At 68.9% G+C, this 53,365-nt stretch carries 59 protein-coding genes and 1 pseudogene (2 of these 60 only partly in view); 29 read left to right on the top strand and 31 right to left on the bottom strand.

All coding sequences use genetic code 11. The features are described 5' to 3' along the window. Together AC4FS2_RS04730 and AC4FS2_RS04725 are read left to right on the top strand one after the other, a co-directional pair. Positions 1 to 627: the 3' portion of a MalY/PatB family protein gene (locus AC4FS2_RS04730; RefSeq protein ID WP_491176390.1), read on the top strand. Its footprint begins 549 nt before the window's first position; 627 of the gene's 1,176 nt are visible here — the last part of the coding sequence; the start codon falls outside the window, past its left edge; its stop codon occupies positions 625 to 627. Positions 628 to 680: 53 nt separating this feature from the next. After that, positions 681 to 1,763 carry a DNA polymerase IV gene (locus AC4FS2_RS04725; RefSeq protein WP_491176388.1) on the top strand — a complete coding sequence of 361 codons (1,083 nt, stop codon included), beginning with the start codon at positions 681 to 683 and terminating at the stop codon, positions 1,761 to 1,763. Positions 1,764 to 1,772: 9 nt separating this feature from the next. Here AC4FS2_RS04725 and AC4FS2_RS04720 read toward each other — a convergent pair whose 3' ends face one another. After that, positions 1,773 to 2,387 carry a M15 family metallopeptidase gene (locus tag AC4FS2_RS04720; RefSeq protein ID WP_491176387.1) on the bottom strand — a complete coding sequence of 205 codons (615 nt, stop codon included), beginning with the start codon at positions 2,385 to 2,387 and terminating at the stop codon, positions 1,773 to 1,775. A gap of 86 nt (positions 2,388 to 2,473) precedes the next feature. Between AC4FS2_RS04720 and AC4FS2_RS04715 the strand changes: the two genes are divergently transcribed. Then, the gene (locus AC4FS2_RS04715) at positions 2,474 to 3,148 is read left to right on the top strand and encodes a response regulator transcription factor (RefSeq protein ID WP_491153200.1); all 675 of its coding nucleotides are present in this window, start codon (positions 2,474 to 2,476) and stop codon (positions 3,146 to 3,148) included. Continuing rightward, entirely contained in the window at positions 3,135 to 4,232 is a 1,098-nt protein-coding gene (locus AC4FS2_RS04710; protein ID WP_491176385.1) for a sensor histidine kinase, read from the top strand. The genes AC4FS2_RS04715 and AC4FS2_RS04710 overlap by 14 nt, the downstream gene beginning before the upstream one ends. On the opposite strand, the gene AC4FS2_RS04705 is transcribed toward AC4FS2_RS04710, so the two are convergent. The 6 genes from AC4FS2_RS04705 to AC4FS2_RS04680 form a co-directional block, all read right to left on the bottom strand. Continuing rightward, a complete protein-coding gene (locus AC4FS2_RS04705) occupies positions 4,205 to 4,642 on the bottom strand; it encodes a VanZ family protein (protein ID WP_491176384.1) in 438 nt (145 codons plus the stop codon). The genes AC4FS2_RS04710 and AC4FS2_RS04705 overlap by 28 nt on opposite strands. 43 nt (positions 4,643 to 4,685) lie before the next feature. Next, positions 4,686 to 5,504 carry an SDR family oxidoreductase gene (locus tag AC4FS2_RS04700; RefSeq protein WP_491176381.1) on the bottom strand — a complete coding sequence of 273 codons (819 nt, stop codon included), beginning with the start codon at positions 5,502 to 5,504 and terminating at the stop codon, positions 4,686 to 4,688. Positions 5,505 to 5,593: 89 nt separating this feature from the next. Beyond that, complete coding sequence (locus tag AC4FS2_RS04695; protein WP_491176380.1) at positions 5,594 to 6,826, bottom strand: beta-galactosidase; 1,233 nt, start codon at positions 6,824 to 6,826, stop codon at positions 5,594 to 5,596. Positions 6,827 to 6,857: 31 nt separating this feature from the next. Beyond that, complete coding sequence (locus AC4FS2_RS04690; protein ID WP_491153205.1) at positions 6,858 to 7,694, bottom strand: carbohydrate ABC transporter permease; 837 nt, start codon at positions 7,692 to 7,694, stop codon at positions 6,858 to 6,860. A 62-nt stretch (positions 7,695 to 7,756) separates the two neighbouring features. Continuing rightward, positions 7,757 to 8,689, bottom strand: a complete 933-nt coding sequence (locus AC4FS2_RS04685; RefSeq protein WP_491153206.1) for a carbohydrate ABC transporter permease — start codon at positions 8,687 to 8,689, stop codon at positions 7,757 to 7,759. A gap of 49 nt (positions 8,690 to 8,738) precedes the next feature. After that, positions 8,739 to 10,067 (bottom strand): ABC transporter substrate-binding protein, encoded by a 1,329-nt coding sequence (locus tag AC4FS2_RS04680; RefSeq protein WP_491153207.1) that lies wholly within the window; start codon positions 10,065 to 10,067, stop codon positions 8,739 to 8,741. A 141-nt stretch (positions 10,068 to 10,208) separates the two neighbouring features. Between AC4FS2_RS04680 and AC4FS2_RS04675 the strand changes: the two genes are divergently transcribed. The 3 genes from AC4FS2_RS04675 (at position 10,209) to AC4FS2_RS04665 (ending at position 13,427) form a co-directional block, all read left to right on the top strand. Then, on the top strand, positions 10,209 to 11,213 hold the full coding sequence (locus AC4FS2_RS04675; protein ID WP_491153208.1) for a LacI family DNA-binding transcriptional regulator: 1,005 nt from the start codon (positions 10,209 to 10,211) through the stop codon (positions 11,211 to 11,213). Then, positions 11,210 to 13,006, top strand: coding sequence for a glycoside hydrolase family 2 protein (locus AC4FS2_RS04670; protein ID WP_491153209.1), 1,797 nt, complete (start codon positions 11,210 to 11,212; stop codon positions 13,004 to 13,006). The genes AC4FS2_RS04675 and AC4FS2_RS04670 overlap by 4 nt, the downstream gene beginning before the upstream one ends. Positions 13,007 to 13,136: 130 nt before the next feature. Further along, complete coding sequence (locus AC4FS2_RS04665; RefSeq protein ID WP_491153210.1) at positions 13,137 to 13,427, top strand: hypothetical protein; 291 nt, start codon at positions 13,137 to 13,139, stop codon at positions 13,425 to 13,427. Positions 13,428 to 13,461: 34 nt separating this feature from the next. Here the strand turns inward: AC4FS2_RS04665 and AC4FS2_RS04660 are convergent, their stop codons facing one another. Continuing rightward, positions 13,462 to 13,671 carry a hypothetical protein gene (locus AC4FS2_RS04660; RefSeq protein WP_491153211.1) on the bottom strand — a complete coding sequence of 70 codons (210 nt, stop codon included), beginning with the start codon at positions 13,669 to 13,671 and terminating at the stop codon, positions 13,462 to 13,464. Positions 13,672 to 13,882: 211 nt separating this feature from the next. On the opposite strand from AC4FS2_RS04660, the gene AC4FS2_RS04655 reads away from it, so the two are divergent. Genes AC4FS2_RS04655 through AC4FS2_RS04640 form a run of 4 tightly spaced genes read left to right on the top strand, consistent with a single transcriptional unit; the run spans position 13,883 to position 16,476 of the window. Further along, positions 13,883 to 14,689 carry a glycosyltransferase family 2 protein gene (locus AC4FS2_RS04655; RefSeq protein WP_491153212.1) on the top strand — a complete coding sequence of 269 codons (807 nt, stop codon included), beginning with the start codon at positions 13,883 to 13,885 and terminating at the stop codon, positions 14,687 to 14,689. Then, positions 14,682 to 15,485, top strand: coding sequence for an endonuclease/exonuclease/phosphatase family protein (locus tag AC4FS2_RS04650; protein WP_491153213.1), 804 nt, complete (start codon positions 14,682 to 14,684; stop codon positions 15,483 to 15,485). Before AC4FS2_RS04655 ends, AC4FS2_RS04650 begins: the two co-directional genes overlap by 8 nt. After that, positions 15,482 to 16,051, top strand: coding sequence for a DUF2238 domain-containing protein (locus AC4FS2_RS04645; protein WP_491153214.1), 570 nt, complete (start codon positions 15,482 to 15,484; stop codon positions 16,049 to 16,051). Before AC4FS2_RS04650 ends, AC4FS2_RS04645 begins: the two co-directional genes overlap by 4 nt. A gap of 32 nt (positions 16,052 to 16,083) precedes the next feature. After that, positions 16,084 to 16,476 (top strand): DUF3054 domain-containing protein, encoded by a 393-nt coding sequence (locus AC4FS2_RS04640; RefSeq protein WP_491153215.1) that lies wholly within the window; start codon positions 16,084 to 16,086, stop codon positions 16,474 to 16,476. Here the strand turns inward: AC4FS2_RS04640 and AC4FS2_RS04635 are convergent. Continuing rightward, positions 16,466 to 16,984 carry a glycine cleavage system transcriptional repressor gene (locus AC4FS2_RS04635; protein WP_491153216.1) on the bottom strand — a complete coding sequence of 173 codons (519 nt, stop codon included), beginning with the start codon at positions 16,982 to 16,984 and terminating at the stop codon, positions 16,466 to 16,468. The two genes, AC4FS2_RS04640 and AC4FS2_RS04635, sit on opposite strands and share 11 nt — an antisense overlap. 127 nt (positions 16,985 to 17,111) lie before the next feature. On the opposite strand from AC4FS2_RS04635, the gene AC4FS2_RS04630 reads away from it, so the two are divergent. Continuing rightward, on the top strand, positions 17,112 to 17,405 hold the full coding sequence (locus tag AC4FS2_RS04630) for a DUF503 domain-containing protein (protein WP_491153217.1): 294 nt from the start codon (positions 17,112 to 17,114) through the stop codon (positions 17,403 to 17,405). Between the two features lie 5 nt (positions 17,406 to 17,410). Here the strand turns inward: AC4FS2_RS04630 and AC4FS2_RS04625 are convergent, their stop codons facing one another. Beyond that, positions 17,411 to 17,731 (bottom strand): TraR/DksA family transcriptional regulator, encoded by a 321-nt coding sequence (locus tag AC4FS2_RS04625; protein ID WP_491153218.1) that lies wholly within the window; start codon positions 17,729 to 17,731, stop codon positions 17,411 to 17,413. Between the two features lie 45 nt (positions 17,732 to 17,776). Next, entirely contained in the window at positions 17,777 to 18,538 is a 762-nt protein-coding gene (locus AC4FS2_RS04620; protein WP_491153219.1) for an SDR family NAD(P)-dependent oxidoreductase, read from the bottom strand. 100 nt (positions 18,539 to 18,638) lie between these two features. On the opposite strand from AC4FS2_RS04620, the gene AC4FS2_RS04615 reads away from it, so the two are divergent. Together AC4FS2_RS04615 and AC4FS2_RS04610 are read left to right on the top strand one after the other, a co-directional pair. Beyond that, positions 18,639 to 19,472 carry a helix-turn-helix transcriptional regulator gene (locus AC4FS2_RS04615; protein ID WP_491153220.1) on the top strand — a complete coding sequence of 278 codons (834 nt, stop codon included), beginning with the start codon at positions 18,639 to 18,641 and terminating at the stop codon, positions 19,470 to 19,472. Positions 19,473 to 19,508: 36 nt separating this feature from the next. Further along, complete coding sequence (locus AC4FS2_RS04610) at positions 19,509 to 20,543, top strand: FUSC family protein (RefSeq protein WP_491153221.1); 1,035 nt, start codon at positions 19,509 to 19,511, stop codon at positions 20,541 to 20,543. Positions 20,544 to 20,635: 92 nt separating this feature from the next. On the opposite strand, the gene AC4FS2_RS04605 is transcribed toward AC4FS2_RS04610, so the two are convergent. From AC4FS2_RS04605 to AC4FS2_RS04590, 4 genes are read right to left on the bottom strand one after another with little or no spacing between them, the layout of a single operon-like run. Beyond that, complete coding sequence (locus AC4FS2_RS04605) at positions 20,636 to 21,280, bottom strand: SDR family oxidoreductase (RefSeq protein ID WP_491155644.1); 645 nt, start codon at positions 21,278 to 21,280, stop codon at positions 20,636 to 20,638. Beyond that, the gene (locus AC4FS2_RS04600) at positions 21,277 to 21,672 is read right to left on the bottom strand and encodes a PPOX class F420-dependent oxidoreductase (RefSeq protein ID WP_491153222.1); all 396 of its coding nucleotides are present in this window, start codon (positions 21,670 to 21,672) and stop codon (positions 21,277 to 21,279) included. The genes AC4FS2_RS04605 and AC4FS2_RS04600 overlap by 4 nt, the downstream gene beginning before the upstream one ends. A gap of 50 nt (positions 21,673 to 21,722) precedes the next feature. Continuing rightward, positions 21,723 to 22,829, bottom strand: a complete 1,107-nt coding sequence (locus tag AC4FS2_RS04595; protein WP_491153223.1) for an FAD-dependent oxidoreductase — start codon at positions 22,827 to 22,829, stop codon at positions 21,723 to 21,725. 28 nt (positions 22,830 to 22,857) lie between these two features. Continuing rightward, a complete protein-coding gene (locus tag AC4FS2_RS04590) occupies positions 22,858 to 23,268 on the bottom strand; it encodes a YchJ family protein (RefSeq protein ID WP_491153224.1) in 411 nt (136 codons plus the stop codon). Positions 23,269 to 23,402: 134 nt separating this feature from the next. Between AC4FS2_RS04590 and AC4FS2_RS04585 the strand changes: the two genes are divergently transcribed. Beyond that, a complete protein-coding gene (locus tag AC4FS2_RS04585; RefSeq protein ID WP_491153225.1) occupies positions 23,403 to 24,353 on the top strand; it encodes a CD20-like domain-containing protein in 951 nt (316 codons plus the stop codon). 99 nt (positions 24,354 to 24,452) lie between these two features. On the opposite strand, the gene AC4FS2_RS04580 is transcribed toward AC4FS2_RS04585, so the two are convergent. Next, positions 24,453 to 25,043: a nucleoside deaminase gene (locus AC4FS2_RS04580; RefSeq protein ID WP_491153226.1), complete on the bottom strand. Its 591-nt coding sequence runs from the start codon at positions 25,041 to 25,043 to the stop codon at positions 24,453 to 24,455. Positions 25,044 to 25,155: 112 nt separating this feature from the next. On the opposite strand from AC4FS2_RS04580, the gene AC4FS2_RS04575 reads away from it, so the two are divergent. Both AC4FS2_RS04575 and AC4FS2_RS04570 read left to right on the top strand, forming a co-directional pair. Then, positions 25,156 to 25,671, top strand: coding sequence for a hypothetical protein (locus tag AC4FS2_RS04575; RefSeq protein ID WP_491176378.1), 516 nt, complete (start codon positions 25,156 to 25,158; stop codon positions 25,669 to 25,671). After that, on the top strand, positions 25,662 to 26,495 hold the full coding sequence (locus tag AC4FS2_RS04570; protein WP_491176377.1) for a hypothetical protein: 834 nt from the start codon (positions 25,662 to 25,664) through the stop codon (positions 26,493 to 26,495). Before AC4FS2_RS04575 ends, AC4FS2_RS04570 begins: the two co-directional genes overlap by 10 nt. A 12-nt stretch (positions 26,496 to 26,507) precedes the next feature. Here AC4FS2_RS04570 and AC4FS2_RS04565 read toward each other — a convergent pair whose 3' ends face one another. Beyond that, positions 26,508 to 26,765: a hypothetical protein gene (locus AC4FS2_RS04565; RefSeq protein WP_491153229.1), complete on the bottom strand. Its 258-nt coding sequence runs from the start codon at positions 26,763 to 26,765 to the stop codon at positions 26,508 to 26,510. Between the two features lie 72 nt (positions 26,766 to 26,837). On the opposite strand from AC4FS2_RS04565, the gene AC4FS2_RS04560 reads away from it, so the two are divergent. The 4 genes from AC4FS2_RS04560 (at position 26,838) to AC4FS2_RS04545 (ending at position 30,171) form a co-directional block, all read left to right on the top strand. After that, positions 26,838 to 27,755 (top strand): 5'-3' exonuclease, encoded by a 918-nt coding sequence (locus AC4FS2_RS04560; RefSeq protein ID WP_491153230.1) that lies wholly within the window; start codon positions 26,838 to 26,840, stop codon positions 27,753 to 27,755. Between the two features lie 115 nt (positions 27,756 to 27,870). Continuing rightward, complete coding sequence (locus tag AC4FS2_RS04555; RefSeq protein ID WP_491153231.1) at positions 27,871 to 29,067, top strand: sensor histidine kinase; 1,197 nt, start codon at positions 27,871 to 27,873, stop codon at positions 29,065 to 29,067. Then, positions 29,064 to 29,726: a response regulator gene (locus AC4FS2_RS04550; protein ID WP_491153232.1), complete on the top strand. Its 663-nt coding sequence runs from the start codon at positions 29,064 to 29,066 to the stop codon at positions 29,724 to 29,726. The genes AC4FS2_RS04555 and AC4FS2_RS04550 overlap by 4 nt, the downstream gene beginning before the upstream one ends. A 136-nt stretch (positions 29,727 to 29,862) precedes the next feature. Beyond that, on the top strand, positions 29,863 to 30,171 hold the full coding sequence (locus AC4FS2_RS04545; RefSeq protein ID WP_491153233.1) for an SHOCT domain-containing protein: 309 nt from the start codon (positions 29,863 to 29,865) through the stop codon (positions 30,169 to 30,171). 22 nt (positions 30,172 to 30,193) lie between these two features. On the opposite strand, the gene AC4FS2_RS04540 is transcribed toward AC4FS2_RS04545, so the two are convergent. Genes AC4FS2_RS04540 through trpD form a run of 3 tightly spaced genes read right to left on the bottom strand, consistent with a single transcriptional unit; the run spans position 30,194 to position 33,552 of the window. Continuing rightward, positions 30,194 to 31,474, bottom strand: coding sequence for an MFS transporter (locus tag AC4FS2_RS04540; RefSeq protein ID WP_491153234.1), 1,281 nt, complete (start codon positions 31,472 to 31,474; stop codon positions 30,194 to 30,196). Positions 31,475 to 31,494: 20 nt separating this feature from the next. Then, positions 31,495 to 32,487, bottom strand: a complete 993-nt coding sequence (locus AC4FS2_RS04535; protein ID WP_491153235.1) for a PHP domain-containing protein — start codon at positions 32,485 to 32,487, stop codon at positions 31,495 to 31,497. Positions 32,488 to 32,490: 3 nt separating this feature from the next. Further along, positions 32,491 to 33,552, bottom strand: coding sequence for an anthranilate phosphoribosyltransferase (trpD, locus tag AC4FS2_RS04530; RefSeq protein WP_491176375.1), 1,062 nt, complete (start codon positions 33,550 to 33,552; stop codon positions 32,491 to 32,493). Between the two features lie 153 nt (positions 33,553 to 33,705). Between trpD and ctaE the strand changes: the two genes are divergently transcribed. The 7 genes and pseudogenes from ctaE to AC4FS2_RS04495 form a co-directional block, all read left to right on the top strand. Next, positions 33,706 to 34,341 carry an aa3-type cytochrome oxidase subunit III gene (gene ctaE / locus AC4FS2_RS04525; protein WP_491153237.1) on the top strand — a complete coding sequence of 212 codons (636 nt, stop codon included), beginning with the start codon at positions 33,706 to 33,708 and terminating at the stop codon, positions 34,339 to 34,341. Positions 34,342 to 34,360: 19 nt separating this feature from the next. Beyond that, on the top strand, positions 34,361 to 35,164 hold the full coding sequence (gene qcrC, locus AC4FS2_RS04520) for a cytochrome bc1 complex diheme cytochrome c subunit (protein ID WP_491153238.1): 804 nt from the start codon (positions 34,361 to 34,363) through the stop codon (positions 35,162 to 35,164). Between the two features lie 40 nt (positions 35,165 to 35,204). Beyond that, positions 35,205 to 36,284, top strand: coding sequence for a cytochrome bc1 complex Rieske iron-sulfur subunit (qcrA, locus tag AC4FS2_RS04515; protein WP_491153239.1), 1,080 nt, complete (start codon positions 35,205 to 35,207; stop codon positions 36,282 to 36,284). 59 nt (positions 36,285 to 36,343) lie between these two features. Beyond that, positions 36,344 to 38,128: a cytochrome bc1 complex cytochrome b subunit gene (gene qcrB, locus AC4FS2_RS04510; protein ID WP_491155645.1), complete on the top strand. Its 1,785-nt coding sequence runs from the start codon at positions 36,344 to 36,346 to the stop codon at positions 38,126 to 38,128. A gap of 133 nt (positions 38,129 to 38,261) precedes the next feature. Continuing rightward, the gene (locus AC4FS2_RS04505; protein WP_491153240.1) at positions 38,262 to 38,684 is read left to right on the top strand and encodes a rhodanese-like domain-containing protein; all 423 of its coding nucleotides are present in this window, start codon (positions 38,262 to 38,264) and stop codon (positions 38,682 to 38,684) included. Between the two features lie 63 nt (positions 38,685 to 38,747). Beyond that, positions 38,748 to 39,269 (top strand): DUF2243 domain-containing protein, encoded by a 522-nt coding sequence (locus AC4FS2_RS04500; RefSeq protein WP_491153241.1) that lies wholly within the window; start codon positions 38,748 to 38,750, stop codon positions 39,267 to 39,269. After that, a pseudogene (locus AC4FS2_RS04495) lies at positions 39,173 to 40,015 on the top strand (cytochrome c oxidase assembly protein); the annotation flags it as partial. The gene AC4FS2_RS04500 and the pseudogene AC4FS2_RS04495, both read left to right, overlap by 97 nt. A gap of 41 nt (positions 40,016 to 40,056) precedes the next feature. Here AC4FS2_RS04495 and AC4FS2_RS04490 read toward each other — a convergent pair. The 6 genes from AC4FS2_RS04490 to AC4FS2_RS04465 form a co-directional block, all read right to left on the bottom strand. Beyond that, entirely contained in the window at positions 40,057 to 40,845 is a 789-nt protein-coding gene (locus AC4FS2_RS04490) for a PP2C family protein-serine/threonine phosphatase (protein ID WP_491153242.1), read from the bottom strand. Positions 40,846 to 40,852: 7 nt separating this feature from the next. Further along, the gene (locus AC4FS2_RS04485) at positions 40,853 to 41,284 is read right to left on the bottom strand and encodes a cytochrome c oxidase subunit 4 (protein WP_491153243.1); all 432 of its coding nucleotides are present in this window, start codon (positions 41,282 to 41,284) and stop codon (positions 40,853 to 40,855) included. Continuing rightward, positions 41,284 to 43,047: an aa3-type cytochrome oxidase subunit I gene (ctaD, locus tag AC4FS2_RS04480; protein WP_491153244.1), complete on the bottom strand. Its 1,764-nt coding sequence runs from the start codon at positions 43,045 to 43,047 to the stop codon at positions 41,284 to 41,286. The genes AC4FS2_RS04485 and ctaD overlap by 1 nt, the downstream gene beginning before the upstream one ends. Before the next feature lie 5 nt (positions 43,048 to 43,052). After that, a complete protein-coding gene (gene ctaC, locus AC4FS2_RS04475; protein WP_491153245.1) occupies positions 43,053 to 43,940 on the bottom strand; it encodes an aa3-type cytochrome oxidase subunit II in 888 nt (295 codons plus the stop codon). Between the two features lie 175 nt (positions 43,941 to 44,115). Then, positions 44,116 to 44,481, bottom strand: a complete 366-nt coding sequence (gene erpA, locus AC4FS2_RS04470) for an iron-sulfur cluster insertion protein ErpA (protein ID WP_491153246.1) — start codon at positions 44,479 to 44,481, stop codon at positions 44,116 to 44,118. Positions 44,482 to 44,555: 74 nt separating this feature from the next. Then, positions 44,556 to 45,950: a dipeptidase gene (locus AC4FS2_RS04465; protein ID WP_491153247.1), complete on the bottom strand. Its 1,395-nt coding sequence runs from the start codon at positions 45,948 to 45,950 to the stop codon at positions 44,556 to 44,558. 46 nt (positions 45,951 to 45,996) lie between these two features. Between AC4FS2_RS04465 and AC4FS2_RS04460 the strand changes: the two genes are divergently transcribed. Then, entirely contained in the window at positions 45,997 to 46,569 is a 573-nt protein-coding gene (locus AC4FS2_RS04460) for a DUF3043 domain-containing protein (RefSeq protein ID WP_491153248.1), read from the top strand. A gap of 118 nt (positions 46,570 to 46,687) precedes the next feature. On the opposite strand, the gene AC4FS2_RS04455 is transcribed toward AC4FS2_RS04460, so the two are convergent. From AC4FS2_RS04455 to dnaE, 5 genes are all read right to left on the bottom strand, one after another. Further along, positions 46,688 to 47,701, bottom strand: a complete 1,014-nt coding sequence (locus AC4FS2_RS04455; RefSeq protein WP_491153249.1) for a quinone-dependent dihydroorotate dehydrogenase — start codon at positions 47,699 to 47,701, stop codon at positions 46,688 to 46,690. Between the two features lie 42 nt (positions 47,702 to 47,743). After that, positions 47,744 to 48,232, bottom strand: a complete 489-nt coding sequence (gene nrdR, locus AC4FS2_RS04450) for a transcriptional regulator NrdR (RefSeq protein ID WP_491153250.1) — start codon at positions 48,230 to 48,232, stop codon at positions 47,744 to 47,746. Positions 48,233 to 48,264: 32 nt separating this feature from the next. Next, a complete protein-coding gene (hisD, locus tag AC4FS2_RS04445; protein WP_491153251.1) occupies positions 48,265 to 49,596 on the bottom strand; it encodes a histidinol dehydrogenase in 1,332 nt (443 codons plus the stop codon). A gap of 55 nt (positions 49,597 to 49,651) precedes the next feature. After that, positions 49,652 to 50,839 carry a hypothetical protein gene (locus AC4FS2_RS04440; RefSeq protein ID WP_491153252.1) on the bottom strand — a complete coding sequence of 396 codons (1,188 nt, stop codon included), beginning with the start codon at positions 50,837 to 50,839 and terminating at the stop codon, positions 49,652 to 49,654. Positions 50,840 to 50,996: 157 nt separating this feature from the next. Further along, positions 50,997 to 53,365, bottom strand: partial view of a DNA polymerase III subunit alpha gene (gene dnaE / locus AC4FS2_RS04435; protein ID WP_491155646.1) — the 3' portion only. Its footprint extends 1,102 nt past the window's final position; only the last 2,369 of its 3,471 coding nucleotides appear in the window; its start codon lies off the right edge, out of view; the stop codon is at positions 50,997 to 50,999.

The raw sequence follows: 53,365 nt of genomic DNA, 5'->3' as shown, positions 1-53,365 counted from the left end.
GCTGTCTCCCGGGTGGTGGACGCCAAGAACGGCCGGGTGTTCGCGGACGAGATCCACGCTCCGGTCGTCTACGCACCGGCGCGGCACATCCCGTACGCGTCCCTCTCCGCCGTGGCGGCCGGCCATACGATCACGGCAGCGTCCGCCTCGAAGGCCTGGAACCTCGCCGGACTGAAATGCGCGCAGGTCATCCTCTCGAACGAAGCGGATGCGGCGGCATGGACGGAGTTCGGATTCTGGGCCGGCCACGGCACCTCCACCCTGGGCGTCGTCGCGAACACGGCGGCGTACACGTCCGGCGGCGTCTGGCTCGAGGAAGTCGTCCGCTACCTCGACGGCAACCGCCAACTCCTGGCCGACCTCGTCGCCGAGCTCCTGCCCGAAGCGCGGATGGTCCTCCCCGAGGGCACCTACATCGCCCTGATCGACCTCCGCGCATACGGGATCCCCGGCGACCAGGCGGAGTGGTTCCGCACCTCCGCCCGGGTCGCCATGACCGACGGCGCCGCCTGTGGAGTCGCGGGCATCGGGCACGTGCGCTTCGTCTTCGCCCTCCCCCGCCCGCTGCTGCGCGAAGCGGTCGAGAGGATGGCCGCCGCCCTCGCCGCCCGACCCGTCGCGGCCTGACGCACTCCGACAAGAGCCGAGCGCATGCCGGGCTCCGAGGCACACTGGTGCACATGAACGACGGTGCCGAGAGGGCGTGGGTCCTGCACGTCGACCTCGACCAATTCATCGCGGCGGTGGAGGTGCTCCGGCGGCCCGAACTCGCAGGCAAGCCCGTGATCGTCGGCGGACGCGGCGACCCGACGGAGCGCGCCGTCGTGTCCACCGCCTCCTACGAAGCCCGCGCGTTCGGCGTCGGGTCCGGGATGCCGCTGCGCCTGGCCGCCCGGAAGGTGCCCGATGCCGTCCTGCTGCCGGTGGATGCCCCCGCTTACACCGCCGCGTCGGAGGAGGTCATGGCGACGCTGCGCGCGCAACCGCGAGCCGTGGTCCAGGTTCTCGGCTGGGACGAGGCCTTCGTGGGTGTGACGACCGGCGACCCCGAGGCGTACGCGCGCGGCATTCAAGCCGCGATCCTCGAGCGCACCCGGCTGCACTGCAGCGTCGGCATCGGCGACACCCTCGTGCGCGCGAAGGTGGCGACCGGCTTCGGAAAGCCTCGCGGCGTGTTCCGACTCACCGCTGACAACTGGCTCGGCGTCATGGGCGAACGCCCGACGATCGACCTGTGGGGCGTGGGCTCGAAAATCTCCCGCCGACTCGCGGCGCTGGGCATCCAGACGGTCGACGAGCTCGCGCGAACCGATGAGGCAGCGCTCGTGGCGGAATTCGGACCCCGCATGGGCCCGTGGTATCGCTCGCTCGGCCGCGGCGATGGCACGAGCGTCGTCGATGACACGCCGTGGGTGCCCCGCGGCCACGGGCGCGAGACGACGTTCCAGCAGAACGTCGTCGCCCCGGCCGAGATCGAACAGGCCGCCCGCGAGCTTGCCTCGCAGGTGCTCGATGATGTCGCCGCCGAGGGCCGGCCGGTCGTCGGGGTCGGCCTGAAGGTGCGGTACGCGCCGTTCCTCACGAAGACGTTCACGCGAAAGGTGGCGACGACCTTCGATCGGGATGCGGTGGTCGCCGAGATTCTCGCGCTCGTGGCGAAGATCGAACCCGACCGCCCACTGCGGCTCTTAGGCGTCCGCGCGGAAATGCAGATGCCGGACGACGCGCGTGAGGGACACACTCCGACCCGTGGGGGCTGGTGAGGGGCGGAGTCAGGACTTGTCCGCCGCCGCTCGAGCCGTCGATGCATCCGGCATCATCTCGGGGCAGACGCCTCCGGCTTCGACGGTGCGCTGGTAGTGCCACGGCTCGTTCGCGTACACCTGGCACAGACCGAACTGCGCCCCGTGCTGGCTGAGCCAGGACTGGGCATCGACGGGGACGATGTCGACGGCATCCCCCTTCGCATGGGCGGACTCTTCGGGCGAGGCGACGAACTGGCGGGCGATCTCTTCGCTGCCGTATGTCTCCACCGCTTGTGCGAGCAACCAGCCCTGATACTCACGGCTCCGCCATCCGCTGGTGATCTCGAACGTCACGCCCTCCCCGCGAGCCTCGATCGCGGCGTCCCGCAGCGCGCCCAGGAGGGAGGGGTCGAGGTTGGCGAGCGCCGGCAGGTGGTCGTCGTCAAGCGTGACTGCAGCACCCTCCGGGATGAGCCCATCCTGCGCCCGCGGCGCGAACGGCGTCAGGGCGAACGACGCCGCGAACCCCGTCGCGACGATGAGGAGCGCCGCGAGGACGACGGCAAGGCCGGCCCCCACCGCGACGAAGACGGCCGGACGGACACGGCGGGCGGTGGTCGGGAGGTGAGGAGCGATCTGCATGGAGCCATCCCACGCAGGGGCCGGTTGCCACGGCGTATGCCGGTTCTCATACGCCGGCGATATGCCGTCCCGCCTACCATGGGGCCGTGCGCGTGTTGATCGTCGAGGATGAGGTGTACCTCGCAGAGGCGATCCGCGATGGGCTCCGGCTGGAAGCGATCGCCGCCGACATCGCCGGCGACGGGGACACGGCGCTCGAGCAGCTGGCGGTCAACACCTACGACGTCGTCGTCCTCGACCGCGACATCCCTGGGCCCAATGGAGACGAGATCGCCCGTTCGCTGTCACGTACCCCGGCGAGCCCGCGCGTCCTCATGCTGACCGCGGCCGACCGGCTCGACGACAAGGCCACCGGGTTCGAGAGCGGCGCCGACGACTACCTCACGAAGCCGTTTGCACTGCGCGAACTCGTGCTGCGCCTTCGAGCGCTCAGCCGACGGCCCTCGGCGGGCGCGCCACCGGTGATCGAATACGCCGGACTGCGGCTCGACCCGTTCCGCCGCGAGGTGTACCGCGACGACCGGTATGTGGCCCTGACCCGCAAGCAGTTCGCCGTCCTCGAGGTGCTGCTCTCCGCGCGCGGCGGCGTGGTGAGCGCCGAGGATCTCCTCGAGCGCGCGTGGGATGAGAACGCCGACCCGTTCACCAACGCTGTGCGCATCACCATCTCGGGCTTACGCAAGCGGCTCGGCGAGCCGTGGACCATCGAGACGGTCGCCGGTGTCGGCTACCGAATGAGCGCGGCGCATGACGACGGCTGAGGCCGCTCGGCCTGTCGGCCTGTCGGTACGCATCAAACTGGCGCTCAGCTACGCCGGGTTCCTCCTCCTGGCCGGCGTCGCGCTGTTCGCCGTCGGGTTTCTGCTGCTGCGTTTCGTGCCCGAAGGCGACGTCCAGGTGTTCGGCGGAGGGGTCGCGCCCAATCGGTCGGATCTCATGGAGGTGTTCGTCCGGTACGCGTGGTGGGCTCTCGTGGCGCTCGTGTTGTTCGGGCTGGTCGGCGGATGGATCCTCGCCGGCCTCGTCCTGCGTCCGCTGGACCGCATCACCGCCACGGCTCGCCGGGCGCGCGACGGATCGCTGGACTCCCGCGTCCGGCTCCCCGGGCGGCGGGACGAGCTCACCGACCTCGCCGATGCGTTCGACACGATGCTCGACCGCGTGCAGCAGACCCTCGAGGAGGAGCGGCGGTTCGCGGCGAACGCGTCGCACGAGCTGCGCACCCCGCATGCCATCGTGCGGACGCTCGTCGAGGTGGCTCAAGCCGACCCGGCCGGCCGCGACGTGGACGAGGTGCTCCGCAGGATCGGCGAGACGAACGACCGCGCGATCGCGACCACCGAGGCCCTTCTCGCCCTCGCCCGCGTCGGACGCGGGGGAACACCCGCGTCCGAGCCGCTCGACCTCGCTGCCATCGCTGCCGAGGCGATCGACGACACGGCGCCGGATGCGGCGGCCGCCGGCATCCGCATCGACCGCGATCTGCGGCCCGCCCCGACGATCGGCGACCCGACGCTTCTCGCCCGCCTGGCGGGAAACCTCGTCCACAACGCCGTGGTGCACAACGAGCCCGGAGGTCAGGTCCTCGTGAGGACCACGGAGCTTCCGGGCGCGGCGGGACTCGCCGTGGTCAACACCGGTCCGATCATCGACCCGGCCACGGCGGCCACCCTGACCGAGCCGTTCGTCCGCGGCGCGGGGCGCACCCGCGGAAGCGGATCGGGCGACGGGTCGGGCCTGGGCCTGGCGATCGTCGCCGCCATCGTGCGCGCTCATTCCGGGACGCTCGAGGTGACGGCGCGACGCGAGGGCGGACTTCAGGTGCGCGTCACCCTCCCCCGCTGACTGCGGACCGCGCCTGCCACCGCCCGTACCGCGGTCACCGCAACGACCCCGATCGCGCTGCCGACCGTGTTCCACAGGACGTCAGCCGCGTCGGGGATGCGGCCAGGGATCGAAGTCTGCGCATATTCGACGGCGATGGACACCGCCATGCCCGCGAGCATGGCGAACGGCCAGCCGCGACGCGGGAGCACCAGTGCGACGGTCGCGCCGAGGGGTACGAACATGGCCGTGTTCATCAGCCGCTCCGCCTCGGCGTACCCGGCGCCGGCGAACAGGGGCACGGTCACCGCGTCCGCCCATCCCAGGAACGCCGCCCTGGCGGGCCCGACCAGCATCTGCGGCGCGAGGGTCAACACGACCACCAGAAGGAGGGCGGCAGCGGCGAGGAGGGCGCGGGTGATGTAACGCATCCCCCCATCTCAGCGGGAGCGGTGTTGCGTCAGCGTATGCTCGTCAGCCCTGCGCGAGTTGCGAGACGTCGTCCCACTTCTCCCACGTTTCCAGGCGGGACTCGTAGTCGCGGCGGGCGACCTTGAGCGGTGTCGTTCCGAAGAAGACCCGCAACGGCGGCTCGTCCGCATCCACGACCCGAAGGATCGCCTGCGCCGACGCCGTCGGGTCGCCGGGGGCCTGCGCCGCGCGTTGCTGCGCGCGGCGCTCACGGGCGGCATCGTACGCGGGGAGAGGGTCGGCATGACGGGAGCTCGCACCGGACCAGTCGGTGGCGAAGCCCCCCGGCTCGACGATGGTGACCTTGATGCCGAACTCCGCGACCTCGAGCGCCAGAGCCTGCGAGAACCCCTCCAGCGCCCACTTCGACGCGTGATAGGCGCTCAGATTGGGGAAGGCTGAGATCCCACCGATCGACGACACCTGGATGATGTGCCCCGAGCCCTGCTCGCGCATGATCGGGATCGCCGCCTGCGTGACCCACACCGCCCCGAAGAGATTGGTCTCCATCTGGTCGCGGATGTCCTTCTCGCTGAGCTCCTCCGCCATGCCGAACTGCCCGTAGCCGGCGTTGTTGACGACGACGTCCAGGCGCCCGAAGTGCTCGAAAGCCTGGTGCACCGCAGCGAAGTCGGCCGCACGGTCGGTGACGTCCAGCTCGATCGGCAAAAGCGCATCGCCATACTGCTCCACAAGGTCGCTCAGGCTCGAAACGTCCCGGGCGGTCGCGGCGACCCGGTCGCCGCGACCGAGGGCGGCCGACGCCCACTCCCGTCCGAAGCCACGGGAGGTGCCGGTGATGAACCACGTCTTCTGTGCCATATCGAGCACGTTATCCCCCGGCCGGTGGGCGGAGGGCGGCCGAGGGCGAAATGGGGTACAACTTCCTACAGGCAGTGCATGCCGAGCGGTCAAAGACCGGAGTGGTCATCTCGCGATGCCCTGGCGAGTTGCGCGAAGACGTCGAACGCGGGGTTCCGCACCCGTGCGAGCACTTGATCCGGGCCGCGAACGAGGTCGACGAGTCCGAAGGTGAGGAACCATTCATCGGGCGTCTTCTGATCGAACCGGTAGAGCCAGTCCACCATGGTAAAGAACGGGAACCACGTGTACGCGATGATGCGGTGGCCCTCGTCGCGCATCGCCGCGAGCTCGGCTGTCGAATCCCGGAGCCAGTCGATGCGTTCCTCGACGGTGCCGACGAGGGAGGTCTCCGTCACCGCGAGGGGGAGATCGTAACGCTCGGCGTAGCTGTTCACCAGGTCGCGCAGGCCGGCTGCTCCCGCGCGTACCGGCGTGATCACACCGTCCTGCATGCGCGAGGTGGTGAAGTGCGGGTAGTAGTTGACCCCGATGACATCGGGAGTTACGGCGTTGTCGCGGAACCAGGCGAGGTCGCCGGCTGTGACACCGTGCGAGGCGAGCCAGCGACCCAGGATCGTGTCCGCCTGCACGCGTCCGGTGATGAGATCCAGCGCGGCGAAGCGCCGCTCTTCGAGTAGCTCCCGCGCCAACGGAGACGTGTCGCCCTCGTACCGGAACCCCGCGTCCACGTGGACAAAGGTCGCCTCCGGCTGCACGGCCGCGATCTCCTGCTGGGTCCGCACCATCCCACGCGCCAGCGCGAGGAGCACCGTGACGAATCCGTCGTGGCCGACGAGGTAAGGCGGCCAGGCGCCGTTCTGCCCGCACCACTCCGCGTTGACAATGGGCTCGTTCAGCGGTGTGAAGTCTGTCCAGACGCCTCGGTAGCGCTCGGCCACGGCACGACCGTACGCGGCCACCCGCTCGGGGTATCCGGTATTGAGGAAGGAGTTCTCCAGCCACAGAGGGGTGCCGTAGTGCATGAGGTCCACGACGCACCGGAGACGGAGCTCCTGCATCTTCGTCGCCACCTCATCGAGCCAGGCCCAATCAAATTCGCCCGGGCGCGGCTCGACCAGGTACCAAGGGATGCCCCACCGAATGAACTCGGCTCCAGCGCTGGCCGCGAGTTCGAGGTCCTCGCGCCAGTGAGAGTAGTGCTGCGTCAACTCGTACTCGTCGAGCTTGCGATGCCCCGGTCGTTCCTGGGGGATGAAGGTGTCCTCGATTCCGACTCCGTAGTGCAGCCGGTTCTCTCGATACCAACGAACGTCGCTCACGCCGCAGCCTTTCGTTTGGGGACGGGTGGGATCACTTGAGACCCGTCGTGGCGATTCCGGCGACGAAGCTCCGCTGGATCAGCAGGAAGAAGATGATCACCGGCAGAAGCGCGAGCAGCGATCCGGCCATGAGCAGCCCGTACTCGACCACGTGTTGCCCCATGAAAAGCGCCAGACCCGCGGGAAGCGTCGAGGTCTCCACCGAGGAGGACATCACCAGCGGCCAAAGAAGATCGTTCCAGTTGTACTGGAAATGGAAGAGCCCCAGCGTCAGCAGCGCCGGCCGCGCGAGCGGCATGATGATGCCCCAGTAGATCCGCCACTCGGATGCGCCGTCCACGCGTGCCGCCTCTTCCAAGTCCTTCGGTAGTGACAAGAAGAACTGCGTGAGGAAGAAGATCCCGAACGCATTGGTCATCCGCGGGATGATCAGACCGGGAAGAGTGTTGGTCAGGCCGAGACCGTTGAGCATGTCATAAAGCGGAATGAGCGTGACCTGGAACGGCAGCATGAGCAGCAGCAGAATCCCGACGAAGACGACCCCACGACCGCGGAACGGGACCCGCGCGAGGGCGTATGCCGCCATGGAGTCGAACAGCAGTGAGATGACCGTCACCGAACCGGCGAAGATGATCGTGTTCACGTAGAGCCGAGCGAACGGGATCCGTTCCCACACGTCGATGAAGTGCGCGACGGTCAGCTCACGCGGCCACAACGTCGGCGGGTACGACACGATGTCGGCTTCCGGCTTGAACGCGGTGAACAGCATCCAGATGATCGGCAGCAGCATGAGCAAACCGATCGCGACCGACGTGATCGCGAGCAACCACGTTGCCAGGCGCGGGCGACCGCCTCGGCGTCGCGTCACGGCGGGACGTCTCGTCGGCCTCCGCGTCGGCGTCGGCGTCGAAGGCAGCGTGGTCACGGCCATCAGTACGTCACCTGCTTCCGGCGGAGATAGCCGAACTGGATCATCGAGAGGATGAACACGAAGATCAGCAGCACGAAGGAGATAGCAGAGCCGTAGCCGAACCGCAGCTCCTGAAAGCCTTCGCGATAGATGAGCATCACGAGCGTCTCGGTGCGGAAGAACGGACCACCCCTCGTCATGACATAGATCTGGTCGAAGGCCTGCAGGGTGGCGATGAGCGCGAGCACGGACACCAGCAGTGTCTGGTTCGACAGCAGCGGAAGCGTAACGCTGCGGAATCGCTGCCATGGTCCCGCGCCATCCAGACGAGCCGCCTCATACATATCCACGGGGATGGACTGCAGCCCGGCGAGATAGATCACCATATAGAAGCCCACGTTCTTCCAGACACCGACGACCATCACCGCCGCCATGGCGTAGCGCGGATCGGACAGCCATCCCTGTTCCGGAACGATGCCTACGAGCCCGAGCCAATAGGACAGCAGGCCGATGTTCGGATCGAGCAGGAACGCCCAAGCGATCGCGATGATGCCGAGCGACACGATGAAGGGGAGGAAGATCGCCGTGCGGGCGAAAGCGCGCCCGGTGAAGCGCTGATTCAACATGATGGCGAAGAGCAGCGCCAGGACGACGGTGACCGGTGTCACCACGGCGGCGTACAGCACGGTGTTGCCGAAGGCGTTCCAGAACGCAGGATCGGCAAACAGCTCGGCATAGTTGCTCAACCCGACGAACTCCGCGGCGCGGATCAGGTTGTAATCGGTGAACGACAGCCAGACCGCCTGCGCCATCGGGTACAGCGTGAAGGCGATCAGGATCAGCAGCGATGGTGTGAGAAACAGCCAGGCCGTCCGCGCGCGCTTGGCGCGGATGCTGCGGCGGCGGGGTGGAGCGTCGGTGCGCAGCGGTGCACGGTCGACGGTCGTCGTCATGAGCCCTCCGGGAAGGGCGGGCGACCTCGAGAGGCCGCCCGCCTTCGTGTCACTTGTCGAGCTCTGCCTGGACCTGATCCGACGCTGAGGTGAAGATCTCCTCGACCGTCCCCTCCCCGTTCAGCGCCCGCTGCAGTGACGGTGTGAAGACGGTCTCGAGGATCGGGCCGCCAGCGGCGATGCCGGGAAGAAGCACCTTGGCGCTGTCCACCACGTCCGCGGCACCGAAGATCGCCGGGTAGGGGGTGTCGGAGACCTGATCGGCCACGTCGGCGCGCGTAGGCGGGAATCCCGACCCGTTGGCCCACGTGACTTGCCCCTCCGAGGAGTTCCAGTACGCGAAGAACTCGTATGCCGCCTCCTTGACCTCATCGCTGGTGTTCGCGGGAAGCCCCATGGATACGACGTCGGCAAGCACGTTATCCGCAGCCGGCCCCATGAACGGCTTCGCCAGCCCGTAGTTGAGCCCGGCCTCGTCGAATCCCGTGGTCATCCACGGTCCCACGATCTCGATGGCGGCCTTACCGGTCTGGAAAAGCTTGTCCGCATCCGCTCCGTTGAGCCCGATGGGACTCGCCTTCTGGTCGCGAAGCAGCGAGACCCAGTAGTCAAGCGCTTCGATGGACTCGGGGTCGCCGAGGGTCGAGGTGCTCCCGTCGTCCGAGACGATGCTGCCGCCGGTACCCCACAGCAGGGAGGGGAAGATCGGCACGGTCTCGTGGTCGGCAAGAGCGATGGCGTACTGCTCCGGCTTGCCGTCGCCGTCCTCGTCGACTGTGAGCTTGGGCACCATCGCGGCGAACTCGTCCCACGTTGTGGGTGGGGCATCGGGGTTCAGGCCCGCGGCCGTGAACAGGTCCTTGTTGTAATACATCATCATCGGCGTGAAGTTCACGGGCACCCCGTAGTTCTTCCCGTCGTACATGGACGCCTCGACGGACGACGGTGCGAGCGCCTCCGTTTCGTGATCCGCGTCCTCGTAGTAGTCGTCCAGGGGGAGGAAGAGTCCCTCATCCGCGAACTGCGGCATGCGGCTGGCCGACATCGCGATGATGTCGGGGCCATCCTTGCTCGCCACCGAGGTGAGCACCTTCTGGTACAGGGTGTCCCAGGGCATGATGTTCGCCTTGACCTCGATGTCGTCTTGGGAAGCGTTGAAGTCCGCGATGACCTGTTCCAGCGCGGGACCGTCCGGGCCGGTGAACCCGTTCCAGAAATCGAGAACGATCTTGCCGTCCGCGTTGGTGTCGGCACCGCCACCGCTGCCCTGACCGGCACAGCCCGCGAGCGCGAGGGCGGCAACGGAGAGCATCGCGGTGGCGCCGGCGAGGACGCGACTCCGCCCACGGAGCGCGTCGGAACCATGCTGTGTTCTCATCACACTTTCTCCTTTGAAAATGTCGTTCAACGTTGAACCGATCAAGTGACTCCCGTTATACATGAACGGTAAACGTTGAACAAGACACGATGTCGTGCGAATGTGAACCCGCCACGATATGCGGGAGGAGGTGCCGAACGGATGTCACGCACGACACTGAAGGACGTCGCTGACCGCGTCGGTGTATCGGCCAAGACCGTGTCCAACGTGGTGAACGGCACGGGATGGGTCACCGACGAACTGCGCGTCCGGGTCCGCGCAGCGGTCGTCGAACTGGGTTATCGTCCCAACGCGGCTGCGCGGCAACTGCGTAGCGGCCGCAGCGGCATGATCGCGCTCGCGCTTCCCGAGCTGAGCCAGCCCTACTTCGCCGAGCTCGCAGCCGAGCTCGTCCGCGCGGCGCAGGACCGATCCATCACCGTTCTCATCAATCAGACTGACGGCAGCGCCGATGCAGAACGCCGGATCAGCGACGGCATCGACGCGCCGGTCATGGATGGCCTGATCATGAGCCCGTTAGCGTTGACCGCCGCCGACCTGCGCGGGCGCCTAGACACCACCCCGCTGGTGCTCCTCGGGGAACACGCGGGGGAAAGCACCTTCCCGCACGTCACTGTCGACAACACCGCCGCCGCGTATGCCGCCACCGAGCACCTCATCGGCCTGGGCTGCCGGCGCATCGCGGCAGTCGGCGCGCAAGAATCCGGTCCGAACGAGACCGCCGTGCTACGCCTCGAGGGTTACCGCGCGGCTCTGCGGGCGGCGGGCATCGCTGTGGATGAACGGCTCATACTCCCGGTCCGGAGCTTTCATCGCGCAGACGGCGCCGCCGCCGCACGGACCATCCTCGACACGGACCTGCGCCCCGATGGCATCTTCGCCTTCAACGATCTCCTCGCGCTGGGCGCGATGCACGTCCTGGTGACCGCCGGGGTCGGGGTGCCACAGGATGTCGCTGTGATCGGGTTCGACGACATCGACGAAGGCCGCTACAGCACCCCCTCGCTCTCCTCCGTATCCCCCGACACCGCCGCCCTGGCTCGCAAAGCGCTCGATCTCCTTTTCGCCGAACCTTCGCAGATCGGGACACACACGGTGGGGTTCACGATCGCCGATCGCGCCAGCACGAAAGGACCTTCCGCATGAGTCCCAGCATGATGCCGGACGCAACCTCACAGGACGGCACGTACCCCCGTCCGCAGATGTTGCGGCCCGCCTGGCACGACCTCGGCGGACCGTGGGACTTCGCTCAGGACGACGACATGGACCGTTCGTTGTCGGACGTGACATTCGACCGCACCATCACGGTCCCCTATCCCCCGGAGTCCCCGGCGTCCGGCATCCACGACACGAGCTTTCTTCCCTGTGTCTGGTATCGGCGCTCGTTCGGGACGGACGAATTGCGCAGCGCCGGCTGGGACGAGAACCACCCGCGAACACTCCTGCACTTCGGGGCGATCGATCATTCCGCCACCGTGTGGCTCAACGGGCAGGTTGTGGCGACCCACGGCGGGGGGCAGACACCCTTCGTTGCAGACGTCACCGACGCCATCAAGACGGACGACATCAATCAGCTCGTCGTGCGAGCCGTTGACCTGCCTGGGGATGTGTCGGTGCTCCGCGGCAAGCAAGACTGGCGTGAGACACCGCACGCGATCTGGTACGAACGAACGACCGGCATCTGGCAGCCCGTCTGGCTCGAGTGCGTCGCGGACCTTTCCATCGCTGCACTGACATGGCGGAGCGATGTGCCGTCATCCGCCGTCGAGGTGGACATCGAGCTCCGCGGCGCCGTCCCCGATGACGCGTGGGTGCATGTTCGGGCGACTCACGGCGGCGCCGTGATCGGCGAGACGCGGGTCCGCTCTCTCGGACACTCGACCGTGACGGTCCGCCTGGTCCTGCCCGATCAACTGAACGGGCAGCAGTACGAGGAATTGCTCTGGACGCCCGACCAGCCCACGCTGATCGGGGCGAACCTGGCGGTGGCGGAGGGGAACGGTGTCGTCCGGGACGAAGTGGCGAGTTATTTCGGGATGCGCAGTGTCGGGACGAGCCCCGATGGCCTGCTCCTCAACGACCGTCCCGTCGCCGTTCGTGCCGTCCTCGCGCAGAACTATTGGCCGACCACGCATCTCGCCGCCACCCCGGACGCCCTTCGCGCAGAGGTGCAGGTGATCCTCGACCTGGGATTCAACTCGGCGCGCGTGCATCAGAAGGCGGAAGATCCGCGCTTTCTCTATTGGGCGGATCGTTTGGGACTGATGGTGTGGGCGGAGACGGCGAACGCGTATGCATTCAACCCCCGGGCGATCGCCAGCCTCATGTCCGAATGGGCGGCGATCGTGCGACGAGACTCTTCGCACCCCTCCATCGTCGTATGGGTCCCCCTCAACGAGAGCTGGGGGGTCCAGCACATCTCGCATGACGCACGCCAGCAAGCCTTCAGCCGATCCGTTGCCGACCTCACGCGCGCGCTCGACGGGACGCGACCGGTCATCTCCAACGACGGCTGGGAGCACACCGCCTCGGACATCTGGACCGTACACGACTATGAAGGCGACGCCGACGTTCTAGCCGCCCGATACGGGGATGAAGCAACCGTGCGCCGATTGCTGAGCGGTCGCGGCCCGGCCGGTCGTGTCATGGCGGTGGGGAGGATGCCTCCGACAGCACCCGTCATGCTCACGGAGTTCGGCGGTGTCTCGCTCGCCGGCGGCTCTCAGGAGGACTGGGGATACACCACCGCAGAGAGCATCGATGCGTTCGAAGCGCGCGTGACCGCACTCCTGCACGCCGCCCGCTCCGCCGCGCCCCTGGCGGGGTTCTGCTATACCCAGCTGACCGACACAGGTCAGGAGACCAACGGACTGCTCTACGCCGATCGGTCACCCAAGTTTCCGGTGGAGCGGATCCGGGCGGCCGTGCGGGGCACGTAGGACAGAGGCCGAGCGGGCCGTCAGCACCCGCGGCAGCGCGAGACGTCAACCCGCGATGGTGCTCAGCTCCAGAAGGTCTTCGTCCGTCAGTTCGAGGTGCGCGCCGGCGATGTTTGCCCGAAGGTGTGCCGTGCTGTCGGAGTTCTTCGCCGATGATCACCGGCAGCGCAGCGGGGGCAAGTGGGCCGACCGATCCCAGTTCGCATCCATGATGGGGCAGGTGCGGCAGATCACCGACGGGACAGTGACCATCACGGTACTCAACGAGCTCGAGGCGCCCGACGGAATCGAGGTTGCGAAACGTCACACGTTGGCGTCCGAGCTGAACGGCGCACAGCAGGTGCGCGAGAGCTATGTCTTCGGGCGGCGGGCTGCCGACGGTCGATGCGCGGTGGTGGAAGAGGTCACCCTCGTGGACTGAACGGGTGCCGCCATGCTGGTCTTCTCCTCGGCGTTCATGCGTCGCCCTGCTCGGCCGTCCCGGCGATCGTCTCGGCTGTTCCGGCGTCGCCCCCGCTCTCCGGCGTGACCTCGTCGTCGCCGCCGGCGGCGTGGTTCTCGGCGGAGGCGGCGTCCTCACGCACCTCGTCCATCACCGCGTCGGTGGGCGGGGCGTCGTCGGCGTGCGCGTCGTCGGCATCGCGGCTGGGGATCGTGTCGCTCATGTGAGCTCCTTCCGTTTGCTTCCAGCGTTCCCGCGGCGCGTCCCCACGCACACCCCCTGGACAACCGCCCGCGGGGCGTCCTCCAAGCCTCAGCGCGTGACGCACTCGCCGGGCAGGCGCGGGAGCTGCTCGCACGATGGGCGAGCTATCCGGTGGCCCGGGCGGTGTCAACCACCGCGACCCCGGGGCGGGCCACCCCTACCGTGAAACCGTGACCCCGGGCCCCGCTTCCGACGCCGCGTCCAGCTCCCCGGACGAGAGCCCCCGCGTGTCGGTCGTCATCCCGGTGAAGGACGATGCTCCCGCGCTGCGTCGGTGCCTGCGCGCCCTCGCCGTACAGACCCTCCGACCCGACGAGGTCATCGTGGTCGACAACGGCTCGTCGGACTCGTCCGCCGCGGTGGCGCGCGAGGCGGGCGCCCGCGTGCTGCGGTGCGACCGCTCCGGGATCCCCGCGGCCAGTGCCCACGGATACGACGCCGCGACGGGCGACGTCGTCCTGCGCCTGGATGCCGACTGCATGCCCGCGGTGACCTGGGTCGAAGCCATGACGGCCGCCTTCACCCGGCGTCCCGACGTGGACGCCTTCACCGCCGGCGCGCGTTTCGTGGACGGACCGCGGATGCTGCGCACCCCGCTGGCGGCGCTGTACCTCTGCGCGTACGTCGCGGTGTCTGTGCCCACGCTCGGTCACCTGCCGCTGTACGGATCGAACATGGCATTCCGCCGCAAGGCGTGGCAGCGGGTGCGGTCATCGGTGCACCTGTCGCCCGAGGTGCACGACGACTTCGACCTCGCCTTCCACCTCGGCCTGCGATCCCGGATCCGATATGCACCTGAGGCGGCGATGGGGGCGTCCATGCGGCCTTTCGGCGACCCTCGCGCGTTCGCCGTCCGCACGGTGCGCGGGGTGCGCTCGGTCGTCGTGCACTGGCCGCGCGACTTTCCTCCGGTGCGCTGGGTGCACCTGGTGATGCGTCGGACCCTCGACCGACGACGGAGCGTCGCTCATGGGTGACGCGCTGATCGGCCCTGTGCTGCCTCCGGAGTTGTCGGTGATGACTTTCAACGTCCTGCGGGCACCGGCCGCGTCCCAGAGTTGGAGGCAGCGGCGCGACCGCATGACCGCGCTCCTCCGCCGGGAACACCCGACCCTCCTCGGAGCACAGGAGGTGCTCCCGCATCAGGCCGCCGTGCTGCGGGATGCCCTCGGCGAGCGCTACCGCTTCGTCGGACACGGCCGCGACCGGGACGGCGGAGGCGAGGGATGTCCGATCTTCTTCGACGAGAGCCGCCTCGAGGTCGTGGACTGGACGCAGAGCGCCCTGTCGGACCGACCCGAGGTGCCCGGCTCGCGGTCGTGGGGGTCGCTGTTCCCCCGCGTCCTGACGCGCGTGGAATTCCGCGACCGGATCACCCGACTCCGCTTCACGATGGTGAACACGCACCTCGACGTCCTCTCGCCCTTGGCGCGGCGGCGCGGGGCCGCCCTCCTGGTCGCCCGCGCGGGTGACGGTCCTGCTGTGGTCACCGGCGACTTCAATGCCGCCCCCGACTCCCCCGCCCGCCGCATCCTCGCCGCCGCCGGGCTGGTCGATACCTGGACCGTCGCCGCGCACCGTCTCACCCGGGAGTGGGCGACCTACGCGCGGGACCGCCGCCCGCGCTCGGGCGGCACCCGGATCGACGGAATCCACGCCCGCGGATGCGACGTTCCGCGGGTCGCGATCGAAGCGCGCCCGGTGCGCGGCGGGTGGCCGTCCGACCACCTCCCCGTGCAGGCCGTTCTGCGGGTCCGGGAACACGCGGAATGAAGGAACGGTTCCTCCGCCGCCCCGCCACCGCCGGAGAATGGGCCGCGGACGCGCTCCGCGTCGCCGGTCTCGTCAGCGTCGTCGTCGCGGGCATCGGCTGGTCGATCACCGACGCCGGCATCCTGGCCTTCGCCCTTCCCGCCCTCGTTCTACCCCGCTTCCTCGGCGTACGCCCCGGATTCGACCTCGTCGCCTGCGTGTCGGTGCTCGTGGCTGCCTGGAGCAACGTGCTGGATCTGTACCGCAGCATCCCGGGATGGGACCTGCTCGTCCACTTCGAGTGCACCGGCGTTCTCGCCTTGATGCTCTACGTCCTCGCGGGGCGCCTCCGCATCGTGCCGGGAGTGCCCGACGCTCAGCTGATGGCACGCATCCCGATCGTGCTCGTGACCATGACGGGACTGGCGCTCGGCGCTCTGTGGGAGATGGTGGAGTGGGCCGGGTACACCTTCATCACCGATGACATCTTCGTCGCCTACGTCGACACCATCGGTGACATGGCTGCCGGTGGCCTCGGCGCTCTCGCCGCGGGGATCATCGCCGCGCGCGTGCGCGTGGCCGAATGACCAGGCGCGCCGGCACCGCAGAGAATGGGGGGATGTCCCGATCCCGTGCCGCGCTCGCCGCGTTCGCCCTCGACGCGGCGCTGGTCGTGGTGTTCGCCGCCATCGGTCGATCCACACACGAGGGCGACCCTTTCGGTGCAGCGGGATGGGGTCTCGTGCAGACGGCGTGGCCGTTCCTGGCCGCCCTGCTGGCGGGGTGGGCGATCGCGCGGGGCTGGAGCCACCCGTACGCGGTACTGCGGACCGGTGCACCGGTGTGGGCCATCACCGTGGTCGGCGGGATGCTGCTCCGCGCAGCATCCGGCCAGGGCACCGCCGTCGCCTTCATCGCAGTCGCCGCCGTGACGCTGCTGGTCTTCCTGGTCGGGTGGCGTGCGCTCGTGGCAGGCGTGAGGGCGCTCGCGCGACGGCGGGTCAGTCGCTGAAAGCTAGATCCACCTGGATCTCGGCGGCGAGGCGCTCGAGCTCGGCTCGCACCTCTTCGAGGCCGACACCGGCCGGGAGGACGGCGGCGATCGTCGCCTCGAACAGGCGCCCGCCCGACATCGCTGCATCCCGGGTCTCGGTCGTCATCCGCTCGATGCTGAGGCCGTGCGTGCTCAGGGCAGCGGACACGTCACGCACGATGCCGGGATGATCGTTGCCGATCACCTGCAGGCCGATGCGCCGCGACCCGTTGGCCGGGGCAGATCTGCGGCCCGGCTCGACCGGCACGGCGACGGTGAGCAGCCCGTCGATGGTGCGCAATTCTTCGCGCAGTGCCTCGGCCCGCTCGGCCGGCACCGACACCTCCACAATGCCGGCGAAGGCGCCCGAGAGTTCCGCGAGCTGGCTGTTCTCCCAGTTGCCACCGGCGGCATCGACGACAGCAGCGACGGACGCGACGATGCCGGCGCGGTCATCGCCGACGAGGGTGAGGACGAGGGTGGTCATGCCGTCAGCGTACCCATCGGGTGCTGCGGGAGGCAGCGTCGGGGCCCGCGGCATCGTTGTGGCCGCCCGGCACGAGGCGGTAGACACGACCCATGACACGCACGAGTGAGCGACCCGCCGAGTAAGCATGTGGATCGGCTGGATCGCCTTCGACCTGCTACTCGGCGACGTGCACTCTCTGAAGGAGAAGCGCAGCATCCTGCGCCCCATCCTCGCCGACCTCAGTCGGCGCACCGAGGCCTCGGCCGCCGAGACGGACGCGCACGAGCTGCACCGCCGCGCCGAGGTGGGAGTGGCGGTCGTCGGTGGCGACGCGACCCATGTGCGGGACGTGCTCGACCGGGCCGAACGCGCTCTGGCGGAGCATCCCGAGGTCACGCTCCTGTCGGCGCGACGCGGTCTCCACTCGAGTGAGGACTGAGGCCTTCAGGCACACGCCACGCACAGCTCGGCCATGGGGCGGACCTCCATGCGCTCGTCGGGGATGCGGCGGCGGCAGCGGGCGCAGATTCCGTAGGTTCCGTCGGCCACGCGCTGCAGCGCGGCGTCGATCTCGGCGAGCTCGGCCTGCGCGCCCCGCCGCAGGGCGTCGACGCGGCTCCACTCGGCCGAGAGCGTCGAACCCTCCGGGTCGTGCTCGTCGTCGGCCGTACCATCCGCGCGGTCGACGAGCAGGGAGCGCTCGTCCGCGTCCAGACGCGCGAGGCGCGCTTCGACGTCGGCGCGCAGTCGCTCGAGCTCAGGCATGCCTCCACGCTACGCTCCCGCGAGGGACCCGACGCCGGCGCGGGCTCACAGGCGCTGACCGCCGGATGCCTCGATTCGCTGCCCGGTGACCCACGCCATCCGAGGGTCGAGCACCGCCGCGATAGCAGCACCGATGTCTTCGGGCTCGCCGATGCGTCCCATCGCGATAGAGGGCAGGAGCACCGAGCGGTACTCCTCGCTGTCCCGGATGCTGCCGCCGGCGAAGTCGGTCGCCGTCGCACCGGGTGCCACGACGTTGACGGCGATGCCGCGCGGGCCCAGGTCCTTGGCCAGATAGTGGGTCCAGGTCTCGATCGCCGTTTTCATCGATGCGTACACGGCGTAGACCGGGTTGGCGATGCGCGTGAGGCCGGTGGAGATGTTCAGGATGCGCCCTCCGTCGACCAGGCGGGGTTCCAGCTGCTGGGTGAGGAGCACCACGCCGGTGAAGTGGACCGCGACAAGTCGGTCGATCTCGCTCTTCTCGATGGCGCCGACCGGGGTGTTGCCCGCGTATCCGGCGTTGTTGACCATGACATCGAACGTGTCGCGATCCCAGGTGGACCGCAGTGCGCTCGCCAGTCGCTCCGCGAAGGCGGCGAACGTCTCGGGTTGGGTGGTGTCCAGGGGCAGCGCCACGGCGCGGCGGCCGCGTGCCTGGATCTCGCCGACCACCTCATCCGCCGCATCCGCGTGGGAGTGGTAGGTCAGCACGATGTCGTCGCCGGCATCGGCGAGGGCGAGGGCGGTGGCGCGTCCGAGTCCACGGGAGCCGCCGGTGATGAGGATGATGCGTGGGTTCGTCATGCCTCCACCGTCGCGCGGGCTGCCGGGGACAACCAGGCCGCGCGCATCGAGGGATCGGGAATCCCTGGCTCCGCTCCCGCATCGCGAGGAGGATGGGCGCATGCAGCAGCTGGCCGATTTCCTTCGCAAGCGCCGGGAGGCGCTGCAGCCCGAAGACGTGGGTCTTTCGCGCGGACCGCGGAGGCGAACCCCCGGACTCCGGCGGGAGGAGGTCGCCTCCCTCGCCGGCATGTCGACCGACTACCTCAACCGTCTCGAACAGGGCCGGGGCCCGCAACCATCCGAACAGATGCTGACGGCGTTGGCCCGTGCCCTGCATCTCGACCTCGACGAGCGCGACCACCTGTTCCGCCTCGCCGGGCACCCGGCACCGGAGAGGGCCGGCACCTCCACGCACATCTCCCCCGGGATGCTGCGGATCTTCGAGCGGCTCGCCGACACTCCTGCGCAAATCATCAACGAACTCGGCGAGACGCTCGCCCAGACCGAGCCGGCACGCGCCCTGCTCGGTGACGCCCGAGGCTTGACCGGGATGCGGCGCTCCACGGTGTACCGGTGGTTCATCGAGCCGCAGTCGCGCGACATCTACGCGCGCTCCGACCACGACGAACGCGGCCGCACCTTCGCCGCGGAACTCCGCTCGCTCTACGCGCGCACCGGCGAGCGTTCCCAGGCCGGCGCGCTCGTCGCGGAGTTGCTGCGGCAGAGCCCCGAGTTCGCGGCCGTGTGGGCGGAGCACGAGGTTGCGGAGAAGCATCCGAGAACCAAGCGCTTCGCGCACCCGGAGGTGGGTGAGATGACGCTGCACTGTCAGACGCTGCTCGACACGGAAACGGGGCACCGGCTGCTGGTGTTCACCGCGACACCGGGTTCCGAAGACGCTGACAAGCTCGAACTTCTGCGCGTCATCGGCACCCAGCTCTCCGCGCGCTGACTGCCGACCCCGCTGACGCCCTGCAAGACTCGGCGCATGCGCATCCCCGCGACCTTCCGCGCCCCCCGGCGGGCACCGCTGCTGCAGGTGCTCAAGTCGGCCATCGCCACGATCGCGGCGTGGGTGATCGCGGCATGGCTCGTGCAGGGCCCGCCGCCGGTCTTCGCGGCCATCGCAGCGCTTCTCGTGGTGCAGCCGAGCGTCAACCAGTCGTTCACGAAAGCGATCGAACGCAGCGTGGGCGTGATCGTCGGTGTGCTCATCGCGTCGACCCTCGGCATCCTCCTCGGGTCGGGCACCTGGGTGATCCTGCTCGCCACCGCCGTCGCGCTCATCGCCGCGTGGGCGCTGAAAATGACCGCGGGGACGGCGAACCAGGTCGGAATAAGCGCGGTGCTCGTGCTGGCGCTGGGCACCGCTACTCCCGGCTACGCCGTGGATCGTGTGCTGGAAACACTGATCGGCGCCGCCATCGGCTTCGTCGTGAACCTCGCCATCGTTCCCCCGATGGCGCTCGCCCCCGCGCGCGAGAAGACCGAAGCGCTCGTCGGCGAGGTCGCCGCCGCCCTCGACCGCCTCGCCGAGGCGCTCGTCGCACCTCAAACGCGCGCTCAGGTGGAGGAATTGCTCCTCACTGCGCGCCTCCTGCGACCCATGCGGGATGGTGCGGAGGCGGCCATCGCCGACGCCGCCGACTCGCTCACCTTCAATCCTCGCGGCCGCCGCCGCCGCGCCGATCTCGCGCGCGTGGAGGCACTGCTGGACGCGTTCACACCGATCCTCACGCAGGTGATCGGGATGACCCGAGCCGTGTACGACCGATACGACCCCTCCATCTCGGACGAACCGTCGGTGCAGGCGATCGCCGAGCAGCTGCGACGTGCCGCCCACGACGCGCGCCTACGGATGTCCAGCGACACCGACCCCTCCGCATCCCCCGCTCCTGCGGCGGAACCGCCGGCGCTGACGCGACCGCTGCAGGTCGCTGCGCCGTCGGGGGATCACTGGATCCTCGTCGGCTCGCTGCTCGTCGACCTGCACCGCATCCACGAGAGCCTCGGCGAGCGCTGACCTCATCCTCCGGCGCTTCGGAGGTCACCGCCCCGGCGCACGTGCAGTGCCGATGCACTTCCGGTGCCGGGTGTCGGCCGACGCAGTCAGGGTCAGCGTGCGAGGGCCTCGGCGATCGGGATGTCGCCCGAACCGAACCGCAGGAAGCGCCCGATGGTGCGATCCTCAGCGAGCGTGGCCGCGATCACCGCCGCCACGTCCGCCCGCGGCACCTCTCCGTCGCCCTCCGGGTCGATCTCGATCCGACCGGTCGGCGGGTCGAGCGTCAGCGTCCCGGGCCCGAGGATCGTCCAGTCCAGACCGCTCGCGCGCAGGTGGTCGTCGGCGGCGAGCTTGGCGTCGGCGTACGCGAAGAAGGAGTTCTCCGGATCCACACCGTGTCCCGGAGACGAGCCGATCCACGAGAGCATGACGTACCTGCGGACGCCCGCCGCCTTCGCCGCATCCATCGTCCGCATCGCCGCATCCCGGTCGACCGCGTACGTGCGCTCGGCAGTGCCGCCGCCCGCCCCGGCTGACCACACGATCGCGTCGAACCCCGCGAACGTCTCGCGCAGTTCACCCCCGTGGCTCTTCTCCATATCGAGCACGAGAGGCGTGGCGCCCCCGGCGGCGACCTCGTCCGCGTGGGCGGGATTGCGGATGACCGACGTCACCTCGTCGCCACGCGCTACCAGAAGCGGCGCGAGAAGCAGCGCGACCTTCCCATGGCCACCGAGAACCAGAACACGCATCAGTGTCTCCCTACCTTTTCGATGGACATGGCCAGGATCACCCGGTCGGCGCTGTCGGGCGGCGGCTGCTGGCCGGCGTTACCGTACCGGCGGCCCAGACGCACATAGAACGCTCCCGTCGGATCCGGGGTGACTTCCACCAACCGCCCCCGCACCTCGATGTAGCGGTGCGGATCGTCCGGGTCGAAGACCGCGAGGCTCATCGACGGGTTCGACTGCAGGTTGCGGAACTTCTGGCGCTGCGTGGTGTGAGTGAACAGGAGTCGGTCACCGTCCCACTCGAACCACATCGGGTTCACCTGCACCGTGCCATCCGGCCTCACGGTGCCCAGCGCTCCGTACAGCGGTTCTTCGAGCAAGTCGCGGAGGTCGTCGGGAATCGGCGCGTCGGTCACGAGTCCACGCTAGAGCCACGCGTAGGCAGGGAACGAGGGGTTGACGCGCGTCATGCGGATGCGGAAACCCGATCCGCCACGATCGCACGCGCGACAGCCCGCCCTGCACGGTTGGCTCCGATCGTCGAGGCTGACGGTCCGTACCCGATGAAGAACACCCGCGGGTCATCGAGAGAGCGCGAGTCGGCGACCCGGAATCCGCCCTGCGGTGTGCGGATGCGGAGCGGGGCGAGGTGTTCCAGCGCGGGGCGGAATCCGGTCGCCCAGAGGATGGCGTCGACCTCCAGGAACGTCCCGTCGGGCATGCGCACACCGTGCTCCTCGATGCGCGTGAACATGGGCAGCCGGTTGAGCACGCCGCGTTCGTGTGCACGGCGCGCCCACGGGGTCCACCGCATCCCCGTGACCGAGATGACGCTCCCCGGCGGTAGCCCCTGACGGACGCGTTCCTCCACGCCGGCAATGGCCGCGACACGGGCCGGGATGTCGAAGTCGTCCTCGATCCATTCGGGCTCGCGGCGGGTCATCCAGAAGGTCGTGGCCACGTGGGAGATCTCCTCGATCAGCTGCACAGCTGACACTCCGGCACCCACGACGATCACCCGCTGCCCGGCGAACTCGTCGGCGGACACGTAGTCGGCGGTGTGCACCTGGCGTCCGCGGAAGCTCTCCTGCCCGGGATAGTGCGGCCAGAAGGGCCGCGTCCAGGTGCCGGTGGCGTTGACGATGTAGCGCGCGGCCCACGTGCCCGAATCCGTCTCGACGAGCACCCGGCCCCGCGGATCGTCGTCGGCGGCGCGCACCGCGGTCACCCGGACGGGGCGCTGCACATCAAGACCGAACCGCTCCTCGTAGTCGGCGAAGTAGGGCGGAAGCACGTCCCGCGCTCGCGCGTTCGGGTCGGCGGGGGGCACTGGATACCCGGGGAGTTCATGGATGCCGTTGACCGTCGCCATCCGCAGCGACGCCCAGCGGTGCTGCCATGCGCCCCCCGGTGCGGCGTTGGCGTCGAGGACGACGAAGGTTGCGACGTCTTCCGGGTCTGCCCGCGTCACGGGCACATACCCCCGGTGGCGCAGGTGATACGCCGCGGAGAGACCGGCTTGGCCGGCGCCGAGCACGGCGACATCCACGTAACGCGGCCCTTCGGGATTCATGTTCATTCGAACGAATGCGCCGAGGCCGCTATTCCGCTGACACGTCACCGTCGACGTAGAGCCAGCGCCCCGCGCGTCGCGCGAAGCGGCTGCGCTCATGGAGGACACCCCGCTCGGCCCCGTTGCGCCAGAACGCACGGAACTCCACCGCCCCGTCGGACTCGGTCGCCGCCGGTGCGTCGACGATCTCCAGCCGCGTCCACTCCAGAGCGCCGTCGAGCTCCACGGACGCAGGACGGGTGCGCGGATGCCACGTCCGCTCCAGGTATGCGGCATCCCCGGAGCGAAAGGCGGTGTACCGCGACCTCATGAGCCGCTCGGGCGTGGGGGCCGGAGCACCGGCCAGCAGCGGCGCACAGCATGCCCCATAGGTGGCGCCGCTTCCGCACGGGCACGCATCGTCGCGGCGGGGCGCGGAGCCCGTGGTGCCGAAAGACATGCGGCCACCCTAGTCGGACGCCGTACCTTCCTCCCCCGCGGCCTCCGCGCACGGATTTCCCACAGGCTGCACCGCCGGCGGCGGCGGGAGTCCGCGGTATCCGTAGCGTGGCCGCAGCGCCGAGAAGGAGCAGCATGAGCGAACCGCAGAGTCCCCCACCGGGCGCCGTGCCCGGCACCGCGCCACCTCCTATGCCGGGGTATGTCCTCCGGCAGCCCTACCCGGGTGCGCCGCCGACATACGCGCCGGTGGCTGCCCCGACTCCGCCGCCCGCGGGCGGCAATCGCTCGGCCCTCTCCGTCACATCCCTCATCCTCGGCATCCTGTGCGTGGTGTTCGGCATCCTCCCGATCTTCGGCACCTCCTTCGTCGCGCCGCTCGTGGTGGTCACGCTGATCTTCGCGGTTATCGCGATCAGCCGGCGGCGCACGTCCCGCCGCCTCCCGGTCATCGCGCTGGTGCTCGCGCTGGTGGGGATCCTTTCCACGGTTTCCTGGTCGGTGCTGCGCTCCGGCTCGGGGATGTGGCCATGGGAATCGCGGCCCCCGTGGGCGGGGCCGAGCCCGCCCGACGCCCCGTTCGAGCCGGAGATCGAAGAGCCCGACCTGCCGCTGCCGCCGGAACTGGGGGTCGACGGCGCCGATGGGCGCGGCGCATCCCGCGACGATCCCCTCCCCTACGGCACAACGGTGACCATCGCCGACGAAACCACCGGCGCAGACGTGTGGGCGATAACGGTGGATGCTCCGGTCGACGCCACGACCGCCGCATCCGAGGCTTCCGACCCTCCGCCGGAGAATGGCGGGTACGTCGCACTCCCGGTCGAACTGACCAACCTCACCGACGTCGCGATCGACCCGGCACGTGAGTTCGACTACACGCTGTACGCGTGGCTGCTCACCGGGGAAGGAGGACGTGCCTCCCCGGCCTACCTGACCGCCGACGCAGGGTTCCCGACGATCTGGGATCTCCATGAGGTGTTGCCCGGCGAGTCGGTGGGATACTTCGAGGTCTTCGACGTGGCGCCGGGCGTCACCGGAACGGGATACCTCGTCCTCGAGTTCCCCGAGGGCGAGCAGGTGTAGTGGGGACCGACCGGGTGAGGCTCAGCGCCGTCACCGCTGCAACGGTCGACGGCATGGTCGCCGGAGTGGGGCCGGGCAGCGGGCCCGGGCGCGGCGGGGTCAGGAATCGATGCGGCGCGCGTTGTAGACGAGGACGTCGGCGTCGCCGTACTCGGCGAACACCGCGACGGCCTCCTCCCGACGGATGCCGCTGACGACCTGGATGCCGCGCCCCTCGAACTGGTCGGCCCAGTCCTCGACGACCGGTCCCTCGTCAAAGCCGCTGAGAGTCTCCAGCTCGGGGCCGTGACCCGCGACGACGAGCGACCGTACGCCGCTCCACATCGTCGCGCCGTAACACATGACGCACGGCCGCCAGTTGACCACGAGCTGCAGGTCGGCACCGGAGGCACCGAGGTCCCACCGACCCAGCGCCGTCTGCGCCAGCCCGATCGCGGTCACCTCCGCGTGCATGGAGCTGAGGCCGGAGCTCAGCACGACATTCACCGCCGCCGAGACGAGCCGGCCGCTTTCCGCCTCGACGACGATCGCGGCGAAGGGGCCCCCATTGCCGGCGCGCCAGTTGCGATCGGCCAGGTCATTGACCAGGTCCATGCGGTCCTCGAGGGACGGCAGAACCTCGGGAAGGTTGGGAAGATCCGCGATGAGCCAGTCGGGCAATGTGGCGGAGAAGGATGTTGCGAGCGTCATGGCCTCATCCTGTCGGATCGATGTTTCCTGCCTGCTACGCGGGATGTCGCGGAATCGCGCGACATTGTGGATAACGGGTGCGCTCGGCGAGCGCCGCTCCTAGCCTGGTGAAATGCTCGCCCGGGTCTGTCGCGCTGTCGCCGTCGCCGTGATCGTCGGCGCGGCCGTGACCGGATGCGTCGGCGCATCCGAGCCCCGCGAGTCCACGCCGGCACCGCTCAGCGACGAGGAGGCCTTCGCCGCGGCCGAGGAGACCTACCGGGCCTACGTCGACGCGCTCAACCAGGTGGATCTGGCCGACCCGGCCACCTTTGAGCCCGTCTACGCCCTGACTACCGGCGACGCTAACGCCTCTGCACGAGAGTCTTTCTCCCAGATGCATGCAGATGGCTGGACCGTGACGGGGGAAAGCGTGGTGGTCTCTGTGTTGGCCGGCGCGGTGACTCGCAACATCGCGTCGGTTGATGTGTGTACGGATGTCTCCGCTGTGGCGCTCATGGACACAACCGGTGCCTCCGTCGTGAGCCCAGACCGCCCCGACATTCAGGCCCTCACTGTTGAGCTCGACCGCGAGGAACGGGCAATCACCAGGTTCGTTCCTCGCGAGGGGCAGTCGCCATGCGGCTAATTGCAGCATTGACCCTCGCCACGAGCCTCCTCGTCCCCACCGGCGCTGTAGAAGCAGTCACGGGGTGTAGCGGAATCGGGTGGCAGAACGCCTGCACCTCGAACTCCGGGTCGCAGATCGACATCGTCGGCGAGCGAGAACAACCCGGCCGCAACGGCGGCGGAGGCGGGAACGGCACCCGTGGCGGCGGTGGGGGTACGGGAGCGGGTGGCGACGATGCGCCCTCGAACGCGAGTCCCGCACGCGCCGACGGGTGCACCGAGATCTTCGGCTCGCGCGGCGATTCGTTCCTGGTCTGCCCGGCCGACGCGGATGAGGAGGAGGTGGCACCGGGAATCCCTCCGGTGACCGCGCGTGACCTGGCGAGCTTCGCGCCGGCTCGTCCGTCACTCGGCAGCGAGCCCGAGGGCGTGGGCGTTGTGGGGATGCCCGCGAACTTCGTGGCATCCGCGGCCCCGCAGACCATCGCAGGCACGCTCTTCGGGCGACCCGTCACGGTCCAGTTCACTCCATCCGCCTTCGTCTTCGATTACGGAGATGGGGCGACGGGCCGCTCGATGTCAGGCGGAGCATCCTGGCAGAACCTCGGCCAGGCGCAGTTCACGCCGACGCCGACGAGTCACTCCTACGGCGAGCGCGGCACCTACGACGTGTCGGTCACGATCGAGTACACCGCGGCCGTCGACTTCGGCACGGGCTCGTGGTTTCCCGTACGAGGCGTCGTCACCGCGACCACTGCCGGCTACCCCGTGGAGATCTTCGAAGTCCGAACGGCACTGGTCGATAAGACCTGCCTAGAGAACCCCTCCGGTCCCGGGTGCTGATTGCGCCCGCTTCTAGTCTTGCGGCGAGGCCGCCGACGCCGACGAGACCTGGCCCGACCCTTCCCGGCGCAGCCGCAGCGCGTTCCGCACGTAGGTGAAGGTGAGGATTCCGAACGTGAAGAGGATGGCGGCCCCGGCGAGGACCCCGAAGCCGTTCGTTCCCTCGACGATTCGCGAGACCAGGATCACCGCGCCGGCGGCGGCGGCGAAGGCGTAGAGAATCGCCATGCCGACGGCGCCTCGGAAGCTGGTGGTCATCATCGCGAACATGCCGTCACTGTATCGGCACAGATGGGGCCGACAGTAACCGGTCGAGTTGTCCTCGCGTGGGAGGATGTGCCCATGTCCGACCGGCTCATGTTGCTCGATACCGCGTCGCTGTACTTCCGCGCGTTCTACGGGGTTCCCGACACCGTCCGTGCACCCGACGGAACGCCGGTGAACGCCGTCCGCGGGCTCCTCGACATCATCGCGAAACTCGTCACCACCTACCATCCGACGCACCTGGTCGCGTGCTGGGACGACGACTGGCGTCCGCAGTGGCGGGTCGACCTCATCCCGAGCTACAAGACGCACCGGGTGGCCGAAGTCATCGTCGACGCGCCGGATGTGGAAGTGGTGCCCGACCCGCTGGAGGCCCAGATCCCCGTGATCCGCGAGTCCCTCGGCGTGCTGGGCATCCCGATCGCCGGGGCCGCCGAGCACGAGGCGGACGACGTCATCGGGACGCTGGCGACCCGTGCCACCCTTCCGGTCGACATCGTCACCGGCGACCGCGACCTGTTCCAGCTGATCGACGACGACCGCGACATCCGCGTCATCTACACCGCGCGCGGGATGAGCAACCTCGACGTGGTCACCGACACCACCCTCGTGGCCAAGTACGGGGTGCACGCATCGCAGTACGCCGACTTCGCCGCCCTCCGCGGCGACAGCTCCGATGGGCTGCCGGGCGTCGCCGGCATCGGCGAGAAGTCCGCCGCCACGCTCCTGGCCGCCCACGGTGATCTCGCCGGCATCGTCGCCGCAGCCGAAGCCGGCGAAGGGATGACCGCGGGTCAGCGCGCGAAGATGCTGGCGGGTGCCGCCTATCTGGCCGTCGCACCGACGGTCGTCGAGGTCGTACGCGACCTGGACCTGCCCGCGATCGACGACCGGCTCCCCGCTGTCGACGACGCACGGCGGGCCGCGGCCGAGGCCCTCGCGCAGCAATGGAATCTCGGTTCCTCCATGTCCCGCGCCCTGGACGCCCTCGCCTAGCCGCAAACCCGCACGTCGCGGCCCCGGAGGGACCATGGCGTACTCCTCGGGGAGTACGCGGACGGCCTCCCCCGCTGCGACGTGGCCCAGCGCCCCGCGGCGTAGCATCATGCGCATGCGGAGCGACGCCGGCGGGGACGAACCCCGCTTCGGCCCCTCGTCCTCCCTGGTCCTGACCGTTCCGGCAGTCATCGCGTTCTTCGTTCAGGTGCCGGCGAGCATCGCGACATCGGTGTGGTCGCGCGTTCCCCCGCTCCTCGCGGCCGTGTCGGTCGGGATCGCCATCGCGGCGGCCGTTGCGCTTCTGGGCGCCCGTCGCTGGCCCGGCCCGACCGTGGCCGTCGTCAGCGCGCTCACACTCGCCGCGGTACTGCTGCCACCCGACGGCGGACCACCCATCATCGCCATCGCCTTCGCGATCATCGGCGCGGTGGCCCGCGGTGCACGGCTCTGGGCGATCCTCTCCGTCGGCATCGCCTGGACCGCCGCCGTCGTGGCTGCGGGCTTCCAGGATGTGACGCCTTTCCCCGAGGGGTCGGTCTTCGGGGGCGTCCCGTGGCATCCGTTCCGCATCGCCCTGACGACCCTCGGGCTCATCGCCTGCTTCGCCATCGGCGAGGCGATCCGCACACGAGTCGCGTCGTCAGAGGCCCGGCGCCGTCAACTGGCCGAGCGGCAGCGCGCCGTCGAGCAGGAAGAGCGGGCTCGCATCGCCCGTGAACTGCACGATGTGCTTGCCCACTCGCTCAGTCAGATCGCCGTCCAGTCCGGTGTGGGTCTGCATCTGTTCGATCGCGAACCCGAGAAGGCGCGCGAGGCGCTGGCGAGCATCCGCGAGCTCAGCGCGACGGGGCTCGACGAGGTCCGCGGGGTACTCGGGTTCCTGCGCGGCGACGAACGCGTCCCGACCGCCCCGCTCACCCCACAGCCCCAGCTCGCCGATCTGCCCGCGCTGGTGGCTGCCCGCAGCGGCCTCGGGCTCGCTGTCACGCTCGACGATCGCACGGGCGAGGATGCTCCGCCCAGCGCCGTGCAGACCACCGCCTACCGAATCGCACAGGAAGCGCTCACCAACGTCGTCCGCCACTCATCCGCTTCCTCCGGGACGGTCACTGTGACCCGGGATGGCGCCGACCTGGTCATACAGGTGATCGATGACGGCACCGGGATGCCTCCCGGTCGCGCGCCGGGCGGCGGCATCCGCGGCATGCGAGAACGCGCCGAACTCGCCGGCGGCACGGTCGAGATCGGAACGCGGAGCGGCCGGGGCACCGAGGTCATCGCGCGTCTTCCGTGGGAAGGACCCCGATGATCCGCGTCGCGCTCGCCGACGACCACCAGCTCGTCCGGGCGGGGTTCCGCGCCCTGCTGGAGTCCGAACCCGACATCGAGGTGGTCGCCGAAGCCTCGGGCGGGCAGGACCTCCTCGCCGCTCTGCGCAACCAGCCGGTGGATGTCGCGCTTTTGGACATCCGTATGCCCGACGGCGACGGACTGTGGACGACCGAACAGATCGCCGCTGATCCGGCCCTCTCCGCCATCCGAGTGGTCATCGTGACCACCTTCGAGCTGGACGAATACGTAGCACGCGCCATCCGCGCCGGCGCAAGCGGTTTCCTCGTCAAAGACACCGAGCCGACCGACCTCATCCGCGCTGTGCGGGTCGTCGCCGCCGGGGATGCGCTCCTGTCGCCGGGCATCACCCGGCGGCTCCTCGAACTCGCGGCCGGGGGCTTGCGGGTGAACCCCGACCCGGGAGTGCTCCGCGGGCTCACCGACCGCGAACGCGAGGTTCTGCGGCTGGTCGCCCACGGCCTGACCAACGACGAGATCGCCGCAGAACTGTTCCTTTCCCCGCTGACGGCGAAGACTCATGTCTCGCGCATCATGCAGAAAGTGCAGGCGCGCGATCGCGTGCAGCTGGTGGTGCTCGCCTACGAGTCCGGCCTCATCACCCCGGGCTGGTCGTAGGGCCTCACCCCGACCGATCGGGTACTCCGCCGAGAGCACCGCGGATGACTCCCCCGGCCGGATTCGCCGACCGCGCGGGCGGAGTGGACTCGGAGCATCCGGTCGCGGACCCGCCGCGCCCGGACGGAAGGACGAAATGTCAGTCACGCTTGCGGCAGTCGCCGCACATTCCCCCGCGTGGGGCGGCGGTGCCTGGGGCGGTCCGGGCCCCGGCCTGTGGTTCCTCCTGATCCCGCTGTTCTGGGTCGCGGTCATCGCGGTGTTCTTCGCGGTGTTCGGCCGCCGTTGGCGTCGCGCGGCTGCCCAGAACGGCTACGGCCCGCACGGGCGGCTCAGCCCCGCACGGCAGGCGGAGGCCACCCTCGCCCAGCGATTCGCGAAGGGCGACATCGACGAGACGGAGTACCGCGCCCGACTCGAGGTCATTCGCACGAACGCTCTCTGACGCCGTGTCGGTCGCGCCGTCCTCAGCGGGCGGCGCGACGCACCGCGCTGAACGCCGCGGCCAAGAGGACGGTGTAGACGGCGGATGCTCCGATCAGCAGCGTCAGCGCGCTTGCCCAGTCGCCGGAGGTCTCGTGCAGGGCACCGAGCACGGGGCCCGCGAGGGCGCCGATCGCGTAGCCGCCTCCTTGGACGAAGGCCGACATGCCCGCCGCCTCCGCATCCGTGCGTGCCGCCTGAACGAGCACGCTGAAGACGGCGACGAACCCGCCCGAGTGTCCGATCGCACCAATTGCCAGCCACAGCAGCATGAGCGATGGCGCCGTGAGGGCTCCGACGGTCAGCGTGATCCAGCTGCCGCTGATCACCACGACCGTCACCCACGGTGGGGCGACGCGGGTGAGCAGTGGCACGACGAACGCGCCGATGATGCCCGCGCCTTGGAAGACCGATGCCAAGGCACCTGCCGCGGTGCGGTCCAGCGCCAGCACGTCGCCGGTGAGCACCGGCAGCCACGTCGTGAATCCGAAGTAGATGAACGTCTGGCAGGCGAAAGTCGCCAGGAGGAGCCACGGCACCGGCCGGCGCAGGAAGGATCCGCCGTGCGCCGAGATGACGGGCATGGGACCGGTGAGGGTCCGCGGGTCGATGTCGTTCGACGCCGCCGGCGTGCGCGTGGGCGGCTCGCCGGAGTACCGCTCGTCGGCATCGACGCCGGCGCGGCGCCAGCGCACGAGGTGCGTGCTCCACAGTGCGATGCCGGCGACCGCCAGCACCGACCAGAGGAGGAGCGCGACCGGCCATCCGCCGAGCGCTGCCAACGGCGCGGTGAGGAGCGATGTCAGAAGCGACCCGGCGTTGAGCATCGCGACGTAGGCGGCGGTGACGAGGCTCACCCGGTCCGGCGGAACGTCGCGCCGGATGATCACCGGGATCACCACATTGCCGACCGTGATGGCCGCACCGATCACGATCGTCCCGGCCAGCATCCATCCGAATCCGGGGAGAGCGCGAACGACGGTACCGGCGAGCACGCCCACCAGCGAGATCAGCAGCGCGAGCTCCGGACCGGAGCGGCGGATGACGTACGCCGCGACCGGCGTCAGGATCGCGAACATGAGCACCGGCGCCGTCGTGAGGAGCGCCACCGTGGTGGCACCCAGCCCGAGGTCGTGCTCGATGTCGCGGAGCACCGGGGTCGGCGCGACGATCGGGCCGCGGAGACTCAACGCGGCCACCAGGACGCCGGAGATGAGCAGCCACGGGAGAGCCCTGCCCCCGGCGGAACCACGCGGGGAGGTCATCGTCCCAGTGTAGAAGCGGGTCAGCGGCTCCGGCCGAGCCAATCTCGGAGCTTATCCAGCGGCCAGGTGGTGACGATCCGGTCGGCCGGGATGCCGGCGGCCTCCGCTCGCGCGGCGCCATAATCCAGCAGCGACAGCTGCCCAGGCGCGTGCGCGTCGGAATCGATGGAGAAAAGGCAGCCCTTCTCCAGGGCGATCGCGATCAGCTCGTCCGGCGGATCCTGGCGCTCGGGACGGGAGTTGATCTCGACCGCCACGCCGTGGGCGGCGCACGCCTCGAACACCGCGTGCGGGTCGAGCGACGACGGCGGGCGGGTCCCGCGCGCCCCCTCCACGAGTCGCCCCGTGACGTGCCCGAGGACGTCGGTGTGCCGATCGGAGACCGCCGCCACGAGCCTACGCGTCATGGGCGCGCGTTCCATCCGCAGCAGGGAGTGGGCCGAGGCGACGACCACGTCCAGTTCGTCCAGCAGTGCGTCCTCCTGATCGAGCGCCCCGTCTTCGAGGATGTCGACCTCGATGCCGGCAAGGAGGGTGAAGCCCTCCCCGCTCATCCCCGCCACGACCTTCAGCTGCTCGCGCAGGCGCTCCGGCGACAATCCGTTCGCCACCCGCAGGCGGGGAGAGTGGTCGGTGAGCGCCAGGTATTCGTGGCCGAGGCGCCGCGCCGCATCCACCATCGCCTCGATCGGGGTGAGCCCGTCACTCCAATCGCTGTGACTGTGCAGGTCACCGCGGAGCGCGGCGCGAAGCTCCGACGGCCCGGCGATGCCGGCCTTCTCGCGCAGCGAAGCCAGGTACTCCGGCACGTCGCCGGCGAGGGCCTGCTGGATCACGGCGAACGTCGAGTCTCCGATGCCCTTCCGCCGTCTCAGCCCGGGGTCGCGCAGCTGCGCGTCATCCAGGCCCGCGATCGCATCGGCCGCTGAGCGGAAGGCCTTCGACTTGTAGCGGCTGGACCGTTCCCGCTCGAGGAGATAGGCGATCTCGGTGAGGGCGTCGAGCGGGTCCATGTCTCAGCCCGCCAGCTCCTGGGTGGTGGTGGCCCATGCATCCAGCTTCGCGGCGGCACGCCCATCGTCGATGGCGGCGGAAGCCTCCGCCAACGCTTCGGCGAGCCGCTCCACGATCGGCCGCTGCACCTCGGTGGAATCACGGAAGAGCCGATACGCCACGATTCCGGCCGCCGCGTTGAGGAGCACGATGTCGCGCACCGGCCCGCCGTCGCCCGCGAGTACGCGTCGCACCACCTCGGCGTTGTGCTGCGGGTCACCGCCCAGCAGGTCGTCGATGTCGGCCAGGGGAATGCCGAGATCCCGCGGGTCGAGGTCGTGCTCGTGCACGTCGCCGAGGCTGATCTCCCACACCCGGCTGTGCCCCGTCGTGGTCAGCTCGTCCAAGCCGTCGTCGCCGCGGAACACCAGCGCCGTGGCTCCGCGGGTGCGGAAGACCCCGGTGATCAGCGGCACGCGGTCGAGGTGCGCGACTCCCACGGCGTTGGCCTCGGCGCGCGCGGGGTTGCACAGGGGCCCCAGGAAATTGAAGACGGTCGGCACCCCGAGCTCCACACGCGTCGGGCCCGCGTGCCGGAATCCCGGATGGAACGCCGCGGCGAAAGCGAACGTGATGCCCGTACGGGCCAGGGTCTCGGCGACGGCCTCGGGACTGAGTGTGAGATCGATTCCCAGTGCCGAGAGCACGTCGGAAGAGCCCGAAGAGGAGCTCGCCGCGCGGTTGCCGTGTTTCACCACGGGGACGCCGGATGCGGCGGCCACGATGGCAGCCATGCTCGAGACGTTCACCGTCCCGTAGCGGTCGCCGCCCGTTCCGACGATGTCGAGGACCTCCGCGGGAACCGGGAGGGGCAGGGCTGCTTCCAGGATGGCGTCGCGGAATCCCACGATCTCATCCACCGTCTCGCCCTTGGCCCGCAGAGCAACGAGGAACCCGGCCAGCTGCGACGGGGTCGCCTCCCCCTGCATGATCCGGCGCATCGCCCAGGTGGACTCCGACACGCTGAGGTCGTTCCCGCCGAGAAGACTCGTGAGGATTTCAGGCCACGCATACCGCTCCACCATGCAGCGATCTTATCGGCGGGCTGTTGCGCGGCCCGCCCGCGGTCTCACCGGGAACGCGGGGCGAACTCCCGGCCGTTTTTTAGGCTTCCCTTATCTCGGCACCAGGTGTACTGGGCATCTCAGTGCCAAAACCTGAGCGGGGAATCGGCCATAATGGGTGGTGTGACGACGCCAGCGACATACCCCCAGGCACTCAGGTCCGTGAAACGGCCGGACCCGGTCGCGGTCGGGACCATCGTCTGGCTCGGCAGCGAAGTGATGTTCTTCGCCGGGCTCTTCGCGATCTACTTCACGCTGCGCAGCACCTCGCCGGACCTGTGGGCCGAAGAGACGCAGCTGCTGAACGTCCCGTACGCGCTGGTCAACACGATCATCCTCGTGCTGTCGTCCGTGACCTGCCAGATGGGTGTCTTCGCCGCCGAGCGTTACCAGCCGTACCGCACGGGCGCGAGCCCGCTGCGGTGGGGAATGGTCGAGTGGTTCTATCTCACCTTCGCCCTGGGCGCCATCTTCGTCTCGGGTCAGGTCTGGGAGTACGCCCAGCTGGTCGCGGAGGGCATGCCGATCACGGCCAACCCGTACGCGTCGGCCTTCTACATCACGACCGGCTTCCACGCACTTCACGTCACCGGCGGGCTGATCGCCTTCCTCTTCGTGATCGGACGTGCGTACGCGGTCAAGAACTTCGGGCGCAAGGAGATGACCACCTCCATCGTCGTGTCGTACTACTGGCACTTCGTCGACGTGGTCTGGATCGCCCTGTTCCTCGTCATCTACTTCCTGAAATAGAGCGGAGCTCCACCTCGACATGGCACGTGAGAAGAAGCAACGCTCGAACGGCCGCCGCAGCCCACTGGCAGCCGCTGCCCTGATCGGCATCGGCCTGCTGGTCACCGGCGGTCTGTACGCCGGTGCGACCGCGGCGATCGCCGCCACCGAAGACGATTCCGCCACCGCATCCACCCTGACGGTGGATGACGGCAAGAAGCTTTTCCAGGCCAACTGCGCCACCTGCCACGGCATGGACCTCGAGGGGTCGGAGAACGGCCCCTCGCTGTATGGCGTCGGCGAGCTGTCGGTGCACTTCCAGGTCTCCACAGGCCGCATGCCGCTGCAGGCGCAGGCCCCGCAGGCCCCGCAGAAGCCGGTGCAGTTCACGGACGACCAGATCGCCGCGATGGCCGCCTACGTGCAGTCCAGCGCGCCCGGACCGACCTTCCCCGATGAGGAGGTGCTGGACGGAGAGGGTGACGTCGCCGAAGGCGCCGAGCTGTTCCGCATCAACTGCGCGATGTGCCACAACGTCGCCGGTGCCGGTGGCGCACTGACCGAAGGCAAGTACGCCCCCGGTCTGCACACCACCAGCGAGCTGAACATGTACGCGGCCATGGTCACCGGACCGCAGAACATGCCGGTGTTCAACGACCTGAACCTCACCCTCGAGGACAAGCGCGACATCATCTCCTACCTGGTGTTCTTGCAGGAGAACGATTCGCCCGGCGGTTACGCGCTCGGTTCGCTCGGACCGGTCGCTGAAGGGTTGTTCATCTGGATCTTCGGTATCGGCGCACTCATCGCGCTGACCGTGTGGATCACGGCGAAGTCCAACTGATAGTCGCCTTAACGGCATTCCGGAACGTACGAGGAGCAGCATGGCACACGAGGACAACGCGCTCGAGCACGAGAGGGCTTCCTGGAAGCCTTCTTCGGGGCTCGCGGTCGCGGTGACGGACCCCGTGAGGAATCCTGAGCTCCCACCGCACCGCGCGCGCATGACCGATAAGGACCCGAAGGCGATGCGCCGCGCGGTCCGCACCGTCTACACGCTGTTCTACCTCTCGGTGGCCGCGAGCATCTGGGCCATCGCGGCCTACATGCTCTTCCCCATCGAGTCAGGCTCGCTCCTGGACATCCGCTACAACAACCTCTTCATCGGGCTCGGCATCGGCCTCGCGCTGCTGGCGATCGGCCTCGGAGCCATTCACTGGTCCAAGGCCGTGATGTCCGACAAGGAGTACATCGAGCCCCGCCACGCCACGCGCGGCCGCGACAGCACACGCTCGGCTGCCGTGCAGGTCTTCGTCGACGCGAACGAGGAGTCCGGCTTCGGGCGCCGCACGATGATCCGGAACTCGCTGTTCGCCGCGCTGGCGGCGTCGATCCTCCCGGGGATCACGCTCTTCCGTGGACTGGCGCCGGAGAACTCCCCGGAGCACCCGCATGCCGGCGACCCGGTGTACCTCCTCAGCCACACGATGTGGAAGGAAGGCTCTCGCCTCGCACAGGATCCGTCCGGTCGCCCCATCCGGGCCTCCGAGGTGACCCTGGGCTCCGCATTCCACGTCATTCCGGAAGAGCTCGCCGGTGTCAGCCACCACGACGGCTACCTGGAAGAGAAGGCCAAGGCCATCGTCCTGCTGATGCGCCTCCTGCCCGAAGATCTTCACGAATCCGAGGACAAGAAGGACTGGTCCTACGACGGCATCGTCGCCTACTCCAAGGTGTGCACGCACGTCGGATGCCCCGTCGCCCTGTACGAACAGCACACTCACCACCTTCTCTGCCCCTGCCACCAGTCGCAGTTCGACGTCGCCAACGGCGCGGCCGTCATCTTCGGCCCGGCCGCCCGTCCCCTGCCGCAGCTTCCGATCACGGTCGACGACGAGGGTTACCTCGTCGCCCGCAGTGACTTCCATGAGCCCGTCGGCCCCAGCTTCTGGGAGCGCCATTGAGTACCACGACTCATCCCACAGACAACGTCACCACCGAGCCGGCGGTTCATACCGGCCCGGTGAACGTCGGCCGTGACGGCAAGCCGCTCGGCGGACGATTCGTCGGCGCCGCGGCCAACTACCTCGACGAACGCACGAGCATCTCGGGCTTCGTCAAGGAACTGGGCCGCAAGATCTTCCCCGACCACTGGTCGTTCATGCTCGGCGAGATCGCGCTGTGGAGCTTCGTCGTCGTGCTGCTCTCCGGCACGTTCCTGACGTTCTTCTTCGAGGCGTCGATGGTCGAGACGCACTACGACGGTGCGTACGCCCCGATGCGCGGTGTCGCGATGTCGGCGGCCCTCGAGTCGACCCTGCACATCTCCTTCGACCTGCGCGGCGGTCTCCTGGTCCGCCAGATCCACCACTGGGCGGCTCTGGTGTTCATCGCCGGTATCGGTGTGCACATGCTGCGCATCTTCTTCACCGGCGCTTTCCGCAAGCCGCGCGAACTGAACTGGGTGGTCGGCTTCATCCTCTTCATCCTCGCCCTGGGTGAGGGCTTCACCGGCTACTCCCTCCCCGACGACCTGCTGTCGGGCAACGGCCTGCGCATCATCGACGGTATGGTCAAGGGCATCCCGGTCGTCGGCACGTGGATCTCCTTCCTGCTCTTCGGCGGGGAGTTCCCGGGGTCGGTGATCGTCGGCCGGCTGTACACACTGCACATCCTGCTGTTGCCGGCAATTCTGGTGGCGCTGCTGGTCGTGCACCTCATGCTCATGATCATCAACAAGCACACGCAGTTCGCCGGCCCCGGCCGGACGAACGACAACGTCGTGGGCTTCCCGATCCTGCCGGTCTACGCATCGAAGATGGGTGGATTCTTCTTCATCACCTTCGGCGTGATCGTGCTCATCGCCTCGCTGTTCACGATCAACCCGATCTGGAACTACGGCCCCTACGACCCCTCACCGGTGTCTGCCGGTACCCAGCCGGACTGGTACATCGGCTTCGCCGACGGTGCGCTGCGCCTTGTGCCGCCGCACCTGGAGTTCGTCCTGTGGGATCGCACGTGGTCGTGGAACATCCTCATCCCGCTGGCGGTCCTGGGGCTGTTCATCGTGCTGGTGCTGATCTACCCCTTCATCGAGGCGTGGATCACCGGCGACAAGCGTGAGCACCACATCGCCCAGCGTCCGCGCAACGCGCCGACCCGCACCGCCATCGGCGCGGCGGGCGTGACGTTCTACGCCGTGCTGTGGGCCGCCGCGTCCTCCGACATCATCGCCACGCACTTCTGGGTCACGATGGAGGGTGTCATTCACGCCCTCCAGGCGCTCCTGATCCTCGGGCCGATCGTGGCGTACTTCGTCACCAAGCGCATCTGCCTGGCCTTGCAGAAGAAGGACCGCGAGATCCTCCTGCACGGCTATGAGTCGGGCCGCATCGTGCGTCTTCCCGGCGGCGAGTACATCGAGGTGCACCAGCCCGTCGACGAATACGACCGCTGGAAGCTCGTGGACTCGGAGAACACCTATGCTCCCCTGGTCGTGCGGCCGAATGCCCAGGGACGCATCCCGTGGCACGAGCACGTCCGCGCGAGTGTCTCCCGCTGGTTCTTCGAAGACCGCCTCGTCCCCATCAGCCAGGCGGAACTGGATGCGGCCGCCGCTCACCAGCACCACGATCTCGACCACGTCGAGCACGTGGCCAGCGATGAGCTCGAGGCCTCCGACCAGCGAGCGATCGAGGAGGGGCGCCCCGTGGCCGCCCCGCATGACGAGCGCGCTGAGATGGAGTTCCCCTCTCCGAAGGGACTCGACGAGCGCAATCGCCCCACGGGCGAGACACCGCCCCAGTGACGTCATGAGTTGACATACCCGGAATGCCCGGTCCGCCCCGCGGATCGGGCATTCCGCTGTTCTGGCAGGATTCGCACGACCGGAGACCTTCCGGCCCGCGGTGCAGCGACGCGTCTCCCCGTAGCCTGATGCCATGACCGACCGTGCCGCTTACTTCCGTGCCCGCCTCGCCGCCGAGACCGACCCGTCCGACGTGTACGCCGCGCAGAAGGCGGGGGAATCGTTCGTGCTGGTGGATGTGCGGGGCGAGGAAGCGTGGGCGCAGGGCCGCGTCAGCGGAGCCATCCACATGCCCTACCGGCAGATCGCCGAGCGGGCTCCGCGAGAGCTCGACCCCGCCGTCCCGGTCGTCGTCTACTGCTGGAGCCCCGGATGCAACGCCGGCGTGAAGGGCGCTCTCGAATTCGCCCGGCTCGGATACGACGTCCGCGAGATGATCGGCGGATACGAATACTGGGTGCGCGAAGGGCAACCGGCCGACACCGACGACGGACCGATGTCCCGCACCTTCGACCCCCTGGTGATGGTGGTGCACTCCCCCGCGCTCTCGTCGTAGCGGCGCCCCGGGGCGCTGTCCACCCCGTGTCACCGACCCGGGGCCGCAGCTGAGGCTGGGTTCATGACCGTTCCTGCATCTCCCCGCCGCCCGGCGACGGCACCTCCACCGTCCTGGACATCACGCGCTGACCGGTCGGCACAGAACGCCTGGTCGGGCGCACTGTTCGGGGTCGGGCTGGTGGCGTTTCTCGACGAGGCCCTGTTCCACCAGCTGCTGCACTGGCACCACTTCTACGACCGCAGCACCACCGACATCGGCCTGGTCTCCGACGGCCTCTTTCATGCATTCAGCTGGTTCGCGACGATCGGCGGACTGTTCCTCTTGGCAGACCTCCGCCGCCGCCACGCGCTGTGGGCGACGCGGTGGGTCGGCGGCGTGCTGGTGGGGGCCGGTGCCTTCCAGCTGTATGACGGGCTGCTCCAGCACAAGGTGTGGCGCATCCACCAGATCCGCTACGTCGACGACCTCCTGCCGTACGACCTCGCGTGGAACATCTCCGCGGCCCTCATCCTGATCGCGGGGGTCGTGGTGGTCTCGCGAACCGGCCGGCGCCGCGCCCTCGCGTACGCGGAGTCGCTGTGAGGGAGGCCGCCAGCACCCATGTCCACGCCGGCGGCGGCGCCGGCTTCCTCGACGTGCTTCTCCTCGCTCTGGCGGCGTTGGCGGTGACGAGCTACGTCGCCGCCGTCCTCACGGCACGACGGCGAGGGCGGGAGTGGCCCTTCTGGCGCGTGCTCGCGTGGATCGGAGGCGTGGCGCTGGGCGCGCTCTCGGTCACCGGACCGGTGGCGGCGGCGGCGCGGAACGACTTCGTCGTGCACATGTGGGGGCACCTCGCCGCGGGAATGGCCGCTCCGGTGCTGCTGGTGCTCGCCGCCCCCGTGACGTTGGCGTTGCGGTCTCTGCCGGTCACCCCGGCGCGACGGCTGTCACGGATGCTGCGGTCGTGGCCGGCCCGGATCATCTCCTCCCCCGTCGTGGCTGCGGTGTTGAGCGCAGGTGGCCTCTGGGTGCTCTACCTCAGCCCCCTGCTCCCGGCGATGCACCACGACCCCGTCCTGTACGTGCTCGTGCACGCTCACCTGGTCGGCGCCGGTTACCTCTTCACCGCGGCGGTGATCGGCCGGGACCCCCGCCCGCACCGCTCACCCCGCGCGGTGCTCGTCGCGGCGCTCGTCGTCGCGATGGCCTCGCACGCCGTGCTCGCGAAGTACCTCTACGCCTCTCCCCCCGAAGGGGTTCCGATCGACCAGGCTCACGAGGGTGCGCAGCTGATGTACTACGCGGGCGCGTGGGTGGAGGCAGCGATCATCGTCGTGTTCTGCGCGGACTGGTATCGGGCGGCCGGCCGCCGACGCCCCAGCTCGATTCAGGCCGTCTCGACGTCTTCCGCGAAGTATCGCGCCGCCGAGCCGGAGAATACCGGCCGGGCCGGCTCCACCGCGCCCTCGACCACATCGCAGACGACGGCGGTCACGTTGTCGAGCGAGCCCGCCTCCAGCGCCAACGCGACCAGGTCGCTCGCGGCCTGGCGCGGGGTCTGGGCCTCGCGCAGCACGGCCGCCACGTCCGGCTCGGGGACGTAATCCGTCACGCCGTCGCTGCACAGCAGCCAGCGGTCGCCCGGCATCGCCGGTCGTTCACTGACCGAGACCGAATCGTTCTCCCCGCCGCCCAGGGAGGCGGTGATGATGTTCCGGCGCGGGTGGGATGCGGCGGCCTCCGGTGCAAGCAGGCCGTGATCCACGAGCGCCTGAACGTACGAATCGTCGCGGGTCTCGCGCGTGAACCATCCGTCGCGGAGCAGGTAGCCGCGGGAGTCGCCGGTGTGTGCCAGGAGCACGGAACCGCTGGCCGCCACGAACAAGCCCGTGAAGGTCGTGGACATCCCCTGCAGCGACGGATCGCGGGTCACGTGCGCGCGGATGTCCCAGTTCGCCTCGCGGATGCGGACGAGGAGGGCCTCGGCATCGGATGCTCCGCCGACGCCGGCCACCAGCCGGTGGATGAGCGCGGCAGAGGCCAGGTCGCCGGAGGGCCCGCCCCCGACGCCGTCAGCAACCGCCGCACCCCAGGGTGCGGTGAAGGCGGCGTCCTGATTCGTCGCCCGGTGCGGTCCGGTGTCGGAGACCGCGGCCGCTGTCAGTCGAATCGGCACGCGCCGGTCAGCGGGCGAAATGTCCGCGGTAGTACTCGAACACCCAGCCCACGATGGCGACGGCGAAGACAGCCAGTCCGATCGGCATCATCCACGTGCCGATGGCCAGACCCATCATCCCGATCGCTGCCGAGAAGGCCAGAACGATGGGCCACCACGACCACGGGCTGAACTCGCCCACCTCGGGGTCGCCGTCATCGATGTCGGCGGTGAGAGTGTCTTCCGGGAGCTCGCCGCCCTGCGCGCGGTGCACACGCTGAACGTAGAAGGCGATCAGAGCCGACATGAGCGTGGCAAAGAGGAGAGCGATGGAACCGACCCACTCGATGCGGGAGAGGATGTCGCCCGAGTAGAAGAGGATCGCCCACACGGTGTAGGTCACACCCACCACGAGGAAGAAGACCGACAGCAGCCACCACAGGTTCGTGTTGACGCGCATTACTTCACCTCTCCCTCGGCAGCATCCACGACCGGGGCGTCAGGCGCGTCCTTCGCCGGGCCCACTCCGACCGGCACGCCGGCCTCGGGGTGGTTCAGGTCGAACGCGGGACGCTCGCTGCGGATCCGCGGGATGGAGGTGAAGTTGTGCCGCGGCGGCGGGGAAGACGTCGCCCATTCGAGCGATCCGCCGTAACCCCACGGGTCGTTCACCGTGATCTTCGGCGCCTTACGGGCGGTGATCCAGATGTTCAGCAGGAACGGGATCATAGAGGCGCCCAGGATCATCGCACCCACGGTGGAGACCTGGTTGCCCCACGTGAAGCCGTCCTCCGGCGAGTAGTCGGCGTAGCGACGCATCATGCCGTCCACACCCAGCCAGTGCTGGATGAGGAAGGTCATGTGGAAGCCGATGAACAGCATCCAGAAGTGCACGTAGCCCAGGCGCTCGTTCAGCATCCGGCCCGTCCACTTCGGCCACCAGAAGTAGAACCCGGCGAACATGGCGAACACGACCGTGCCGAAGACGACGTAGTGGAAGTGCGCGACCACGAAGTAGGTGTCGGAGACGTGGAAGTCCAGCGGCGGCGAGGCGAGGATGACGCCCGTGAGGCCTCCGAAGACGAACGAGATGAGGAACCCGAGCGCGAACACCATCGGCGTCTCGAACGTCACGGAACCGCGCCACATCGTGCCGATCCAGTTGAAGATCTTCACCCCGGTCGGAACGGCGATGAGCATCGTCATGAGCGCGAAGAACGGCAGCAACACCGCGCCGGTCACGTACATGTGGTGCGCCCACACCGCCACCGACAAGGCCGCGATCGCGATCGTGGCGTACACCAGCGTCTTGTACCCGAAGATCGGCTTCCGGCTGAAGACGGGGAAGATCTCCGACACGATGCCGAAGAACGGCAGCGCGATGATGTACACCTCGGGGTGACCGAAGAACCAGAACAAGTGCTGCCAGAGGAGCACACCGCCCGCCGCCGGGTCGTAGATGTGCGATCCGAGCACGCGGTCGGAAGCGGCCGCGAGCAGTGCGGCGGCGAGCACGGGGAAGGCCAGGAGCACCAGGATGCTGGTGATCAGGGTGTTCCACGTGAAGATCGGCATCCGCCACATCGTCATGCCCGGGGCGCGCAGCGTGAGGATCGTGGTGATGAAGTTGACCGCGCCGAGGATCGTGCCGAAACCGCTCATGCCGAGCCCCAGCATCCAGAGGTTTCCCCCGACGCCGGGTGAGAAGCTCGCGTTCGCCAACGGTTGATACGCGAACCAACCGAAGCCCGCGGCACCCCCCGGGGTGAGGAAGCCCGAGACGGCGATCAACGATCCGAACAGGAACAGCCAGAAGGAGAACGCGTTCAGCCGGGGGAAGGCCACATCCGGGGCACCGATCTGCAGCGGCATGATCGCGTTGGCGAAACCGAAGAACAGCGGCGTCGCGAACATCAGCAGCATGATCGTGCCGTGCATCGTGAAGAGCTGGTTGTACTGCTCCTTCGTCGGCACGACCTGCATGCCCGGCTCGAACAGCTCAGCGCGGATGATCAGCGCCATGACGCCGCCGAGCATGAAGAACAGCACGGACGCGATGAGGTACATGTACCCGATCGTCTTGTGGTCGGTGGAGGTGATCCACTTGACCACGATGTTGCCCTTCTGCTCCACACGCGAGGTGCTGAGCAGGGCCGCCTGGCGCGGCGGAATCGTCGTCGGGCGGCCGGGCGCCGACTCCTTCGGGGGAAGCGTGGTGGTCATGCTCGCTAGCCTTCCTCGGCGCGGCCGAATCCTGTGTTGCCCTGGAGTCGGTCGTAGGCCTCGTCGATATCGCCCGTCTGGCCCTCGTCACGGAGGGTCTCAAGGTAGTCCTCGTACTCCGCCTCGCTGACGACCTTGACGTTGAACAGCATCGCGGAGTGGTATTCGCCGCACAGCTCGGCGCACTTGCCGGCGTACGTGCCCTCACGCGTGGGCGTGAACGACCAGTAGTTGTCCCGCCCGAGGTACATGTCCTTCTTGTAAAGGAAGTCGATCACGAAGAAGGAGTGCGCCACATCGCGCGACTGCAACTCGATCTGCACCGTCTTGTCGACGGGGAGGTAAAGGGTGGGCAGTGCCTCCTGGTCGACGGTCCCGTCGCCCTCGGGTTCTGCCTGAACACCCATCGTCCAGACGGCGTCGGAGGCGTCCTCCTCTTCGCCGTTGTACTGGAAGTCCCACGCCCACTGCTTGCCGTAGGCGGTGATCGACACCTCGGGGTCTTCGTACTGCGTCTCGAGGATGTCCTGGTCGCGTGCGGTGAACGCGAAGAAACCGACGACCAGGATCAGCGGCACGATCGTGTAGAAGATCTCGATCGGCATGTTGTAGCGCAGCTGCACCGGGAGGCCCGACTGGCCTTTACGGCGACGGTAGGCGATGGCCGCCCACAGCATCAGTCCCCAGGTGGTCAGACCCACCGCGAGCAGCACGATCCACGAGTTGACCCAGAGCCCGGCGACCATGTCCACGCGGTTGGTGGCGGGAACGCCGTCCTCTTGGAAGCCCGGCAGGTAGCCGTGCAGTTGCGTCGGGGAGCACCCGGCGAGCACTGCTGCCGAGGCGATTCCTACCGGGAGGAAGGCCCAGCGGAGGCTGCGTTTCGAGGGCACGGTGTACCTTTCCGGGACATGAATGTTGCTTGCTCAGTCTAGGGCAAGCTCTCATGCTTCTCAGGACAACCGTCCAGCCTGCACAACGCGAAAACCCGCGGGACGAGGCGAAAATCGCTCTCGTGCCGCGGGTTGCCGCGTGTCGGGGACCGGCTGGCGGCCTCCCGGATTGAGATCAGTGGAAGCTGTCGCCGCAGGCGCAGCTGCCGGCGGCGTTGGGGTTGTCGATCGTGAACCCCTGCTCCGAGATGGTGTCCTTGAAGTCGATGGTCGCTCCGTCGAGATACGGGACGCTCATGTCGTCGACGATGACCTCGACTCCATCGAAATCGACCGCCTTGTCACCGTCGAGGTAGCGCTCGTCGAAGTACAGCTGGTAGATCAGTCCGGAGCATCCCCCGGGCTGCACGGCCACGCGCAGGCGCAGGTCGTCGCGCCCCTCCTGGTCGAGCAGGCTCTTGACCTTGCTGGCGGCGGCGTCGGTGAGCCCGACGCCGTGTTCGCGGACAATCTGGTCGGTGGACAGCGCGGTGTCGGTCATGACAACCCCTTTCGTCGAGCGCGTCGCGGTTCGGACACGATGATTCTACGCCGCCCGGCGACGCAGAGCTTCGTTCACACCGTGCGCGCGTCGAGGCTCTCCAGCAGCAGAGCCTCGGCCGCCACCGCGTGCCGGAAGGTATCCAGGTGCAGCGACTCGTTCGGGCTGTGCGCGCGCGAGTGGGGGTCTTCCACACCGGTCACGAGGATCTGGGCTTCGGGGAACTCGCGCACGAGGTCGGCGATGAAGGGGATCGACCCGCCGACACCCACGTCGATGCTCGGGACTCCGTAGCCTTCGGCGAACGCCGCACGCACGTCCTCGACTGCCCACCCGCTGGTGTCTACAAGGAACCCGTCGCCGAGGTCGACGTCGGAGAAGGTCAGCTCAGCACCGAAGGGCGCGTGTGCGCGCAGATGCGCCTCGATCGCCGCATACGCCTCCGCCGCGGCCTGACCGGGCGCCACGCGAGCGCTCACCACGACGGTGATCTCGGGGGCCAGCGTGTTGGATGCGGCGGCCACGCTGGTCGCGTCGATTCCGGTGATCGTGATCGACGCCTTGTTCCAGATACGGCCGAGGATCGCTCCCCGCCCGATCGGCGACACGCCACTGAGGAGGCCGGTCTCCGAGCGGAGGGTCTCTTCGCTGTAGTCGGGCGTCGGCTCGTCACGCTCGGTGAGGCCGTCCACCGCGACCGCGCCGTCGTCGTCCCACAGGGTTGCGAGGAGCTTCACGGTGGCGAGCATGGCGTCGGGCACCGCTCCCCCGAACATCCCGGAGTGCGAGGCGTGGTCGAGGGTCCGCACGCGGAGGGTGAAGCGTGCGTTTCCCCGAAGCGACACCGTGAGGGCGGGTGTGCGCTCGTCCCAGTTGCCCGAGTCGGCGACGACGATCGCGTCGGCGCGCAGCGCGTCGGCGTTGTCGGAGAGGAACGATGCGAACGACCGCGACCCGTACTCCTCTTCTCCCTCGATGAACACAGCGACGCCCAGGTCGAGGTCTCGGCCCAGCGCCTCGGTCAGGGCGCGGAGGGCCGCCACGTGTGCCATGACCCCGGCCTTGTCATCGGCGGCGCCGCGCCCGTACAGGCGCCCGTCGCGCACGGTCGGTTCGAACGGCGGCGACTCCCAGAGCGCCTCGTCGCCGACCGGCTGCACATCGTGGTGCGCGTACAGCAGCACCGTCGGGCGGCCGTTGCGCGCTGCCCGTGTGGCGAGCACGGCCGGCTGCCCGTGCTCATCGGTGTCGGGGATCGCCGCGGTCTTCACCTCCACGCGATCGAAGAAGTCCAGTCCGCGGAAGAGCTCGGCGACCGCCTCCGCGCTGCGCGCAAGCTGGGTCTGGTCGAACGCGGGCCACGCCACCGACGGGATGCGCACGAGAGCGCCGAGATCGGCCAGGGCGGAGGGAACGACGGATGCGGCGGCGGAACGCACGGCATCTCTGCGGGATGAGTCAGAGGTCATGCGGGTAATCTTAAAGAGCCCGCATCCGATGCTTCGAAGGTTCCCCGTGGCCAAGACTCCTGCCCCCGCGTCCAACGACGCTCCCGCCGACCCCGCCCGCCTGGGCTCCGGCAAGGGACGCGCCACTCCGACGCGCGCCGAGCGGGAGGCGGCGCGCAAGCGGCCGCTCGTCGCCGACACCAAGGAGGCGAAGGCCCGTGCGCGCGCCGAGCTCGCCGCGAAGCGCGAGAAGGCCCGCGCCGGCATGGCCGCCGGGGACGACCGCTACCTGCCCCTGCGCGACAAGGGTCCGCAGCGCCGGTTCGCGCGCGACTTCGTCGACTCGGGATGGCACCTCGGAGAGGGCGTCATGCCCTTCATGGTGCTCGTGATCGTGGCGACCCTCGTGCCGCTGCCGATGTTCCAGTACTGGGCATTCGTGGCGCTGTGGATCTTCATCCTCTTCGTGGTCGGCGACATGATCATCACCTCCATCCGCGTCAAGCGCGCGGCGCGCGAGAAGTTCGGCGCGGAGCGCCTCGAGAAGGGCCTCGGCTGGTACTCGGCGATGCGCACCGTGCAGATGCGCTTCATGCGCCTGCCCAAGGCTCAGGTCAAGCGCGGCCAGCACCCCGCCTGACTCACGCGCCGCTCCTCGCGGCCCGCTCGAATCCGCGAGACTCCACGCTGCCCACGAGACGACGGCGCTACGCCACGGTCTCGTGGGCAGCGTGCAGTCTCGCGGGTGCGGTGCGGTGTCAGAGAGCGCGGTTGATCTGGCGAGCCCAGAGCGGGCCGCGATACAGGAACGCGGTGTAGCCCTGCACGAGAGTCGCTCCGGCGTCCAGACGCTCGCGTACGTCGGATGCGGTCTCCACGCCGCCGGCGGAGATGACGACGAACTCCGGGGGTACGACCGCTCGCACCAGGCGCAGGACCGCCATCGCCCGCAGCTTCAGCGGCGCCCCGGAAAGCCCGCCCTCCCCCGCGGCCGCCACGATCTCCGGAGGCGTGCGCAGGCCCTCGCGCGAGATCGTCGTGTTCGTCGCGATGAGTCCGGCCAGACCCAGATCGACGGCGAGACGCGCGATGTCCTGCACCTCGTCGTCGGCGAGATCCGGCGCGATCTTCACCAGGAGCGGCGTCTCGCCGGCCGCATCCCGCACAGCCTCCAGCAGCGGACGGAGCGTCTCCACGGCCTGAAGGCCGCGCAGGCCCGGGGTGTTCGGTGACGAGACGTTCACCACGAGGTAGTCGGCCAGCGGTGCGAGCAGCCGGGTGCTCCGCACGTAGTCGTCCGCCGCATCCTCGACCGCGACGACGCGGCTCTTGCCGATGTTGACACCGATCACGGGACGGATGCGGCGGCGACGCAGCCGCTCCAGGCGCCGGGCGGCGGCCTCCGCGCCGCCGTTGTTGAACCCCATCCGGTTCACCACGGCGCGGTCGGCAACGAACCGGAACAGACGAGGACGCGGGTTTCCCGGCTGCGGGAGCGCCGTGATCGTGCCCACTTCGATGTGCCCGAATCCGAGGGCGCGGAGGCCCGCCACCATGCGGACGTCCTTGTCGAAGCCGGCGGCGACGCCGAAGGGCGAGTCGAAGGTCAGCCCGAGCGCGTCCGTCCGATGTTCCGGCCGGGGCGCCGTCAGCCGACGGGTGGCCCAGGAGAACGGCGTGATGCCGAGCAGGCGGATGACCGGGATCGCCAGGTGGTGCGCGCGTTCGGGGTCGATCCGCGACAGGACCAGGCGGAAGAGCAGCGGATACATCCCCGCCAGCCTAGGGGACGGCACCCGGTTGCGAGGATGCGCCTACTCGGCGACGCCCGCCGGCTCGTCCACGGTGTGCCGCGCCGAGTGATCGGCGCGGAGCAGCCCGATGGCGGACTCGAAGTCTTCGAGCGACTCGAAACCCTGGTAGACGCTGGCGAAACGCAGGTACGCCACCTCATCCAGCTCGCGCAGCGGGCCGAGGATGGCCAGACCGATCTCGTTCGCCTCGATCTGAGACGCCCCGGTCTGGCGGACGGTCTCCTCGACGCTCTGCGCCAGCATCGCCAGATCGGCTTCCGTCACGGGCCGACCCTGGCATGCCTTGCGCACGCCCGACATCACCTTCTCGCGGCTGAACGGCTCGATCACGCCGGAGCGTTTGATGACGTTCAGGCTGGCCGTCTCGACGGTCGAGAATCGCCCGCCGCACTCGGGGCACTGCCGACGTCGGCGGATGCTGAGCCCGTCGTCGCTCGTGCGGGAATCGATGACGCGGGAATCGGGATGGCGGCAGAAGGGGCAGTGCATGGCACCGACAGACTACGCGACGCCGTCGCCCCTCATGCTGTTGACGGGTCTTCGGAAGCATCTTCTCCGGCGAAGCGGGCCTGGATGGCCTCCCCGTGCGCGGGCAGCGCCTCCGCCTCCGCCAGCGCCACGATGCCGTCCCGCACCTCTGCGAGGGCATCGCGGTCGTACTCGATGATCTGCTGCGGGCGCAGGAAGGTCGCGGCCGACAGCCCGGCCGCGTACCGCGCCTGTCCCCCGGTGGGCAGCACGTGGTTGCTGCCGGCCAGGTAGTCGCCGAGGCTCACAGGCGAGAACGGTCCGACGAAGATGGCGCCGGCGTGGACGAAGAGCTCCGGCTTCGGGTCGCGAAGGTGCAGTTCGAGGTGCTCGGGCGCGTAGGCGTTGCTGAACGCCGCCGCGCCGGCGAGGTCGTCCACGAGGACGATCGCGGACTGCGGGCCGCTCAGCGCCGCCTGCACCCGCTCCCGGTGACGGGTACGCGCAGCGAGCGCGGCCACCGCATCCGCCACCGCTGCCGCCAGTGCGGGAGATTCGGTGACGAGGACGGCCGAGGCCTGTTCGTCGTGCTCGGCCTGGCTCACGAGGTCGGCCGCCACCAGCACGGCGTCGGCGCTGTCGTCCGCGACGACGAGGATCTCGGTGGCGCCGGCTTCCGCGTCTGTCCCGACGCGACCGGCGACGGCGCGCTTGGCCGACGCGACGAAGTTGTTGCCCGGCCCGGTGACCACGTCGACCGGTTCCAGCCCGAGTGAGTCGACGCCGTATGCGAAGGCGCCGATCGCCCCCGCGCCCCCCATGGCATAGACCTCACTGACGCCGAGAAGGTGAGCGGCAGCCAGGATCACGGGGTGCACACGCCCGCCGAACTCACGCTGCGGAGGGGACGCGAGGGCCACCTCGACGACGCCGGCGACCTGCGCGGGCACGACGTTCATCACGACGCTCGAGGGATACGCGGCTTTGCCTCCGGGCACGTAGACGCCCACCCGCCGCACCGGTTGCCACCGCTGCGTCACGCGCGCCCCGGGGCCGAGCTCCGTCGTCACGGGCGCCGGGACCTGCGCAGCAGAGGCCCGTCGTACGCGCCGGATGGCTTCCTCCAGCGCGGCGCGCACATCGGGGGCGAGGGATGCGACGGCTTCTTCGAGGTGTGCGGGCGGCACCCGCACCTCGTGTCCGCTGACGGCGTCGAACCGCTCAGCCTGCTCGCGCAGCGCCGCCTCGCCCCGCTCGGCGACGTCGGCGACGATCGCGGCGGCGATCGTCAAAGCTTCGTCGCGTGCCGCGGCGGCACGTGGCACGGAGGCCAGCAGCTCGGCCGGGCTGAGCGTCCGGCCGCGCAGATCGATGGTGCGGAGCATCCATCCAGGCTACCGGCACGGGAACGCGCCCCGTCCCCGGTAGCCCGAGCCCGGGTCAGCCCCGGGTGACGCCGCTCACGTCGTGGAGGTAGCCGATGCGGCCGTCCTCGTGACGGACCACGAAGACCTCGCCGCGGTCTTCGATGACCAGCGCCCATGCGGTGGGGCCGATCCGGAAGAGTGGAGAGCCGTAGTCATCCACCACGTCGCGCTCCACGGGCACAAGTGCCCAGAAGGCCTGCTGCGCGGGCGCGGCGTGCGCGGCGGAGGCCACGGTGTCATCGGCCGCCGCCCATTCCTGGGTCTCCGGCTCGTGCTCTGCAGGCTCGTGCTCTGCAGGCTCGGGGTCGTCTCGCAGGGGGGCGAAGACATCGGTGTCGAAGGCCCCGGTGTTCGACACGGGCACTGCCGCCACCGGCGCGGAGGTGCCCGCGCCGCGGGCGTACGACCCCGTGTCGTACGAATTCGGCGGGTAGGTGCCGGCGTCGTGGGAACCCGTGCTGGAGGCGCCCGTCTCGTCGGAGCGCGAGTCGGAGGCCGCATCGTGGGAGGGGCCGCCCTGGAAGGCGTCGCCATCCACCGGCGTAGGCGCCGGAGCGGGGGCGCGACGCTCACGGGCAGGGCGCGGCACCACGGCACGGACAGGACGGGCGTTGCGATGCGCGGGGATCTCGGGTCGATCCTGGAAGTCCTGCTCGAGCACGGGGATGATCGGCGCGAAGACCGTGAGCACCACACCGGCGAGCATGAGGATGACCTCGACCCACACCACCCACGAGCGGGTCCAGAAACCGGTCTCGATGACGATGGCGACGTTGTCCCACAGCGACGAGAGCCACACCAGTGCGGCCACCGAGAACGCCACGGAGGCGAACTGGTCGATGCCGAGCGATCCGAATCGGCGGATACCCTGCGGCGAGAGCCGGCGCAGCACCAGCAGGAACACGGCGATCGTGGGAAGCCCGATCGTGAGGATCCACGACAGACCCGATACCCAGACGTTCGCGCCACCGAAGAGCGGGCGCGCGTTGCCGCCGACGATGTTCAGGGGGAAGAAGGACACGATGAAGGCCACGAGCCAGACGGCCGTCAGGGCCACCTCGCGGATGGAGAACGGGCCCACACCGTACTGGGGTGGAGTCTCGCGCTCGGCGGGAACCGCCGCATCCTCCGCCGCGACGGGTGCCGCCTCGGAGGCCGGGGCGCGGGCGATGGTCGTGTCGTCAAGTTCAGCGTCAGTCACGATGTTCCTCTCCAGGGGGGCGGAGACGATCCTACCCACGGTGGTCGGCGCGGCCCAGGAGGCGTCGCCGCTTGACAGTACTTGTGAAATCAGGCTCGACTTGTGAAATCAGGCTCGACTTGTGAAATCAGGCTCGCACCTGTGAAGGAGGGATGGCTCAGCCCAGACAGTTCGGGCCGAGCAGCCCCTTGAGTTCGCCGTACAGGTCAGCGGTCACCCGCACGGGCAGCGGCACTTCGAACACCTTCGCCGTCCCGGCCTTGTGCAGCTTCAGTGTGACCTCGGTATCGCCGCGGTGGCGGCGCAGCACCTCGGCCAGATCGTTGACCAGGTCTTCGCTGGCGCGCTGCTCGGCCATCAGGAGCACGAGCGGGCCCGACTCGTCCAGGGAGCCGAGATCCGGCGAGAACGCCGATTGCGCGTGCAGGTTCAGACCATCATCGCGCCGCGACACCCGGCCGCGGACCACGAGGATCGCATCGGCTTGGAGAACGGGCGAGAACTCCTGGTAGGTCTTCCCCATGAACATCACGGTGACCTCGCCGTTGAAGTCTTCGACGGTGATCATGCCGTACGGGTTGCCGCTCTGCTTGGCGACGCGATGCTGGACACTTGTGATCAGCCCCGCGATGGTGACCTGGTCGCCGTCCTGCACCTCTTCGGACGAGAGCAGGTCATGGATGCTGGTGGACGCATGCTTGGCGAGGGGCACCTCGAGCCCGGCCAGCGGATGATCGGACACGTAGAGGCCGAGCATCTCGCGTTCGAAGGCGAGCTTGTCCTTCTTCGTCCACTCGGGGCGATCGGGCACCTTCGCCGGCATGATCTCCTCCGCCTCGTCGTAAAGACTGTCGAAGTCGAAGCCGATGGCGCCGGTGGCCGCCTTTCGCTTTGTCTCCACCGCCGCCTCCGTCGCATCCTCGTGGATCTCGAGAAGGGCGCGCCGGGTTGCACCGAGAGAGTCGAACGCGCCCGCCTTGATGAGCGATTCCACGGTGCGCTTGTTGGCGACGTGCAGAGGCACCTTCGTGAGGAAGTCGTGGAAGCTGACGAAGTTGTCGTCGGCTCGGGAGGCCACGATCCCCTCCACCACGTTGGAGCCGACATTGCGCACGGCTCCGAGACCGAAGCGGATGTCGTCGCCGACGGCCGCGAAGTAGCGGATGGACTCGTTCACGTCGGGCGGAAGAACCCGGATTCCCATGCGGCGGCACTCGTTCAGGTAGACCGCCATCTTGTCCTTGGAGTCGCCCACGCTGGTCAGCAACGCGGCCATGTACTCGGCGGGGTAGTGCGACTTGAGGTACGCGGTCCAGTAGGACACGAGCCCGTAAGCGGCCGAGTGCGCCTTGTTGAAGGCGTAGTCGGAGAACGGAAGGAGGATGTCCCACAGCGCCTTGATCGCGGCCTCGCCGAACCCGCGCGCGACCATTCCGCCGTGGAACCCCTCGTACTGCTTGTCCAGCTCGGACTTCTTCTTCTTACCCATCGCGCGACGAAGGATGTCTGCTTGACCGAGCGAGAAGCCCGCGACCCGCTGGGCGATCGCCATGACCTGCTCCTGATAGATGATCAGGCCGTAGGTGGTGTCGAGGATGTCTCTGAGGGGCTCTTCGAGCTCGGGGTGGATCGGGGTGATCTCCTGCTGGCCGTTCTTGCGCAGCGCGTAGTTGATGTGCGAGTTCGCGCCCATCGGACCCGGGCGGTACAGGGCGATGACAGCCGAGATGTCTTCGAAGTTGTCGGGCTTCATCAGACGCAGGAGCGAGCGCATCGGCCCACCATCGAGTTGGAACACGCCGAGGGTGTCTCCCCGGGAGAGCAGATCGTAGGAGTGCTGGTCATCGAGAGTGAGGTCTTCGAGGACGAGCTTCTCGCCACGGTTGGCTTCGATGTTGTCGACGGCGTCGTTGATGATGGTGAGGTTGCGGAGCCCCAGGAAGTCCATCTTGATCAGGCCGAGGGCCTCGCACGCGGGATAGTCGAACTGCGTGACGATCTGGCCGTCCTGCTCCCGGCGCATGATCGGGATGATGTCGACGAGCGGCTCGCTGGACATGATCACGCCCGCGGCGTGGACACCCCACTGACGCTTGAGGTTCTCCAGCCCCACCGCCGTGTCGAACACCGTCTTGGCCTCGGTGTCGGTCTCGATGAGGGTGCGGAACTCCGCTGCTTCCTTGAAGCGCGGGTGCTCCTTGTCGAACATGCCGTCCAGCGGCATGTCCTTGCCCATCACGGCGGGGGGCATGGCCTTGGTGAGCCTCTCCCCCATGCTGAACGGGAAGCCGAGGACGCGGCCGGCGTCCTTCAGGGCCTGCTTGGCCTTGATGGTGCCGTAGGTCACGATCTGCGCGACGCGCGCGTCGCCGTACTTCTCGGTGACGTACTGGATGACCTCGCCCCGGCGACGGTCGTCGAAGTCGACGTCGAAGTCGGGCATCGAGACGCGATCGGGGTTGAGGAATCGCTCGAAGATGAGGCCGTGCTTGAGCGGGTCGAGATCGGTGATGCGCATGGCGTAGG

It is taken from the genome of Microbacterium sp. Z10_103 (assembly GCF_058310455.1).
The sequence above is the reverse complement of the archived record's forward strand: the minus strand, read 5'-3'. Positions and strand labels throughout refer to the sequence as shown.

What these genes read in the sequence shown, in the direction of transcription:
- AC4FS2_RS04700 (WP_491176381.1), bottom strand. Translation starts at nt 5,504, where the DNA reads ATGGCACAGAAGACGTGGTTCATCACCGGCACCTCCCGTGGCTTCGGA.
- AC4FS2_RS04540 (WP_491153234.1), bottom strand. Translation starts at nt 31,474, where the DNA reads ATGACCTCCCCGCGTGGTTCCGCCGGGGGCAGGGCTCTCCCGTGGCTG.
- AC4FS2_RS04725 (WP_491176388.1), top strand. Translation starts at nt 681, where the DNA reads ATGAACGACGGTGCCGAGAGGGCGTGGGTCCTGCACGTCGACCTCGAC.
- AC4FS2_RS04620 (WP_491153219.1), bottom strand. Translation starts at nt 18,538, where the DNA reads ATGACGAACCCACGCATCATCCTCATCACCGGCGGCTCCCGTGGACTC.
- AC4FS2_RS04580 (WP_491153226.1), bottom strand. Translation starts at nt 25,043, where the DNA reads ATGACGCTCGCAACATCCTTCTCCGCCACATTGCCCGACTGGCTCATC.
- AC4FS2_RS04680 (WP_491153207.1), bottom strand. Translation starts at nt 10,067, where the DNA reads ATGAGAACACAGCATGGTTCCGACGCGCTCCGTGGGCGGAGTCGCGTC.
- AC4FS2_RS04675 (WP_491153208.1), top strand. Translation starts at nt 10,209, where the DNA reads ATGTCACGCACGACACTGAAGGACGTCGCTGACCGCGTCGGTGTATCG.
- AC4FS2_RS04615 (WP_491153220.1), top strand. Translation starts at nt 18,639, where the DNA reads ATGCAGCAGCTGGCCGATTTCCTTCGCAAGCGCCGGGAGGCGCTGCAG.
- AC4FS2_RS04595 (WP_491153223.1), bottom strand. Translation starts at nt 22,829, where the DNA reads ATGAATCCCGAAGGGCCGCGTTACGTGGATGTCGCCGTGCTCGGCGCC.
- AC4FS2_RS04485 (WP_491153243.1), bottom strand. Translation starts at nt 41,284, where the DNA reads ATGCGCGTCAACACGAACCTGTGGTGGCTGCTGTCGGTCTTCTTCCTC.
- AC4FS2_RS04720 (WP_491176387.1), bottom strand. Translation starts at nt 2,387, where the DNA reads ATGCAGATCGCTCCTCACCTCCCGACCACCGCCCGCCGTGTCCGTCCG.
- AC4FS2_RS04550 (WP_491153232.1), top strand. Translation starts at nt 29,064, where the DNA reads ATGATCCGCGTCGCGCTCGCCGACGACCACCAGCTCGTCCGGGCGGGG.
- ctaD (WP_491153244.1), bottom strand. Translation starts at nt 43,047, where the DNA reads ATGACCACCACGCTTCCCCCGAAGGAGTCGGCGCCCGGCCGCCCGACG.
- AC4FS2_RS04570 (WP_491176377.1), top strand. Translation starts at nt 25,662, where the DNA reads ATGCGGCTAATTGCAGCATTGACCCTCGCCACGAGCCTCCTCGTCCCC.
- AC4FS2_RS04565 (WP_491153229.1), bottom strand. Translation starts at nt 26,765, where the DNA reads ATGTTCGCGATGATGACCACCAGCTTCCGAGGCGCCGTCGGCATGGCG.
- erpA (WP_491153246.1), bottom strand. Translation starts at nt 44,481, where the DNA reads ATGACCGACACCGCGCTGTCCACCGACCAGATTGTCCGCGAACACGGC.
- AC4FS2_RS04705 (WP_491176384.1), bottom strand. Translation starts at nt 4,642, where the DNA reads ATGCGTTACATCACCCGCGCCCTCCTCGCCGCTGCCGCCCTCCTTCTG.
- AC4FS2_RS04650 (WP_491153213.1), top strand. Translation starts at nt 14,682, where the DNA reads ATGGGTGACGCGCTGATCGGCCCTGTGCTGCCTCCGGAGTTGTCGGTG.
- AC4FS2_RS04545 (WP_491153233.1), top strand. Translation starts at nt 29,863, where the DNA reads ATGTCAGTCACGCTTGCGGCAGTCGCCGCACATTCCCCCGCGTGGGGC.
- AC4FS2_RS04640 (WP_491153215.1), top strand. Translation starts at nt 16,084, where the DNA reads ATGTCCCGATCCCGTGCCGCGCTCGCCGCGTTCGCCCTCGACGCGGCG.
- qcrC (WP_491153238.1), top strand. Translation starts at nt 34,361, where the DNA reads ATGGCACGTGAGAAGAAGCAACGCTCGAACGGCCGCCGCAGCCCACTG.
- AC4FS2_RS04610 (WP_491153221.1), top strand. Translation starts at nt 19,509, where the DNA reads ATGCGCATCCCCGCGACCTTCCGCGCCCCCCGGCGGGCACCGCTGCTG.
- AC4FS2_RS04555 (WP_491153231.1), top strand. Translation starts at nt 27,871, where the DNA reads ATGCGGAGCGACGCCGGCGGGGACGAACCCCGCTTCGGCCCCTCGTCC.
- hisD (WP_491153251.1), bottom strand. Translation starts at nt 49,596, where the DNA reads ATGCTCCGCACCATCGATCTGCGCGGCCGGACGCTCAGCCCGGCCGAG.
- AC4FS2_RS04535 (WP_491153235.1), bottom strand. Translation starts at nt 32,487, where the DNA reads ATGGACCCGCTCGACGCCCTCACCGAGATCGCCTATCTCCTCGAGCGG.
- AC4FS2_RS04505 (WP_491153240.1), top strand. Translation starts at nt 38,262, where the DNA reads ATGACCGACCGTGCCGCTTACTTCCGTGCCCGCCTCGCCGCCGAGACC.
- AC4FS2_RS04560 (WP_491153230.1), top strand. Translation starts at nt 26,838, where the DNA reads ATGTCCGACCGGCTCATGTTGCTCGATACCGCGTCGCTGTACTTCCGC.
- AC4FS2_RS04575 (WP_491176378.1), top strand. Translation starts at nt 25,156, where the DNA reads ATGCTCGCCCGGGTCTGTCGCGCTGTCGCCGTCGCCGTGATCGTCGGC.
- AC4FS2_RS04635 (WP_491153216.1), bottom strand. Translation starts at nt 16,984, where the DNA reads ATGACCACCCTCGTCCTCACCCTCGTCGGCGATGACCGCGCCGGCATC.
- nrdR (WP_491153250.1), bottom strand. Translation starts at nt 48,232, where the DNA reads ATGCACTGCCCCTTCTGCCGCCATCCCGATTCCCGCGTCATCGATTCC.
- AC4FS2_RS04590 (WP_491153224.1), bottom strand. Translation starts at nt 23,268, where the DNA reads ATGTCTTTCGGCACCACGGGCTCCGCGCCCCGCCGCGACGATGCGTGC.
- AC4FS2_RS04625 (WP_491153218.1), bottom strand. Translation starts at nt 17,731, where the DNA reads ATGCCTGAGCTCGAGCGACTGCGCGCCGACGTCGAAGCGCGCCTCGCG.
- AC4FS2_RS04685 (WP_491153206.1), bottom strand. Translation starts at nt 8,689, where the DNA reads ATGACGACGACCGTCGACCGTGCACCGCTGCGCACCGACGCTCCACCC.
- AC4FS2_RS04670 (WP_491153209.1), top strand. Translation starts at nt 11,210, where the DNA reads ATGAGTCCCAGCATGATGCCGGACGCAACCTCACAGGACGGCACGTAC.
- AC4FS2_RS04660 (WP_491153211.1), bottom strand. Translation starts at nt 13,671, where the DNA reads ATGAGCGACACGATCCCCAGCCGCGATGCCGACGACGCGCACGCCGAC.
- trpD (WP_491176375.1), bottom strand. Translation starts at nt 33,552, where the DNA reads ATGGTGGAGCGGTATGCGTGGCCTGAAATCCTCACGAGTCTTCTCGGC.
- AC4FS2_RS04500 (WP_491153241.1), top strand. Translation starts at nt 38,748, where the DNA reads ATGACCGTTCCTGCATCTCCCCGCCGCCCGGCGACGGCACCTCCACCG.
- AC4FS2_RS04585 (WP_491153225.1), top strand. Translation starts at nt 23,403, where the DNA reads ATGAGCGAACCGCAGAGTCCCCCACCGGGCGCCGTGCCCGGCACCGCG.
- AC4FS2_RS04710 (WP_491176385.1), top strand. Translation starts at nt 3,135, where the DNA reads ATGACGACGGCTGAGGCCGCTCGGCCTGTCGGCCTGTCGGTACGCATC.
- AC4FS2_RS04630 (WP_491153217.1), top strand. Translation starts at nt 17,112, where the DNA reads ATGTGGATCGGCTGGATCGCCTTCGACCTGCTACTCGGCGACGTGCAC.
- qcrA (WP_491153239.1), top strand. Translation starts at nt 35,205, where the DNA reads ATGGCACACGAGGACAACGCGCTCGAGCACGAGAGGGCTTCCTGGAAG.
- AC4FS2_RS04645 (WP_491153214.1), top strand. Translation starts at nt 15,482, where the DNA reads ATGAAGGAACGGTTCCTCCGCCGCCCCGCCACCGCCGGAGAATGGGCC.
- ctaE (WP_491153237.1), top strand. Translation starts at nt 33,706, where the DNA reads ATGGGTGGTGTGACGACGCCAGCGACATACCCCCAGGCACTCAGGTCC.
- AC4FS2_RS04455 (WP_491153249.1), bottom strand. Translation starts at nt 47,701, where the DNA reads ATGTATCCGCTGCTCTTCCGCCTGGTCCTGTCGCGGATCGACCCCGAA.
- AC4FS2_RS04465 (WP_491153247.1), bottom strand. Translation starts at nt 45,950, where the DNA reads ATGACCTCTGACTCATCCCGCAGAGATGCCGTGCGTTCCGCCGCCGCA.